Raw genomic sequence first — 57671 nt, 5'->3', positions numbered from 1 at the left:
CCGCAGCCGCGGTGCCCGCTGTGCGCGAGCAACTCGACCGGATGGGCGTGAGCGTGCCGCTCGTCGGCGACTTCCACTACAACGGCCATCTGCTGCTGCGTGACTATCCGGGCTGCGCGGAAGCGCTGTCGAAGTACCGCATTAACCCCGGCAACGTCGGTCACGGTGCGAAGCGCGACACGCAGTTCGCGCAGATGATTGAAGCCGCGGCTCGCTACGACAAACCGGTCCGGATCGGCGTGAACTGGGGCAGTCTCGATCAGGAACTGCTCGCGAAGATGATGGACGAAAACGCCGCGCGCGCTGAACCGTGGGGAGCGCAGAGCGTGATGTACGAAGCGCTGATCCAGTCGGCGATCGGCTCGGCGGAACGGGCGGTCGAACTCGGGCTCAGCCGCAATCGCATCATCCTGTCGTGCAAGGTGAGCGGGGTGCAGGATCTGATCGCGGTGTATCGCGAACTCGCGCGTCGCTGCGGATTTGCGCTGCATCTCGGCTTGACCGAAGCGGGCATGGGTTCGAAGGGCATCGTTGCATCGACGGCGGCGCTATCGGTGCTGCTGCAGCAGGGTATCGGCGACACGATCCGGATTTCGCTGACACCGGAGCCAGGCGGTCCGCGTACCGGTGAAGTGATCGTTGGCCAGGAAATCCTGCAGACCATGGGCCTGCGTTCGTTCACGCCGATGGTGATCGCGTGTCCGGGTTGCGGACGCACGACCAGCACGCTGTTCCAGGAGCTTGCATCGCAGATCCAGACCTATCTGCGTACCCAGATGCCGGTCTGGCGCGACCAGTTCCCGGGCGTCGAGAAGATGCACGTCGCGGTGATGGGTTGCATCGTCAACGGTCCGGGCGAATCGAAGCAGGCGAACATCGGTATCAGCCTGCCGGGTTCCGGTGAGAATCCGGCCGCGCCGGTGTTCATCGACGGCGAGAAGGTCAAGACGCTGCGCGGCGAACGCATCGCAGAAGAATTCCAGCAAATCGTGAGCGACTACGTCGAGCGCACCTATGGTCGCGCAACGGCGCTCAACTAAATATTCGTCGATCGAAGACAGATGACAGAACAGAAGAAGAAGCTCGAAAAGTTGTCCGGTGTGAAGGGCATGAACGATATCCTTCCGCAAGAAGCCGGGCTGTGGGAGTTTTTCGAAGCGACGGTGAAGTCGATGCTCCGTTCGTACGGATACCAGAACATCCGCACGCCGATCCTCGAACATACGCAACTGTTCACGCGCGGTATCGGCGAGGTGACGGACATCGTCGAGAAGGAGATGTACAGCTTCACCGACGCACTGAACGGCGAGAACCTGACCATGCGTCCGGAGAACACCGCCGCGGTTGTGCGCGCAACCATCGAACATAACCTGCTGTACGACGGTCCGAAGCGGCTGTGGTACGTCGGTCCGATGTTCCGTCACGAGCGTCCGCAGCGCGGGCGTTATCGCCAGTTCCATCAGGTCGGTGTCGAGGCGCTTGGTTTTGCCGGTCCGGATACCGACGCCGAGATCATCCTGATGTGCCAGCGCCTGTGGGACGATCTTGGGCTGAGCGGTATCCGTCTCGAGATCAACTCGCTGGGTCTTGCGCACGAGCGCGCCGCACACCGTGTCGAACTGATCGCGTACCTGGAAAAGCACATGGACGTGCTCGACGAGGACGCAAAGCGCCGGCTGTATACGAATCCGCTGCGCGTGCTGGACACGAAGAATCCGGCGCTGCAGGAAATCGCGCAGAACGCGCCGAAGCTGATCGATTTTCTCGGCGAGGAATCGCGTGCGCACTTCGACGGGCTGCAACGCATCCTCAAGTCGAACAACATTCCGTTCAAGATCAATCCGCGGCTCGTGCGTGGTCTCGATTACTACAATCAGACCGTCTTCGAGTGGATCACGGACAAGCTCGGCGCGCAGGGTACTGTCGCAGCCGGCGGTCGTTACGATCCGCTGATCGAGCAGCTCGGCGGCAAGCCGACAGCGGCGTGTGGCTGGGCGATGGGCGTCGAGCGTATCCTCGAGCTCCTGAAGGAAGAGAACCTCGTACCCGAAGCCGAAGGTTGCGACGTGTATGTGGTTCACCAGGGCGATGCGGCGCGCGAGCAGGCGTTCATCGTTGCCGAACGGCTGCGCGATACGGGGCTCGATGTGATTCTGCATTGCAGCCCGGATGGCCAGACGGCGAGCTTCAAGTCGCAGATGAAGCGTGCCGATGCCAGCGGCGCTGCGTTCGCGGTGATTCTCGGCGAAGACGAGATCGCGAGCGGCACGGTTGGGGTCAAACCGCTGCGCGGCATGGATGAAAGTGGCGGTAAGAGTGAACAACATAACGTTCCCGCCGAAGACTTGACCGAATTTCTAATCAATGCGATGGTTGCAACCGCCGAAGACGGCGAGGACTGATCGCGGCGGCGCGTTTGCGGCTCGATATGAACAGATATAAGGAAGAAGGGATCGCCCGGCGATGAGTTACCACGACGAACAAGAATCGATTGAAAGTCTGAAGGCATGGTGGACGCAGTGGGGCAATTCGACCACGTGGGTTGTCCTGATCGTGCTCGTGGCCGCAGCTAGCTGGAACGGCTGGAATTTCTGGCAGCGTCGCCAGGCAGCGGAAGCTTCGGTGCTGTATGACCAGGTGCAACAGGCAGTTGCGTCCGGCGATAAAGCCAAGGTGTCGCGCGTCGCCGCCGATATGGAAGACAAGTTCAGCAGCACGGCCTATGCGCAGATGACCGCGCTCAGCGCAGCGAAGGCGCTCTATACGGCAGGCGACGAGCCCGCCGCGAAGGCGCTCTATACGGCAGGCGACGAGCCCGCCGCGAAGGCGCAGTTGCAATGGACTGTCGACCACGCGAAAGACGACGAATTCCGCCAGATCGCGAAGCTGCGACTCGCTTCGCTGCTGCTCGACGAAAAGGCATACGACGCAGGCCTCGCGCTGCTCGCGGAGCCGCAGTCGGATGCATTCAAGGGTGTCGTCGCCAACGGCCGCGGCGATCTGCTCGCAGCCCAGGGCAAGCGCGACGATGCACGTACGGCTTACAAGCTCGCGCTCGACACGCTGCCGAAAACCGATTCGTCGGCTCGTCAACTGATCCAGTTCAAGCTGGACGCACTGGGTGGCTGAACGTCGCGTCGCGACGAACCGCACCCCATCGATTAACTCACCATCCTTGTCTGGTTCACTGATGAATCTGCTGAAACGTTACGTTGTGCCCGTTGCCTGTGCGATGACCGTGCTCACCATGGCGGCTTGCTCATCCACGAAAGACGAGCGCCGCGAGCCGACGCCGCTCACCGAGTTCAAATCCGTACTCGATGTGCAGCTCGCGTGGAAGTCGAGCGTCGGCAAGGCTGGACGTTACCTGTTCTCGCCGGTTGCGGTAGGCGACTCGATCTATGCGGCAGGCACGAATGGGTCGGTAGCGAAGATCGACGCGAAGACCGGCAAGGACATCTGGCGCACGAAGGTCGGCGCCGATCTGTCGGCCGGGGTAGGCAGCGACGGTACGCTGACCGCGGTAGGCGCGCTGAAGGGCGGTGTCTACGTGCTCGGACCGGACGGCAAGCTGCTGTGGAAATCGACCGTGCAGGGCGAGATCATTTCGCCGCCGCTCGTCGGCAACGGCTATGTGGTGGTGCGTACGATCGACGGTCAGATCGCTGCGTTCAACGCGGAGACCGGCGAGCAGAAGTGGATCTATCGTAACCGCGCGGTGCCGCTCAATCTGCGCGTCTCGTCGGGGATGACGTTCGCTGCCGATGTCGGCGTGCTGGCAGGCTTCCCGGGTGGATCGTTCGCTGCGATCAACCTGCAAAGCGGCGACGCGTTCTGGCAGACGCCGGTGTCGTATCCGAAGGGCGTGACCGAAGTCGAGCGGATCAACGACGTGACCGGCGCGCCTACGCTCGTAGGAGCACAGACCTGCGCCGTGACGTTCCAAGGGCAGCTCGGCTGCTTCGATGCGAACTCGGGGCGCCCGGTGTGGGAGAAACCGTTCTCGAGCACGAGTGGGGTCGCTCAGGATGAACGCGCGGTGGTCGGCGGCGATGACTGGTCGGTCGTCTGGGCGTTCGATGCGTCGAACGGCAACGCGCTCTGGCATACCGACAAGCTGAAGAACCGCGAGGTCAGCATTCCGTATCTGCTGGGTCGTGCCGTCGTGGTCGGCGACTACCAGGGCTTTGTGCACTTCCTGTCGCGCGACGATGGTACGTTCATCGCGCGTATGAAAACCGATGGCAGCGCGATTACTGCCCCACCGGTGCTGGCCGGCGATACGCTCGTCGTGCAGACGCACGACGGCGACCTGTACGGGTTCCGTCCGCGCTGATCGATACTGATCGCGACGACTCCCGTGCGACGTGCAGGCCGGCTGTGTTGCCGGCCGTCTGCGTTTTATCGCTGCACGACAATTCCCAGGTGGCCTTGCGTGCCACCCGAACAAGCCGGTCGAACCAGCACTGAACTGCGCCGTTGCATGGGCGTTGTATGAAGTGTGGTCCGGCAGGCATCGCAGAACCCACGATCGCCGGAACTGCAACAAGGTCCGGCGCCGGCACGAAAGCCTGACGCGTCGGCCGGGCCCTGGCCCGTGTATCGACGCAACCTGGTCCCTGGACCGTCTGGATACGCAGGTTGCCTGTGCGTCCGGCCCCGGCCGGATTCGTGATAATTTTCGTCAAGCGCTGCCGCGAACCGGCCGCCTGGCGTCGCCATGCGGCACACCGTGTTTCCGTGCGCCGCGCTTCACCGTGAACAACATCAGATGAAACCCGTAATTGCCCTCGTCGGGCGCCCCAATGTGGGGAAATCCACGCTGTTCAACCGCCTGACACGCTCGCGCGACGCTCTTGTCGCCGACCTGCCGGGGCTGACACGCGATCGCCACTATGGCGAAGGGCGGGTCGGCGAACGGCCGTACCTGGTCGTCGATACCGGTGGCTTCGAGCCCGTCGCGAAGGACGGCATCCTGCATGAAATGGCGCGGCAGACGCGCCAGGCAGTCGCGGAATCGGACATCGTCGTGTTCATCGTCGACGGTCGCAACGGGCTGGCTCCGCAGGACAAGACGATTGCCGACTATCTGCGCAAGACCGGCCGGCCGATCTTCCTCGTCGTGAACAAAGCCGAGGGTATGAAGTACAGCGCGGTCGCCGCCGACTTCTACGAACTCGGCCTCGGCGACCCGCGTGCAATTTCCTCCGCGCACGGCGACGGTGTGAGCGAGATGATCGGCGATGCGCTCGAAGTCGCGTATGCGGGTCAGCCGGAAGAAAGCGAAGAAGAAAAGGAAGCGCGCGGCGTCAAGATCGCGATTGTCGGGCGGCCGAACGTCGGCAAGTCGACGCTCGTGAATACGCTGCTCGGTGAAGAACGTGTGATCGCGTTCGACATGCCCGGCACGACGCGCGATTCGATCTACATCGACTTCGAACGGCAGGGCAAGAAGTACACGTTGATCGACACCGCAGGGCTGCGTCGTCGCGGCAAGGTGTTCGAAGCGATCGAGAAATTCTCGGTGGTGAAGACGCTGCAGTCGATCTCCGATGCAAACGTCGTGATCCTGATGCTCGATGCGCGGCAGGACATATCGGATCAGGATGCGCACATCGCAGGGTTCGTCGTCGAACAGGGGCGTGCGCTTGTGGTCGGCGTGAACAAGTGGGACGGCCTCGATCCGCATGTGCGCGAGCGTACGAAATCGGATTTAGAGCGCAAGCTAAAATTTCTCGAGTTCGCGAAATTTCACTTTATTTCAGCGTCGGAAAATACCGGTATCGGTGCATTGATGCGTTCCGTCGACGATGCGTACGCGGCTGCGATGGCCAAGCTGCCGACGCCGAAGCTGACCCGTGCACTGATCGATGCCGTCGAATTCCAGCAGCCGCGCCGTCGCGGCCCGGTGCGACCCAAGCTGCGCTATGCGCACCAGGGCGGCCAGAACCCGCCGCTCATCGTGATTCACGGCAACGCGCTCGACGCGATCACGGACACCTACAAGCGTTACCTTGAAAAACGCTTCCGGGAAACTTTCGGGCTGGCGGGGACTCCATTGCGGATAGAGTTTCGTTCGTCGACGAACCCCTACGCGGACAAGGGCTGAAATCCACGCCTGCAGCCGCGCCGAAACCCGCTTGCATGCTGGGTTTGGCCACATGGCCAGGCCAGCGCGCGAAAATGAAAATCGGCTATAGTGTAGCGATTGACGGCGGATCTCTTTTTCTTCGCCGACAATTTAGTCAACCTGCAAAAAAATACGGAGTTTGCTATGAGCAACAAAGGGCAATTGTTACAAGACCCGTTTTTGAACGCACTGCGTAAAGAGCACGTGCCGGTGTCGATCTACCTGGTCAACGGCATCAAGCTTCAAGGGAACATCGAATCGTTCGACCAGTACGTCGTGTTGCTCCGGAATACGGTGACCCAGATGGTGTACAAGCACGCTATTTCGACTGTTGTGCCTGCCCGTCCGGTGAATTTCCACCCTGATTCCGAAACAGCGTCCTAATTTCTCATCGCGGCCGGTCCGCGTCGCCCACTGGCGATCCTGACCGGCCGCCTCATTTTGACCACCACCAATTTGATCAATGCAGCGCTTGTCGGCGTCGACTTCGGAAAGATCGATTTCGTAGCCAGTCTCGAAGAACTCAGCCTGCTCGCGCAAAGCGCGGGCGCTCATCCCGCCGTTACCCTCACCGGACGCCGTTCGAGTCCCGATGCCAGGATGTTTGTCGGCAGCGGCAAGGTCGAAGAGTTGCGTCTCGCGTGCGAGGCTAACGACATCGAACTCGTTATTTTCAATCACGCTCTCGCGCCGGCACAGCAGCGCAATCTGGAGCAAGCGCTTAACAGGCGTGTGATCGATCGCACGAGTTTGATTCTCGATATTTTTGCGCAACGCGCCCGCAGCCACGAAGGCAAGCTGCAGGTCGAACTCGCGCAACTGCAATACCTGTCGACGCGGTTGATCCGCGCGTGGACCCACCTTGAACGGCAAAAAGGCGGTATCGGTTTGCGCGGTCCCGGTGAAACCCAGCTTGAAACCGACCGCCGGTTGATCGGCGAGCGCATCAAGGCACTCAAGACGCGGCTCGAAAAACTGCGGCGCCAGCACGGCACGCAACGGCGTGCGCGCGAGCGCAACCGGACCATGTCGGTATCGCTCGTCGGCTATACGAACGCCGGCAAGTCGACGCTCTTCAATGCGCTGACGAAAGCGCAGGCGTATGCGGCCGATCAGTTGTTCGCGACGCTCGACACTACCTCGCGGCGCGTTTATCTCGGTGACGAGGTGGGGCAGGTGGTCGTGTCCGATACGGTCGGCTTCATCCGCGAACTGCCTCACCAACTGGTTGCGGCATTTCGCGCGACGCTCGAGGAAACGATTCACGCCGACTTGCTGCTGCACGTGGTCGATGCATCGAGCGCGGTGCGGCTCGACCAGATCGATCAGGTGAACGAGGTGCTTCACGAGATCGGAGCGGACGCGATCCGTCAGGTGCTGGTGTTCAACAAGATCGACGCGGTGCCCGAGCTGGCGGCCCGCGGCGACGCGGTTGAAAGGGATGAGTATGGTAATATTTCGCGCGTCTTTTTGAGCGCGCGCACGGGGCAGGGACTGGACACGCTGCGTGCAGCCATCGCTGAAATCGCTACTGCCGAACATCTTGCCGATGCGGCTCCTTCGCGGCATGAGTTGGCAACCGGGTTAGCAACTGAGTTGCCAATTGAATCGCTGCCCGAGGAAGCGCTGTCCGCGGCTCCGCACGAGCACCGCAAGATCCCAGAACACGGGCTTTGACCCGTTCCACATTGCATTGGCCGGCTGTCTATTCTGGTGAACGAACTCAGGTGAACGAATACAACGAGCGGAGTACCTGGCTGCGTCTGCGCGCCATCCTGTCGCTGAACGATCCGCGTTGGGGACGGGGCGACGACAATGGCTCCCGGCAGCGCCCGAACGACCCGCGCCGTCCGCAAAACGGCAAGGACGGTGACGGGCCGCCGGATCTCGACGAGATGTGGCGCGACTTCAATCGCCGCTTGTCCGGTCTGTTCGGCCGCAAGGGCTCGGGCGGTGGCGGCGAGCGTCGTCCGGACAACGGCCGCAGCGCACAGATCGGCGTAGGCATCGTAGTCGGCGTGCTGATCGCCATCTATCTCGGTAGCGGCGTATTCGTCGTGCAGGATGGTCAGGCCGCCGTCGTGTCGCAGTTCGGCCAGTATCGCTACACCGCGGACCAGGGTGTGCACTGGCGTCTGCCGTATCCGTTCGAAACGCATGAAGTCGTTAACATCGGCACGATCCATTCGGTCGAGATCGGGCGCGATAACGTCGTGCGCCCGGCCAACGTGAAGGACGCATCGATGCTCACGCACGACGCCGATATCGTCGACGTGCGCTTTTCCGTGCAGTACCAGGTGCGCAAACCCACCGACTATCTGTTCCGTAGCGTCGACCCCGACCAGAGCGTGACGCAGGCAGCGCAGGCGGCGGTGCGCAGCATCGTCGGCGCGCGCAGCACCGATGCCATCCTCTATCAGGATCGCGAAGCGATCCGCCAGCAATTGAGCGATTCGATCCAGCAGTCGCTCGACGCTTACCATACCGGCCTCGTCGTGACCGGCGTGACGATCCAGGGCGTCAAGGCACCGGACCAGGTGCAGGCCGCTTTCGACGACGCGTCGAAAGCTCATCTGGACAACGAACGCGCAACACGCGACGCGCAGGCCTATGCGAACGACCTGTTGCCGCGCGCCCAGGCCGATGCCGCACGCATGATCGATGAAGCGAAAGCCTATAGCGACCGCGTAGTCGCCCAGGCGCAAGGCGATGCCGCGCGCTTCAAGCAGGTCTACGCGCAGTATTCGAAGGCCCCTGCGGTGATCCGCGAACGCATGTATCTGGACACGATGCAGCATATCTATTCGAATACGACGAAGGTGTTCGTCGACAGCAAGGCGGGCAACAACGTGCTGTATCTGCCGCTCGATAAACTCGTCGAACAGACGCGTCAGCGGGCCTCCGATGCAGCGGCCGCAGCTGTGGTCAATCCGAATCCGAACGCAGCCGCTGCCGTGCCGCAAGATGCGAGCGCCGCTGCTGCGGCCGCAGCAGCGGCCACGACGTCAGGTGCAACGGGCGTCGCTACTTCCGCAGTGCCGGCGGTTCCCGCCAGCCAGGCGGCCACCGCCGCCAGCGATGCATTCCGCTCGCGCGACAGTCTTCGCGACCGCAGTCGCGAAGACGACGTGTCGCAATGAGGAGCGCATCATGAATCGAATCATTGCACTCGTCGTCGCTATCGTGGTCGTGCTGTTCGTCGCCTCGTCGACGGTGTTCGTCGTCGATCAACGTCATATGGCGGTGGTATCGGGACGCGACGGCGCTGCAGGCACGCTGGCAGGCCCCGGCCTGCACGTGAAGCTGCCCGCGCCGCTGCAGAACGTCACGCTGATCGATACGCGAATCCAGTCGCTCGACACGCCGGACGAAGACAACTACGTCAGCGCCGACAAGACCGGTCTGCTCGTCAATCCAGTTATCAAGTATCGCGTGAGCGATCCGCTGAAGCTCGTGGCTGAGACGAAGGGCGATACCCAGGGTCTGCCCGACCGGCTCGCGCTGCTGGCGCGCAGCGCGCTCGGCGATGCGTTCGCGAAGTACACGGTGGCCGACGCGCTCGCGAAGCAGCAGGACATCGCGAACGAAGCACGCGACAGCATGCAGAAAGCGGCCGCGTCGCTTGGCGTCGACGTGCTCGCCGTACAACTGACGCGCATCGATTTCCCCGCCGCGATGGCCGACTCGGTGTACAAGCGGATGATCGCCGCACGCCAGCAGGCTGCGAGCGAAGAGCGCGCCAAAGGCGCATCCGAAGCGGACCAGATCAAGGCCGATGCGGATCGCAAGCAGCAGGCGCTGCTCGCCGATGCGTACCAGCAGGCGCAGACCATCAAGGGCGAGGGCGATGGCAATGCGGCATCGATTGCCGCCGATGCGTTCGGTCGCGACCCGCAGTTCTACGAGTTCTATCAGAGCATGCTGGCCTACCGGAACAGCTTCAAGCCAAACGACGTGATCGTCGTGGACCCCAGCAGCGACTTCTTCCGCTTCATGCGTAGTCCGTCCGGCGCTGCATCGCCGGACGCCGCTGCGGCGCCACGCAAACACTGATTACCGGAGCGCCGCGGCACACGCATCGCGGCATCGCCCTCGAATGGACATAGCCGGCTCGTTATTGCTCGCGATCGCACTGATGCTGATCATCGAAGGGATGTTTCCCTTCGTCTTTCCGAGCGCGTGGCGCGACACGTTTCGTAGAATAGCGGAGCGGCCGCCGCATCATATCCGGATCGGCGGCCTGATCGTGATGGCGCTGGGCCTCGTGCTGCTGCTGATCGCGACCTGAGCGGCCGCGCGCCTTTTCCCGACGGCGCCCGACGCGCGCCGTGCTTACCGTCGTAGGACTGCATCGATGTCGACCTGGTTACTTCCCGAGAATATTGCCGACGTTTTGCCGTCGGAGGCCCGCAAGATCGAAGAATTGCGGCGCAGGCTGCTGGACCGGTTCCGCGCCTATGGCTACGAGATGGTGATGCCGCCGCTGCTCGAATATATCGAGTCGCTGCTGACGGGCGGCGGCAGCGATCTGGATCTGCGCACCTTCAAGCTCGTCGATCAATTATCCGGCCGCACGCTCGGGCTGCGCGCGGACATCACGCCGCAGGTTGCGCGGATCGATGCGCATCTGCTGAACCGCCAGGGCGTGACGCGCCTGTGCTACGCGGGCAACGTCGTGCATACGCGCCCGCGCGGCCTGCACGCCACACGCGAGCAGATCCAGATCGGCGCCGAAATCTACGGTCATGCGGGGCTCGAAGCGGACCTCGAAATCCAGCAACTGATGCTCGACGCGCTGCGTCTCGCCGGTCTCGCGAAGGTGCGCCTCGACCTCTGCCACGCTGGCGTGCTGGCGGCGCTGATCGATACCGAACCGGCCGCTGCGGCGCTCGGCGAGCCGCTTTTCGAGGCGCTCGCGGGCAAGGACGTACCGCGGCTCGTGGAGCTGACAGCGGGTCTGCAACCGGTCACGCGCGACGCGTTGCGCGTACTGCCGACGCTGTACGGCGATGCCTCGGTGCTCGACGAGGCGCGGGCGCGCCTGCCGAACGCACCGGAAATCGCCCGCGCGCTCGACGATCTCGCGTTCCTTGCGGCCCAGGTCGACGGCGCGGAAGTGATGATCGATCTGGCCGACCTGCGTGGCTACACGTATCACAGCGGCGTGATGTTCTCCGCCTATGTGGACGGCGTGCCGAACGCGGTGGCGCGCGGTGGCCGGTACGACCACGTGGGCCAGGCATACGGCCGGGCGCGTGCGGCAACCGGCTTTTCGCTCGATCTGCGCGAAGTCGCGCGCATTTCGCCGGTGGAGGCGCGCAGTAGCGCGATTCTCGCGCCGTGGCAGCACGACGACGCGTTGCGCGCGAGCGTTGCGGCGCTGCGCGATGCCGGCGAGGTGGTGATCCAGGCATTGCCGGGGCACGACCACGCGCTCGACGAATTTGCCTGCGACCGGGTGCTGGTCGAGCGCAACGGTGCATGGGTCGTCGAAGCGCTTCAGTAAACATACATGCCGCGGTGCCGGAATGAGGCCGCGGCTTGCTATCCCGTCTATACCTTTGAGCGGAAACGTAAAAATTCGGAACCTTTCGCGAACATAGGTAAAATACGTTTTTAACCAGCTTACGAAACAACATGTCTGCCAGCGCAGTGAATGTGAACGCCGGGCGCAACGTCGTCGTGGTGGGGACCCAGTGGGGTGATGAGGGCAAGGGCAAGATCGTCGACTGGCTGACGGACCACGCCCATGGCGTCGTGCGCTTCCAGGGCGGTCACAATGCCGGCCACACGCTGATCATCGGCGGCAAGAAAACGATCTTGCGCCTGATCCCGTCGGGCATCATGCATCCGGGCGTCGCATGCTACATCGGCAACGGCGTCGTGCTGTCGCCGGAAGCGCTGTTCAAGGAAATCGGCGAACTCGAATCCGCCGGTGTCGACGTTCAGAAGCGTCTCTTCATCTCCGAAGCCACCACACTGATCCTGCCGTATCACATCGCGATCGACCAGGGGCGCGAAGCGCGCCGCGGCGCGGGCAAGATCGGCACCACGGGCCGCGGCATCGGTCCGGCATACGAAGACAAGGTGGCGCGCCGCGGGCTGCGCGTGCAAGACCTGTTCGAGCCGGAGCTGTTCGCTGCACGCCTGCGCGAAAACCTCGACTATCACAACTTCGTGCTGACCCAGTACCTGGGCGCGGCACCGGTCGATTTCCAGCAGACGCTCGACACCATGCTGAGCTACGCCGACCGCCTGAAGCCGATGGTCACCGACGTGTCGCGCCGCCTCTACGACGAGAACGAAGCCGGCCGCAACCTGCTGTTCGAAGGTGCGCAGGGCACGTTGCTCGATATCGATCACGGCACCTATCCATTCGTCACGTCGAGCAACTGCGTCGCCGGTGCGGCGACCGCTGGCGCGGGCGTCGGTCCGCAGAAGCTTCACTACATCCTCGGCATCACCAAGGCGTACTGCACGCGCGTCGGCTCGGGCCCGTTCCCGAGCGAGCTGTACGACGCAGACAATCCGCAGCGCCAGGATCAGATCGGCGTGACGCTTGCCAACGTCGGCAAGGAATTCGGTTCGGTCACCGGCCGTCCGCGCCGTACCGGCTGGCTCGATGCAGCGGCGCTGCGTCGCTCGATCCAGATCAACGGCATATCGGGCCTGTGCATGACGAAGCTCGACGTGCTCGACGGTCTCGACGAAGTGAAGCTGTGCGTCGGCTACACGCTCGACGGTCGCAGCATCGACATCCTGCCGCGCGGCGCATCGGAAGTGTCGCGTTGCGTGCCGGTGTACGAAACGTTCGGCGGCTGGAAGGAAAGCACGGTTGGCATCAAGGAATGGGACAAGCTGCCCGCCAACGCGCGTGCGTATCTGACACGTGTGCAGGAAGTTGCGGGCGTGCCGGTCGACATGGTATCGACGGGCCCCGACCGCGATGAAACGATCCTGTTGCGCCACCCGTTCAAGGTCTAACTCATGACGCAGGGTGTACCCATGATTGCGATGAAGGACCCGCGCAACGACGACAAGAACCTGTGGGTCGGCTGGGACGAGTATCACCGGCTGATCGAATTGCTTGCGCTCTCCGTGCACGATTCGGGCTGGAAGTTCGACAAGATCCTGTGTCTCGCACGCGGTGGGTTGCGCGTCGGCGACCAGTTGTCGCGCATCTACGATCTGCCGCTCGCCATTCTCGCCACCAGTTCGTATCGCGAAGCCGCGGGCACCGAGCAGGGCGAACTCGACATCGCGCAATACATCACGATGACGCGTGGCGAGCTGTCCGGCAACGTACTGCTGGTCGACGATCTGGTCGATTCCGGCGTGACGCTGGCTCGCGTGCAGCAGCATCTGAAGGAGCGTTATCCGGCCATCACGGCGGTGCGCTCGGCGGTGCTGTGGTACAAGGGCTGCTCGAAAGTGAAGCCGGACTATAGCGTGCAGTATCTGCCGACCAACCCGTGGATTCATCAGCCGTTCGAGGAATGGGACACCGTGCGCCCGCATAACCTCAGCGCGTGGATCAAGCGCGGTACGGCGCAGGATGCTGCGTCGAAGGCATGATCGATGCCAACGCGGATGCGCTGCGATAGCGTTGCTGCATCGGTAAACGGAGCCTCGATGGCTCCGTTTTTTTGTGCCTGCGCGAGCGGTGTGCATAACGGTGCACGCATCTATCGAAGTCGCGCCCACAACCATTTCCACACACAGACTTGCCACGGACGCGATGCTACACTGCGCGGACCGTGTGCGTCGCGCGACCGCAACGACTGGACAGCGGCTATAGGCCCGCAGTTAGAATAGCGCTCGCTTTACTCCGCTCAGGAACGGATTCGTTGCGTCTATGACAGATACCCATCACGTGCGCAAGCAGCCTCTGCCGTCTCTTGCGATCGCCGCAATCGGGGTGGTCTTCGGCGATATCGGCACGAGCCCGCTGTACTCGTTGAAGGAAGCCTTCAGCCCGTCACACGGCATTCCTCTTACGCAAAGCTCGATTCTGGGTGTCATTTCGTTGCTGTTCTGGGCGATCGTGATCGTCGTCAGCGTCAAGTACGTGCTGTTCGTGATGCGCGCCGACAATAACGGCGAAGGCGGCGTGCTCGCGCTGATGGCGCTGTCGCTGCGTTCGTTCAATCAGAAAAGCCGCGCCGCAGGACTGCTGATGATGCTCGGCATCTTCGGCGCGTGCATGTTTTACGGCGATGCGGTGATCACACCGGCCATCTCGGTGATGTCGGCGGTCGAAGGGCTGCAGATCGCCGCGCCGAAACTTTCCCACCTCGTCATGCCGCTGACGATGATCATTCTCGTCTTGCTGTTCTGGATCCAGCGCCACGGCACGGCGCTCGTGGGTCGTCTGTTCGGTCCGATCATGGTGTTGTGGTTCGTGACGCTCGCGGTGCTCGGCATCTCGCATATCGTTCAGGCGCCGGTCGTCATCAAGGCCTTGAATCCGTACTACGCGTTCAGCTTCATGTCGGCGCACGTGCTGCAGGCGTATGTCGTGCTCGGTTCGGTCGTGCTGGTGCTGACCGGTGCGGAAGCGTTGTATGCGGACATGGGCCACTTCGGCGCGAAGCCGATCCGCGTGGCCTGGTATGCGCTCGTCATGCCCTCGCTCGTGCTGAACTACTTCGGCCAGGGTGCGCTGCTCATGCACGACCCGAAAGCGATCGAAAACCCGTTCTACCTGCTCGCACCCGACTGGGCACTGCTGCCGCTCGTCGTGCTGTCGACGGTGGCGACGGTGATCGCTTCGCAGGCCGTGATTTCCGGTGCGTACTCGCTGACGAGTCAGGCGATCCAGCTCGGCTATGTGCCGCGTATGAAGATTCTGCACACGTCGGAACTCGCGATTGGCCAGATCTATGTGCCGGTGGTGAACTGGATGCTGCTGTTTATCATCCTGTGCATCGTGCTTGCCTTCAAGAGCTCCGACAATCTCGCGGCCGCCTACGGCATCGCGGTGACCGCGACGATGGTGATCACGACCGTGCTCGCGTGCGTGGTGATGGTCAAGGTGTGGAACTGGAACAAGCTGCTGGTCGGCTTCATCATTGCGGTGTTCATGATTGTCGATTTAGGCTTCTTTGGCGCGAACTTGCTGAAGGTCGAGGAGGGCGGTTGGCTGCCGCTCGGCATCGGTGCGTTGCTGTTCTTCCTGCTGATGACCTGGTTCAAGGGCAGGATGATCGTGAAGGAACGCACGGCAGCCGACGGTATTCCGCTGATGCCGTTCCTTCAGGGGCTGCTCGCGCATCCGCCGCATCGCGTGTCGGGTACGGCGATCTATCTGACCGGCAGCGATACGCTCGTGCCGGTGAGCCTGCTGCACAACCTGAAGCACAACAAGGTGCTGCACGAGCGCACGATCTTCCTGACCTTCGTCACACGCGATATCCCTTACGTCGACGATGCGGAGCGCGTGACGTTCAAGGAACTCGATGGTGGCCTGTATCTCGTGAAGGCGGTCTACGGTTTCAACGAAACGCCGGACGTGAAGGCCGTGATGCTCGAAGTGGGCCGTACGCACGACATGACTTTTGAGCTGATGGATACGTCGTTTTTCCTCGCGCGCGAAACGGTGGTGCCGACGCAGTTGCCGGGTATGTCGGTGTGGCGCGAGCGGGTGTTCGCGTGGATGCATCAGAACGCTGCGAAGCCGACCGACTTCTTCAGTATTCCCGCAAATCGTGTGGTCGAGCTGGGGACGAAGATCGAGATTTGACGATGTGCTCCGTAGTCTGAGACGTAGTTCGATCTCAGCCGCCGGGATCGGCAAACAAAAAGCCCACGCAGCTCAAATTGCGTGGGCTTCGTTATTTTCGGGCGTCTGTCGTGTACTGCGCGAATTCTGCGTGCCGTCCGTGCTTCGCACAGTCACGGCCGGCACGCACGTCCTGGCAGGTTTATCGCTGCTTAAGCTTCGCGAATGCCGCCGCCATCGCGCCGCCAGCAGGTTCCGGCTCACGTGAACGTTGCTGCTGCGGCCGGCCAGCGCCGCTTGAGCGTCCTGTGCCGCGATCCTGCTGACCGGCACCGCCACGCGGCGCGCTGCTACCCGCGGCATCGTCATCCAGACGCATCGTCAGCGCAATGCGCTGCCGCTTCACGTCGACTTCGAGCACCTTCACCTTGACGATCTGCCCGGCCTTGACGACTTCGTGCGGGTCCTTGATGAAGCGCGTCGACAGCGCCGACACGTGGACGAGGCCATCCTGATGCACGCCGATGTCGATAAACGCGCCGAATGCCGCGACGTTCGTGACGACGCCTTCGAGCACCATCCCCGGCGAGAGATCGGAGATCTTCTCGACGCCTTCACGGAAGGTCGCGGTCTTGAACTCGGGGCGCGGATCGCGGCCCGGTTTTTCGAGTTCCGACAGAATGTCGCGCACCGTCGGCAAGCCGAAGCGCTCGTCGACGAATTCTGCCGGCGACAGCCCCGCGAGCGCTTCGCGATTGCCGAGCACGTCACCGGCCTGCTTGCTGATCTTCGCGAGGATCCGTTCGACGACCGGGTACGCTTCCGGGTGCACGGACGAACGATCGAGCGGATTCTCACCGCCGTTGATGCGCAGAAAACCCGCCGCCTGCTCGAAGGTTTTGTCGCCGAGGCGCGGTACCTTGCGCAGGTGTTCGCGCGACGGGAACGGGCCGTTTGCGTCGCGGAAATCGACGATATTGCGCGCGAGCGTCGCATTCAGACCGGAGACGCGTGCGAGCAGCGCAACCGACGCCGTGTTCGCATCGACGCCGACCGCGTTCACGCAATCCTCGACAACGGCATCGAGCGAACGCGCGAGTTCGCGCTGGTTCACGTCGTGCTGATACTGGCCGACGCCGATCGCTTTCGGGTCGATCTTGACGAGTTCCGCGAGCGGATCCTGCAGACGCCGTGCAATCGATACTGCGCCGCGCAGCGTCACGTCGAGGTCCGGAAACTCCTTCGCGGCGAGTTCGGAAGCGGAGTACACCGAGGCGCCGGCTTCCGATACGACGATCTTCTGCAGCTTCAATTCCGGATGACGCGCGATCAGTTCGCTCGCGAGCTTGTCGGTTTCGCGCGAAGCCGTGCCGTTACCGATGCTGATCAACTCGGCCTGCGTATGTGCAGCAATGCGCGCAAGCTTCGCGAGCGAGCCGTCCCAGTCGCGGCGCGGCTCGTGAGGATAGATCGTATCGGTGGCGAGCACCTTGCCGGTACGATCGACCACGGCGACCTTCACGCCGGTGCGCAGACCCGGATCGAGACCGATCACGGCCTTCGGGCCCGCGGGTGCGGCGAGTAGCAGGTCTTTCAGATTGCGCGCAAACACGCGGATCGCCTCGTGCTCGGCTTCCTCGCGCAGATGCGTGAGCAGTTCGTTTTCGATATGCGGCTGCACCTTGACGCGCCAGCACCAGCGGCAGACATCGGAGAGCCACTTGTCGGCGGGGCGGCCCAGATTCGCGACGCCGACGTGGCGCGCGATCATCGCTTCGCCGGGGTGCGGCACCTGCGCATCGAGTTCTTCGCCAAGGCCGAGCTTGACCATCAGCACGCCCGCGTTGCGACCGCGAAACAGCGCCAACGCACGATGCGAGGGGATGGTCTTGATGGTTTCGGAATAGTCGTAGTAGTCGCGGAATTTCTCGCCTTCTTCGCCTTCCTTGCCTTCCACCACGCTCGACGACACGACGCCCTGGTTGAACAGATAGTCGCGCAGTTTGCCGAGCAGCTCGGCGGTTTCGCCGAATTGCTCGGAGAGAATGTCACGCGCGCCGTCGAGCGCGGCCTTGATGTCGGCCACGCCTTTTTCGGCATCGACATACGCGACAGCTTCGGTCTGCGGATCGCGCTGCGGTTCAGCGAGCAACAGATGCGCAAGCGGCTCGAGCCCGGCTTCGCGGGCGATCTGCGCGCGCGTACGGCGCTTCGGTTTGTACGGGAGATAGAGATCTTCGAGAACCTGCTTGCTGTCGGCGCCTTCGATCGCGGCGCGCAGTTCGTCGGTCAGCTTGCCCTGTTCGTCGATGCTCGCGACGATCGATGCGCGCCGGTCTTCCAGCTCGCGCAGATACAGCAAACGCTCTTCGAGATTGCGCAATTGCGTGTCGTCGAGATTGCCGGTCACTTCCTTCCGGTAGCGGGCAATGAACGGAACAGTCGATCCTTCATCGAGCAGTTCCACCGTAGCCGCGACCTGGCGCGGCTGGACGGCGAGTTCGGTGGCGATACGCTGGACGATCTTGAGTGCTACGGTTTCCGTCATAAGGTCTAGAGGTTCCTGCCGGACTCGGTTTTGAGGCCGCATAAGGCGGTACACGGAACACGCAGCGGCGTGCAGCGGGGGATTCCCGGCAGATTCCATGTACCGGCCGCGACCGGGTGGCTGAGGTTACTGAAGCGGGGCATTTTGCCATAAATGCCCGAGGGCCCAACCGCACGGTGATAGAATTTCGGCCATGTCCCGCCGCCCATTCCTGACGTTGCCGAACTCCCACTTTTTCCTTGCATCGCGTGCTGCCGCCGTGGTTACCACACTCGCCGCGGCGCTGGTTGCCGTTTCAGTGTCTGCGCCCGCACTAGCCCAGAACACACCCGCGTCATCCGCAGCGGCCGTGACGGGCGGCGCGGCTACCTACGACACGGCAGGCGCATCGGCGGTGCAGCCGGACGACACGAACAACTTCGATGCGCGCCAGAAGGATCTGGACCGGCGGTCCACGGACAACAACTATCGCTATGCCGTCGCTGAACATGACTGCTATAGCAAGTTCTTCGTGAATCACTGCCTCGACAGCGCACGCAACGAAATGCGCGAGAAGCGGGCGGTCATTCGCAAGGAACAGCTCGCACTGGACGACGAGCAGCGCGCCGCGCGTGCGCAGAAGCGCGACGAGCAGGCGGCGCTCCAACGTGCGCAGGACGCAGCGGATGCACCGCAGCGCGCGGCAAACGATGCACGCAACGCGCAGGCGTACCAGGACAAGCAGCGGCAGCATGCACTCGATCAGGCGCAGCGTACGGCCGAGGCGCCGCAGCGTGCGGCGAATGAGCAGGCTTACCAGCAGAAGCAGCGCCAGCACGCACTCGACCAGGCGCAGCAGGGTATCGGCGCATCGCAGGCAGCGGCGAACCAGAAGGCGTACGATCAGAAGCAGGCGAATTTCCAGCAGCAACTCGATGCCGCGCGTCAGCAGGGTGCCCAGAAAGCACAGCAGCGCGTCGAGAACCAGCAGCACTTCGAGCAGAAGCAGGCGACCGCCGCGCAGCACAAGGCCGACGTCGAAGCGCGCCAGAAGCAGGCCGCCGAGAAAGCCCGCGAGAAGCAGCAGCAACAGTTGCAGGAACAGCAACAGCAGCAGCAACAGATCGAGCAGCAAAAGCAGCAGGGTAAGTAACGCGTATCAAGCCGGGATAGCAACCTCAGGCGAAGCGGCTGAAACATGGCCGGTCGCCGCTTCGGAAAGAGGAGGCGAGCATGCGGGACCATCACGCCATCAGCGCGGATACCCTTCGCGACCGCATTCTGCAGCTGGAGTCCGAGCATAGTGGGCTCGACCGGCTGATCGACAGGATGTCGGAGGAACCCGGCATCGACGACCTGGAGTTGCAGCGCCTGAAAAAGCGCAAGCTCAAGGTCAAGGACACAATCATCTTGCTGCAGTTGCAGCTCGAACCGGACGGGCGCGCCTGACCGGGCGACCTGGCAGGCGCCGGGTGCGCCCCGCGCACACCGGACTTTGCAGGAACCGCTTGCCTTGAATTCACCGCTCGTTTCTTCTTCTCCTGCGCCGACGGACGGCGCCGCGGCGTCGCGCGAAGCGCGCGGCGCGCCCGCTGTCGTGCTCAACCCCCGTCGTGCTACCGAACTCAACGATATCTTCGCCGCCGACGGGCTGCTCGCCCGGCAGATCGACGGCTACCGGCCGCGCGCTTCGCAGATCGAGATGGCGCGCGCCGTGGCGGCCGCCATGGAGGCTTCGGGGCGCGGCTTGCCTGAGCCGGCTATGTTCGAGCTACAGAAGCGCCCGGCGCGCCGTTTACAGGGCGCTGGTGGCGATGCGCGTGCAACGGCGAGCGATTCCCCCAGCGAAGCATCCGATGCGTCCGGCGCGCCCGACGACAGCGAAAACACGCTGATCGTCGAAGCGGGTACCGGCACCGGGAAGACCTATGCCTACCTCGTTCCAGCGATGTTATGGGGCGGCAAGGTCATCGTTTCGACGGGGACCAAGCATCTGCAGGACCAGTTGTTCCAGCGCGATATTCCGACCGTGCGCGATGCGCTCGCGGTGCCGGTGTCGGTGGCGATGCTGAAGGGGCGCGCGAACTACCTGTGCCACTACTATCTGCAGCGCACGGCCGATAACGGACGCTTGCCGACGCGTCAGGAGACGTCGTACCTGCAGGACATCGTGCGGTTCGCGAAGATCACCCGGACCGGCGACAAGGCCGAGCTCGCGAGCGTGCCCGAGACGGCCGCGGTGTGGTCGATGGTTACGTCGACGCGCGACAACTGCCTCGGCCAGGAGTGCCCGCACTACAAGGAATGCTTCGTGATGCAGGCGCGTCGCGAGGCGCAACAGGCGGACATCGTCGTCGTCAATCACCATCTGTTTTTCGCGGACATCATGTTGCGCGACACAGGCATGGCCGAACTGCTGCCCACCGCGAATACGATCGTGTTCGACGAAGCGCATCAATTACCCGAAACGGCCACGCTGTTCTTCGGCGAAACGCTGTCGACTGCGCAATTGCTCGAGCTTGCGCGCGATGCGGTGGCCGAGGGGCTGGGACACGCCCGCGATGCGGTGGAGTGGGTGAAGCTCGGTGGGGCGCTGGAACGGGCCGCACGCGATGTGCGGCTCGCGTTCAAGGAAGATTCGGTGCGGATGTCGATTGGCCAGTTGTCCGACAGCCATCCGTTATTCGCCGCGCTCGACGTGCTCGAAACGGAGCTCGCCGCGCTGGCGACGGCGCTCGCTGGCCAGGCGGAACGGGCCGAATCGATCGGCGCCTGCCTGCGCCGTGCGCGCGAATTGCAGGGCTTGCTGGCCGGTTGGACCACGGTGCCTGATACGCCGGCAAGCGACGCCGCTGGAACGGATGGCGCAGCGTCCGATAGCGCCGGCGCCGCTAAGGAGCAGGACGAGAAGGTTCGCTGGATTGAAGTATTCGCACACACGGTCCAGCTGCATGAAACGCCGTTGTCTGTCGCGCCGATTTTCGCGCGGCAGCGCGCGGGCGTGCCGCGCGCGTGGATCTTCACGTCGGCGACGCTGTCGGTGCGTGGCGACTTCACGCACTATGCGGCACAGATGGGCCTAAACGCCCGCCGCTCGATGACGCTGGCCAGTCCGTTCGACTACGCGACGCAGGCGCTGATGTATGTGCCGCGCAATCTCCCACAACCCTCTTCGCCGGCGTTCACCGACGCGGTGTTCGATGCGGCGCTGCCCGCCATCGAAGCGTCTGGCGGTGGCGTATTCATGTTGTGCACGACGCTGCGCGCAGTCGACCGTATTGCGACGAAGCTGCGCGACACGATCGAATCGCGCGGCTGGAACCTGCCGTTGCTGGTCCAGGGCGACGCAAGCCGCACCGAGTTGCTCGAACGCTTTCGTGCCTATGGCAATGCGATTCTGGTGGGGAGCCAGAGCTTCTGGGAAGGCGTCGATGTGCGCGGCGATGCGTTATCGCTCGTTGTGATCGACAAGCTGCCGTTTGCGCCGCCTGACGATCCGGTGTTGTCTGCGCGTCTCGATGCGCTGACGAAGAAAGGACTGAGTCCGTTTGCGGTTCACCAGTTGCCGCAGGCGGTGATCACGCTGAAGCAGGGCGCGGGCCGGTTGATTCGCGCGGAAACGGATCGCGGCGTGCTGATGATCTGCGACACACGGCTCGTCGACAAACCGTACGGCCGGCGTATCTGGCAAAGCCTGCCGCCGTTTAAACGTACACGGGAGATCGAGGTAGTGCGGGAGTTTTTTGCTGACAAGAAGGTCGCGCCGGCCTGAGCGGCGAGGTATTCATCGCGAGGCGGCAGGCGATGGGGCGATGGTCGCCGCCAGTAGGTCAAGCAGATCGCGATTACAGCCACTGAACGATAAAACGCCACGGAGGACATCCGTGGCGTTTTGTTTTGTCCGCTCGGGAAGCCATTCGACTTCCCAATACAGTTTCGCCCGAAGGCGAATGCTGTACAGCTTACTGGCTTGCGCCCGATGCCGGAGCAGCAGCGGCTGCGTCCGAAGCGGCAGCACCTGCGTCCGAAGCAGCAGCCGTAGCCGAAGCAACAGCGTCGCTCGCAGCAGCAGCAACGCCCGATGCAGCAGCGGCTACGTCGGAAGCGGCAGCAGTAGCAGCCGACGCAGCCGTTGCTGCAGCATCGCTAGCTGCCGAGGCAGCCTGGTCGCTGCTCTTGTTGCATGCGGCGAGAGCCACAGCGGCCAACAAAGATGCTACGAGGAGGGATTTCTTCATGATCACGTCCTTTTATGGTTAAAGGTAAGCAACAGCGCAAAATATTACCGGTAATGTGCTCCAACACCGACCTGGGCCGCTGGTGGAGATGCACTTCATGCATGAGCGTGAATCTTCCCTACGGCTTGGGCGGAAATTATATGCACTTTCGTACAGACCGTCGACAAATCCGGGGTCAATACGTTGTCTTTCTCATACAAATTTTCAGAGTACGGTATTACAGGCGGACAGGCTCACGCAAGCTCGCCCACTTGCACCCAGCCCGCACAATACCACTCGTGTAGCAGTGCTGTCACCGATGAATCGCCTGAGAGTGTTACAAAGCGTTTCGCACTCAAAGATCGATTATCTGCGAATTCAGGCAGCCATTTTTTCACATTTGCCAGCGAGTTTTCTTCTCCATTCATGAAATATGCGCGACGATCGTATAGCAGGAGGGTCTTACGATCGAGGCGTACCCCCGACTTCGCTGCGAGCGCGATAAAACGCTGCTCGCTGACTGGCCGCGCGGGCGGGTCGAAAACGACCGACGGCTTGGGCTCGCTCAAGTAGGTGCCGAGAAACGACGCAATGTCGCGCTCGTCCCAGCGGATCTTCGCGAGGGTCTTGCTCACCTGTGCCACGAGCGCTGCAGGCAGTTCGCCGGGATGCTCGACGGCGGGCTGCTGCGGGTCGCGATACAGGTCGCCGGCGCGTCCCGAAGTCTGGCCCGATTCGGCGAGGTGATACAGGAATTGCGACGTGAGTTCGCCGTGCGACGGGGCGCGAAAGCCGATCGAACAGGTCATGCATTCGCCTTCGGCGATGCCGTCGTGGGCAAGATGCGGCGGCAGGTACAGCATGTCGCCGGGTTCGAGCAGCCATTCTTCATCGGGCTCGAAGTGCTCGAGGATTTTCAGCGGCGCGCCTTCTTGCAGCGACAGGTCCCGCTGCGCACCGATCCGCCAGCGACGCTTGCCGTGTACCTGCAGCAGGAACACATCGTAGGAATCGAAATGCGGACCGACGCCGCCGCCATCGGTTGCGTACGAGATCATCAGATCGTCGAGGCGGGCATCGGGAACGAAACGGAACCGGTCCAGCAGCGCACGCGCGCGATCGTCGTGCAGATCGACGCCCTGGACGAGCAGCGTCCACGCGCGCTGTTTGACGGACGGCAGTTCGTCCGGCTCGAATGGCCCGTGTTCCAGTTGCCACTTGTTACGAAAGTGTGTGATGAGACGCGCCTCTACATCGTCGAGCCCGGCGAGCTCGAAGAGCTCGTCGCGCGACAGCGGCGCGGCAATCTGCGGAATCGCCTGACGGATAAGCAGCGGCTTTTTCTGCCAGTACCGGCGCATAAATTGCGACGGACTCAGATTGCCGAGTAGTGGTGTCGGGCGATCGGGTGAAGGCGTGAGCGATTGCGATTCGGCACGGCGCGTGGTGGGCGATCCGGCACGAAGGCGGGGCACTGGAACAGCAGCCTCAGCCGTGCCGGCTGGGTGGTCAAGGGGGCGCCTCGGCATCGTATAATGTGGCTTGTATTCTGGAGAGTCGAATGAAAATCGTAAAGAACACCGTCGTATCTGTCGCGTACAAGCTATCGGATGCGCAGGGCAATCTGATTGAGGAAAACGACGAGCCGATGGTCTATCTGCACGGCGGCTATGATGGCACGTTCCCCAAGATCGAGAAAGAGCTCGACGGCCATGAACCGGGCTTCGCAACCGAGGTTCAGCTGGAACCGCAGGACGCATTCGGCGAGTACGACCCGGACCTCGTGAAGATCGAGCCGCGCACCCGCTTTCCCGAGCCGCTCGAAATCGGCATGCAGTTCGAAGGCACGCCGGAAGAAGGCGATGAAGATCTCGATTCGCTGATCTATACTGTCACGGACGTGGCGGAAGACAAGGTCGTGCTCGACGGCAATCATCCGCTCGCGGGCATGGCGCTGCGTTTTGCGCTGACCGTCAAGGAAGTGCGCCCCGCCACCGAAGACGAAATCCAGCACGAACACGCGCACGGCGCGGACGGCCTCGAAATCATCGATGAAGATGACGACGAAGACGCCGAAGGCAAATCAGGGCCCACGCTCCACTGAGCTTGCTGGTTGCGGTGGCGCCGGCGGTGCACTCGCCGCGCGATTTCCAGCGCTTTCATCGTCGGGTAACGACATTGCCGGTGCGCCCGGCGCCGGTACTTCAGGCATCGAAGGCACCATCGGCACCGCAGGTTCCTCGTCGTGCGATGGCATCTGCGGCACCGACGCCGGCAACGCCGGCAGATTTTTCGGTACGTCGCGAACCGTCACCCGGAACGGCGGTCGCCGCGCCAGATCCGCATCGATCTGAACCCACTGGTTGAGCCGGTCGCGTGGCGCGAATGCGATGCGCGTGAGGTTCGTCACCAGGGCGCCCTTGTCGTTGCGCAGCGGCTGATCGATCAGGAAGCCGCCTGCCAGCGGTTCGTTATTTTCGTGAATGACGAGCACCGGACCGCGAAAGATCTGCGCAAGCTTCACCAGACTCCGTTTGAATTCCAGAAAGCCATCGCGGCGCGGGTTGCGTCCAAAGCGCAGCCACGCGAACCGTTCCGGCCGTTCATAACGTTCCGGATCGGGATCGCCTTGAATGAATATGACGATCGCCCGCGCTTCGCGGCGTTTCGCATATTCCGCCGCGTGTTCCAGCCAGAAGCCGTTGGCGATGACGCGGTCTTCGAATTCCCCGTTGCGTCCGCCCGCGTTCAGATAATGATTGTTCGGGCTCGGTGCGTTCAAGCCGATAAATACCGTGTCGTCGATCTGCCAGCGGACGTTCTCGCGATACGGCCGAAAACGCGACACTTCGCTTTCGCGTGTGAGCGGAAGCGGATTCTGTCCCATCGACGAGCTTTCCGCGAACAGCGTCTGGCGCAACTGGTCGAGTCGTTCGACTGGATCGAAGCCGCCCGCCGAGGCGCCGCCGCAATCCATCCAGTCGTGCTGCCCCGGGATGAAGACCAGCGCCGGGCGTGCGGCTTCGAGCAATGCCTGGCGTCGCTCGTAAAGCGAGTCGCGGCATGCTTCCTTCGAGCTTTTCAGATTGCCGTCGTAGACGATGAACGACATCTGCGGATCGCGGCCGATCGCATCGATGAGTTTCTGCGTGGGCGCTTCGTCGGCGATGTCCTGCATGGTTCCGCCGATCACCGCGAACGAGTAGCGCGATGGCGCGGCGTTTGCCGCTGATGCCAGCGTCAAGCTGCAGACTGCAGCTAATGCCGCGGCAACGACGACGCGTGCGGCGTCGCTGCGACGCGCCTGCAAGAGCAGGCGCGGACAGGGAGCAAACCGCAGGTCAACGGTCCGCATCCGGCGGGGCGGCCAGTTCGCGCAATTCATACAGGAGATCGAGTGCGTCGCGCGGGCGCAGCTCGTTCGGATCGATCGCGCGCAAGCGCTCGACCAGCGCCTGGGTTGCCGGATCGACCGCCTGCGCGGGCGGCTCGTCGTCGTCGCGATCTTCAAGCATCGGCGCCGCGGCGAACAGGTCGAGCTGTGGCGCCGGCTGGCCCGCCGACTGCTGTTCGAGATGCGCAAGATGCTTGCGCGCAGCGCGGATCACCGCTGCGGGCACCCCTGCCAGCTGCGCGACCTGCAGCCCGTAGCTCTGGTTCGCGGGGCCTTCGTTGACGGCATGCAGAAACACGATGCCATGCCCGTGTTCCACCGCCGACAGATGCACGTTGGCGGCCTGCGGAAATTCGCCGGGCAGTTGCGTGAGCTCGAAGTAGTGCGTCGCGAACAGCGTATGGCAGCCGTTATGGGCGAGCAGATGCCGCGCGATCGCCCAGGCGAGCGCAAGGCCATCGAACGTCGACGTGCCGCGTCCGATTTCATCCATCAGCACGAGGCTTTGCGGTGTCGCGTCATTCAGGATCGCGGCCGCTTCCGTCATCTCCACCATGAAGGTCGAACGGCCGCCGGCCAGATCGTCGGCGGCGCCGATCCGCGTGAAGATGCGATCGATCGGCCCGAACATCGCGCGCCGCGCGGGCACATAGCTGCCGACATAGGCCATTAGTGCGATCAACGCGGTCTGTCGCATGAATGTCGACTTACCGCCCATGTTCGGGCCGGTGATCAGCAGCAGCTTGCGCTCGGGGCTCAGCGTGCAGTCGTTGGCGATGAACTGTTCGACCTGGGCTTCGACGACCGGGTGACGTCCCTGTTCGATCTCGATGCCGGCGGCTTCCGAGAAGGTCGGCGCGACCCAGTCGAGTGCACGCGCCCGTTCCGCGAAGGTGGCGAGCAGATCGAGCTCGGCGAGTGCCGAGGCGACCCGCTGGCAGTCCGCGATGAACGGCAGCAGCGCCTGCAGCAGCGCGTCGTAGAGCGAGCGCTCGCGGGCGAGAGCGCGTTCCTGCGCGGACAACGCCTTGTCTTCGAAGGTTTTCAGCTCGGGCGTGATGTAGCGCTCGGCGTTCTTCAGCGTCTGGCGCCGCCGATAGTCGTCGGGCACCTTGTCGGTCTGGCCGCGCGTGACTTCGATATAGAAGCCATGCACCTTGTTGTATTCGACGCGCAGGTTGCCGATGCCGGTGCGCGCACGTTCGCGCGTTTCGAGATCGATCAGGAACTGTCCGCAGTTCTCCGAGATATCGCGCAATTCGTCGAGTTCGGCATCGTAGCCGCGGGCGATCACACCGCCGTCGCGAACCATCGCCGCGGGCTCTTCCGCCACGGCCTGGCGCAACAGGTCGACGCAGGGCGCAGGGGGTTCCAGTGCGGCATCAATGCGAGCCAGCGACTCGGCGCCTGCCGTGACGGCCGCGAGCTGGGCACGCAGTTCGGGAAGCGCGATGAATGTGTCGCGCAGGCTGGACAGATCGCGTGGCCGCGCCGACAGCAACGCGAGCCGCCCGGTAATCCGCTCGATGTCGGAAATAGGTCGCAACGCACTGCGCAATGCGTCGACGCCCGCGCCTGGTGGTGCGTCGAGCAGTGCGCCGATTGCTTGCTGGCGCGCCTGGGCGATTGCTGCATGACGCGGCGGATGATGCAGCCAGTGACGCAGCAGCCGGCTACCCATCGTCGTGCAGCAGGTATCGAGCAGCGAGCACAGCGTCGGCGATTCAGTGCCACGCAGCGTTTCGGTGAGTTCGAGATTGCGACGCGTGGCCGGATCGAGCCCGATGTATTCCGATTCGTATTCGACCTTGAGACTGCGCACGTGGCGCAGTTGCTGGCCTTGGGTTGCCGCTGCGTAGAGCAGTAGCGCGCCCGCTGCGCCGCAGGCGCTCGACAGCGAATGCGCGCCGAAGCCTTCGAGGCTCGCCACACCGAGCTGGTCGCACAACCGCTGGGTGCCCGACACGGTATCGAAGTGCCAGACCGGCACGCGGGTTAGCGCACCGAAGCCGGCGGGTGGCGTCCATGCGTTGGCGTCGGCGCCGGTATCGGCAACGAGGATTTCGGCGGGACGGATACGTTCGAGCGCGGTTGCCGCCTGATCGGGGGCGATTTCGGCGAGCCGCAGTGCGCCGCTTGCCAGATTGAGCCACGCAAGGCCGAGACCGGTCGCGACGCCGCGCCGGTTGTGACCGACACACACGGCGAGCAGGTAGACATCGTTCTTGTCGGAGAGCAGGGCGGCGTCGGTGAGCGTGCCGGGTGTGACGACGCGCACGACCTTGCGTTCGACCGGGCCCTTCGACGTGGCCGGATCGCCGATCTGTTCGCAGATTGCGACCGACTCGCCGAGCTTCACGAGCTTCGCGAGATATTGCTCGACGGCGTGATAGGGCACGCCGGCCATCTTGATCGGATTGCCCGCCGATGCGCCGCGCTGCGTCAGCGTCAGATCGAGCAGGCGCGACGCCTTCTCGGCATCGTCGAAGAAGAGTTCGTAGAAATCGCCCATCCGGTAGAACACGAGCGTGCCGGGATGTTCCGACTTGATGCGCAGGTACTGCTGCATCATTGGTGTGTGCTGTGCCGCTTCGCTGGCTTTGGCGTCGACTGCTGCGATTTGAGTGCCCATCCTCGGTATCTTTCTTGCGTGAGTGTTCAGGGCGTGAGTTTAACTCGCCGCGTCGGCGGCGGGGACCTGGCCGGACGGCCGGTTGCGGTGCCTGTACCGCTTACGTTGGTTGTTCCGGCTTTCGCCTGTTCCTGCGGACAAACGTATGCTCACTCGCCGATCAACGCCCGCATATCCGTGCGCCGCGCGTTTGCCACACTGCGCCGTTTAGCGAGCCAGATCATCACAGTGATGAACGAACCGAATACGACGATGATCCATTGCACCGGCATCTTCGCCGTGAGCAACAACGCGTAGGCGCCGAGCATCAGTAGCACGGCGAGATTCTGGTTGAAGTTCTGCACCGCGATGGAATGCCCCGCCGACAGCAGCGTTGCCCCGCGATGCTGCAACAGCGCGTTCATCGGCACGATGAAAAAGCCCGCGAGCGCACCGAGCAGGATCATTAGCGGATAGGCGAACACGATGTAGAGCGGCGCGATGAACGGACCCACGCGGATCCCGCTGCCGAGCGGAAAGAGCCCCTTGCTGTAGAACGCCATCGCGATCGCGACGAGACCGGTCAATATGCCGATGGGCAGCACACGCAGCGAACCGCGCAACGGAATCCACGCGGCGGCCGCCGCGGCACCGACCGCAATGCCGAGACCGGTGACACCCTGCATGACCGCGGCCTTCGACAGCGACAAGCCAAGGTTCACGTCGGCCCATTTCAGTACGAGCAGTTGCAGCGTCACGGCGCCGCCCCACATCAGGGTCGTCACCCACAGCGCGATCTGCGCGAGCTTGTCCGCCCACAACACGTTGAAGCACCGCACGAAATCGCCGACCAGTTTGCGCGGCTCCTTGAGCCGGTTCGGATAACGCGCGCCGGTGTCGGGAATGCCGAAGTTGATGGCCGCGGCGATCGCATACGTAACCATGACGGCGAACATCGCGAGGTCCGCAGCGGAGTGAATCAGCAGGAGATGCGCGTGCGCGACGAAATTAATCGCGTAGTTGCTGATCAGTGCGCCGCCGAGCATCGTGCCGACGATCGTCGACAGCACGGTGGCCGACTCGAGCCAGGCGTTCGCCGCGATCAGGCGGTCGGGCGGCAGCAGCTCCGTCAGAATGCCGTACTTCGCCGGCGAGTAAGCAGCCGCTCCGAAGCCGACCACGCCGTACGCGATCATCGGATGCACGCCGCCGATCATCAGCAGGCAACCAATCGCTTTCAGCGCGTTCGAGAAGAACATCACGTGGCGCTTTTGCAGCGCATCGGCGAACGCGCCGACGAACGGCGCGAGCAGCACGTACGAGATCGTGAAGAAGATCTGCAGCAGCGGCGTGATCCATGCGGGCGACTGGATCACGGTCAGCAGTGCGATCGCCGCGATCAACAGCGCGTTGTCCGCCAGCGACGACACGAACTGCGCCGCGATGATCGTGTAAAAGCCTTTTTTCATGAACCGGATTGGAACACAGCGCGAGAGAGTGTGTGCGCGGCGCAGCGGGCCGGGAACGACCGCCGCAACCGGTTAGCGCGCGGCACAGCGTAGCGTGACTTGCATGGCGACGAGCCGTTGCACCCGCCGCGCATAACAAAAAGGCGGCCGCAGCCGCCTTGCTATGTGTGGCGCGTCAGGCCGCCTGTTGCTTCGTGCGGCTATGGCGCGACAGGATCGGCACCATCTGCGCGTACAGCTTCGGATTGCCCGCGACGATCTCGCCGATGTGCAGGAAGTCCGAGTCGCCGGTGTAGTTGCCGACCAGACCACCCGCTTCGGTGATCAGCAGGCTGCCCGCAGCCATATCCCAGGCGTTGATGCCCTGTTCGAAGAAGCCGTCGAGCCGGCCGGCGGCCACGTTCGCGAGATCGAGCGCGGCGGCGCCCGGGCGACGCAGGCCCGCGCAGGCTTTGGTCATTTCCTCGAACAGGTTGCTGTATGCGCCGAGACCTTCCTTGTCGCGGAACGGAAAGCCGGTGCCGATCAGTCCGTCGGCGAGGCGGTCACGACGGCCGACGCGGATGCGGCGGTCGTTCAGGAACGCGCCGCGGCCGCGCGAGGCGGTGAAGAGGTCGTTGCGGGTCGGATCGTAGACGACGGCCTGCGTGACGATGCCCTTGTGCGCAAGCGCGATGGACACGCAGTAATACTGGAAGCCGTGGATGAAGTTCGTGGTGCCGTCGAGCGGATCGATGATCCACTCGTACTCGGATTCGTTGTCCGAGCGGCCGGATTCTTCGGCGAGGATGGCGTGATCGGGGTAGGCGGTCTTCAGCGTGTCGATGATCGCTGCTTCGGCGGCCTTGTCGACCTCCGTGACGAAATCGTTGTGCTGTTTCTTGCTGACCTGAACCAGATCGAGGTCGAGCGATGCGCGGTTGATGATCTGTCCGGCGCGACGTGCGGCCTTGACAGCGATGTTGAGCATGGGATGCATGAGACTGGATCCTTTGTGCCGGTGCAGTGCCAGCTGCAAACCGGAATCGACGAAAAGCGGGCAAAAGCCAGCTGGAAACAACCCGGAACGCGGATTTGGCGCGCGTTCCAGCCACGGAGACGAATTGAAGAAGAGCGGGGCGCACGTTCGAAGACGGCGCGAATAGGCGTGATTTTACCCGACTCTCGATGGTTTCGCCGCATGCTCCGACCGGCAGGCACATTGACAATGGTTGGGATCGCCTTCTATTGGCGCTACCATAGCCGCTTTCCAGCTTCCCCCGCGCCGACCGCCATCGTGGCCCAATTCCCCGTTTCCTCTTCACGTTCCCACACCGCGTCGGGCACCGCCGACCCTGGCGGCCCGGTACGCGGCGGCTTCACGTCGACGCGCTTCGTACTGGTCGAGCCGAGCCATCCCGGCAATGTCGGTGCGGCCGCGCGCGCGCTGAAAACGATGGGCTTCTCGCGGCTCGTGCTGGTTGCGCCGCGCGTGGCGCACGTGCAGTCCGATCCGGAGGCGATCGCGATGGCAAGTGGCGCCGACGATGTGCTCGCGTCGGCGCACGTCGTGCCCACGCTCGCCGATGCGCTGAATGGCGTGCAATGGTCGGTGGCGTTGACCGCGCGGGCCCGCGAGTACGGCCCGCCGCAATTGGCGCCGCGCGCAGCGGCGAGCGCGGCACGCGAGCATGCGGCAAGCGGCGACATCGCGCTCGTGTTCGGCAACGAGCGCACCGGTCTCTCGAACGAGGACGTCGAGCGTTGCAGTGCGCTCGCGCATATTCCTGCCAACCCCGCTTACAGTTCGCTGAATCTCGCGCAGGCGATTCAGGTGCTGTCGTATGAGTTGCGCATCGCCTACCTCGGCGACGCGGCCGCCGTGGGAGCGGCTGCGATCGGCGCGGCCGGCGTGCCGGCGGAGGATGCCAGCCCGCGTGCCGCCAGCGACGAAATCGAACGCATGTATGTGCACCTCGAGAACGCGCTGATCGCCCTTGAGTTTCTCGATCCCGCGAACCCGAAAAAGCTGATGTCGCGTCTGCGGAGGTTGTTCGCCCGCTCGGGCCTCGAGCGCGAAGAGGTGAACATCGTGCGCGGCATCGCCAAGCACATCCTGCTGAAAGCGAAAGCGCCGGGCGGCGAGTAGTTCGCGTAGCGGCTCTCTATCGGCCATCGGCCGACCTTGCCGGCCGAGTGGGCTTCCTGCAGGTTTGGCACAATCGCCCTACAATCCCCGAAAACGTTCTAAGCAAAGCTGCCGGTTCGATAACCGGCAGCTGTCGTTTGCCTTCACCGTATCGGCCGGGGAGGCGGGCGGTCCCCTCTCACCAACGCGTTATTGCCATGTTCACGAGACTTCGCGAAGACATCGCCACGATCCGCGAGCGCGATCCCGCCGCACGCAGCGCCTGGGAGGTGCTCACGTGTTATCCGGGCTTGCATGCCATCGTGCTGCATCGGTTCGCACATGCATGCTGGCGCGTCAAACGTCGCTGGCTCGCGCGCTGTGTGTCGCAGTTCGGACGTTTCCTGACCGGCATTGAAATCCACCCCGGCGCGACGATCGGCCGGCGCGTCTTCATCGATCACGGCATGGGTGTCGTGATCGGCGAGACCGCCGAAGTCGGCGATGACTGCACGATCTATCAGGGTGTGACGCTCGGCGGTACGTCGCTCACGCGGGGTGCGAAGCGTCACCCGACGCTCGGGCGCGGTGTGATCGTCGGTGCGGGCGCGAAAGTGCTGGGCGGCTTCGTGATTGGCGACGATGCGAAGATCGGTTCGAACGCCGTCGTCGTGAAGCCGGTGCCGGCGGGTGGCACTGCGGTCGGCAATCCGGCGCGTGTGATTGCTCCTGCGGCACCTGTTGCTGCACGCATCGATACGGCTATCGATGCCGACGGTGCGCCGGTGCGTGCGGCGTTCAGCGCCTACGGCATCGCGCCGAACGCCGACGATCCGGTTTCGTTGGCGATCCACGGTTTGATCGATCATGCCGCGACGCAGACCCAACGGGTCGACGAGATCGTTGCGGCGCTCGAGCGGCTCGGCACGCGTATCGAGGCTTTGCATGGCGCCGATGCGACGCTGCTCGGTCTGCGGCGCTTATCGGCTGCGCTGGAAGGCGAGGAAATCGACGGCGGTTGAAGCGCTGGCGACCGACCGAACGCCTGTGCAGGCACGCGTGACCCGTGCCGCCGCGGCGCTGCTCAATCGAGCGGCAGCGCCCTGAATCCTTCGGCATCGACGCGTAGATAACCGCCGCGTCGTTCGCCGTGATCGAGATCCCAGTCGGGTAAAACCCAACGTGTGCCGCCGGTTTCCTGATGGCGCGCGGGACGATGCGTGTGACCGTGAATCATCCAGGTCGTCCCGGTTTTCATGAACAGTGCCTCGACGCCTTTGCGCGTCACGTCGTAGCGCGGCGAGGCGGGTCGCGTGCGGCCTGCTTCGCTTTTAGAGCGCATGCGCTCGGCGAGCCCCTGGCGCCATCTGAACGGCCACGCGAGAAACAGCATCTGCGCAAAGCGGTTGCGAGCGAGCCGACGAAACCACTGATACCCATGATCCGCCGTGCACAACGCATCGCCGTGCGCGAGCACGACGCGCGTGCCGAACGCGGTGATCGCGATCGGGTCGGGCAGCCAGATTGCGCCTGCCGCTTTCATGAAGCGCTTGCCCAGCAGGAAATCGCGATTGCCATGCATGATGTAGAGCGCGATGCCGCGCTCCGACAGCGTGTGCATCAGCGCGGCCATGTGGGCTGCGAACGGTTCGGCAAGCATGTCGTCGCCGATCCAGTACTCGAACAGATCGCCGAGAATAAATACCGAGTCGGCCTGGTTCGCCGTAACCTGGATGAAATGCTCGAAAGCCGCGACCGTGCGCGGGATCGCCGCGCTCAGATGAAGATCAGAGAGAAACAAAAACGGGCGTGCGGCGTGCGGGCGTTTGCCCTCGCCAGGCACGCCCGCAGCGGCGCTTCGCAGCGGCGTTTCTTGCAGCATCGAAGTTGTGCCTGATAGTTGCAGCAGTACGCGGCAGGGTGACCTGTTACCGGTTACTCGGCGATGACGGCTTTTTCGATGATCACGTCGTCGGCGGGCACGTCCTGATGAAAGCCCTTCGAACCGGTCTTGACCTTCTTGATCTTCTCGACGATGTCGAGACCGTCGACGACCTTGCCGAACACCGCGTAACCCCAGCCTTGCGGCGTCGGCGACGAGTGGTTCAGGAAGTCGTTGTCGTTCACGTTGATGAAGAACTGGGCGGTCGCCGAGTGCGGGTCGTTCGTGCGCGCCATGGCGATCGAACCGTTGACGTTCTTCAGGCCGTTGTTCGCTTCGTTGACGATCGGCGCTTCCGTCGGCTTTTGCTTCATGCCCGGCTCGAAGCCGCCGCCCTGGATCATGAAGCCGTCGATCACGCGATGGAACACCGTGTTGTCGTAGTGACCGGCCTTCACGTAGTTCAGGAAATTCTCGACCGATTTCGGTGCTTTTTCCGCGTCCAGTTCGAGTTTGATGACGCCGTGATTCGTATGCAGTTCGACCATGATGGCAACCTTTGAAGTTCAGGATTAAGTGGAAAGCGCGGCACTCGCGGCAATCGGGCCGCGCGGTGCCGCGCCGGCAGCGATGGGTTATGTTAGCGCGCCGTTTCGCTGCGTGTACCGGCGCGGCTCGATGCGTAACTGATTGCTTATTTGCCGACGATCGTCGCCGACTCGATCACGATCTGCTTTTGCGGCACGTTGGCCATTTCGCCGCGCGAGGTCGTAGGCGTGCCTTCGATCTTCTTCACGACGTCCATGCCCGACGTCACCTTGCCGAATACCGCATAGCCGTTGCCATCCGGGTTTGGATAGTCGAGGCCGGCGTTGTCGACGGTGTTGATGAAGAACTGTGCGGTTGCCGAATCGGGGTCGCCCGTGCGCGCCATCGAGATCGTGCCGGTTGCGTTTTTCAGACCGCTACGGCTTTCGAGCTGAATCGGCGCGCGCGTCGGCTTTTCAGCGTAGCTGGTCGTGTAGCCGCCGCCTTGGATCATGAAGCCCGGAATCACGCGATGGAAGATCGTGCCGTTGTACTGGCCGGCCTTCACGTAGTCGAGAAAATTCGCGACCGTCTTCGGTGCTTTCTCCGGATACAGCTCGACGCGGATGTCGCCTTGCGACGTCTTGAACAGCACGGACGGATGCGCTGCCTGCGTTGCCGTTTGCGCGAATGCGGGTGCGTTTGCGATCAGGGCGGCGCTGCCGAGCGCCAGCATCAACCATTTCATGAGGATCCTCGGAGTGAAAAAAACGTAAAGGGCGAATTGTGGGGCGAACTTCGCCGGCACGGGCCGACGCTCTCGAACGCCGGATTATTGTGAAGGCGCAACGTACGGCGGTGTGGCCAGCGAACCGCTCGGGCCGCCGAACTGGAAGCTCGGCGTGTTGGTGATGTTGGCCGTGGCGCGGTTCGTGTAATCGTCGACTACCGCGGCTTTGCGTGTGGGCTTCGCCTCGGTTTTGGGCGGCGCAACAATCTTCTGGATGTCTGCAAGACGCTGCTGCGTCATCGCACTCGCGTGGCCGAGGCCCTGCGCGCGCAGATACGCCGCATTGGCGAGACGCAGATACAGGTCGCCGAGATTTTCGTAGGCGAGGCCGTAACCCGGATTGACCTTCGTCGCTGTTTCAAGTGCGGCGCGCGCTTCGTCGTAGCGACCATGCTTCGCATACAGCGCGGCCAGATTGTTGTACGGCTCGGGAAGCTCGGGGTAGATCTGCGTGAGCTCAATGAAGGCAGCGATGGCTTCGTCGTCGCGGTTCAGACGGGCGAGTACCGTGGCACGTTTGAACTTTGCCTGAGCATCGCGCGGATTCGACGCGATACGTGCGTCGAGTTGCTTGAGCGCCTGAGTCCAGTTCTTCTGCTCGATCGACGTATCGATCTCCGGCGTGCCGTCACGCACAGCCGGTCCTTGCGGTAGTTGACTGGCCTTCTGGGCATGCGCGGCGACGCCGGGCAAAAGCGTGAGCGCGAGGCCGAAAATGGCTGTCGCGGTGAGGGTCGCAGCGCTATGCGCGCGGCCGCTGGAAGGTTTCATAGGCTCAGGTCTGGGTGTTATACTCCGACCCATTCTAACAAAAGGTCTGCGCGTTCCGTTGAACCTCAGACTGTCTTTTCGTCACTCGTGGTCGTCTCCGCGTTGTTGGCAGCCTGACCGCCGCACCAGGTGCACCGGTTTGCTGCTCGAAGTGCTGCAGCGTATGAAGCCCGTGCAGGAGTCTGTGACTCACCGGACCAGCCTGCGGGAAATGCAACGCGGATTTCCTTCGACCCACGCACCGTCTCTATGGAATCACTGCGCATCTACAACACGCTCGCGCGTGACAAGCAATCTTTCGTGCCGCTTCGGGAAGGCGTCGTGCGAATGTACGTCTGCGGCATGACGGTGTACGACTATTGTCACATCGGTCATGCGCGGGTCATGGTCGTGTTCGACATCGTGCAGCGCTGGCTGCGCACGCTCGGCTATGACGTCACCTATGTCCGCAACATCACCGACATCGACGACAAGATCATCAAACGGGCGGTCGAGAACGGCGAGAGCATCAAGTCGCTGACCGACCGCTTCATCGCGGCGCTGCACGAAGATGCGGACGCACTCGGCATCGAGCGGCCCGATCACGAACCGCGCGCAACCGATTACATTCCGCAGATGCTCGGTCTGATCGAGAAGCTCGAAGCGAACGGCTATGCGTACCAGGCGTCCGATGGCGACGTCAACTATGCGGTGCGCAAGTTCGCGAACTACGGGAAGCTGTCGGGCAAGTCGCTCGAAGACCTGCGCGCGGGCGAACGCGTCGCGGCGAACGACGCGAAACAGGATCCACTCGATTTCGTGCTGTGGAAGCAGGCGAAGCCCGACGAACCCGCCGACACCGGCTGGGATTCGAAGTACGGCCGCGGCCGGCCGGGCTGGCACATCGAATGCTCCGCGATGGGCTGCACGCTGCTCGGCGACCACTTCGACATTCACGGCGGTGGTCAGGACCTGCAGTTTCCGCACCATGAAAACGAAATTGCCCAGAGCGAAGGCGCGACTGGGCAAACTTTCGTCAACTACTGGATGCACAACGGCTATGTGCAGATCGACAATGAGAAGATGTCGAAGTCGCTCGGCAATTTCTTTACGATCCGTGAGGTGCTCGCGCAGTACGATGCCGAAGTAGTGCGTTTTTTTATCGCGCGTGCACACTACCGGTCACCGCTCAATTACAGCGATACGCATATCGACGATGCCCGCAGCGCACTGACGCGTTTGTATACCGCATTGAAAGATGTGACACCTCACGCGTCTGACCTAGACTGGAACGAAGCACACGCGCAGCGGTTTCGCGCAGCGATGAACGACGACTTCAATACGCCGGTCGCCGTGTCGGTGCTGTTCGAACTGGCGAGCGAAGTCAATCGCACGCGCAACGCTTTGCTTGCACGGCAATTGCAGGGTCTCGCGCGGGTGATCGGCCTGCTTGGCCGCGAGCCGCGTGCGTACCTGCAGCAGGCGAACGGCAGCACAGGCGACGCTGCGCTCGACGCAGCGACGATCGAAACACGGATCGCCGCGCGCGTTGCCGCGAAGCAGGCGAAGGATTATGCCGAAGCAGACCGGATCCGGGCTGAATTGCTCGAAGCCGGAATTGCACTTGAAGACAAACCAGGCGGGTTGACTGAGTGGCGGCGCGTGTGAGCGCTTCCCGCACTTCCCTCTGATCGACTCGCCAGGCAGGAGGCAGGATGGCAACGGCCACGAAGACGCAGGCCAGACGGACCGCGTCTAAGACAGGCGCGGCACCGGTAGCAAAAACGACGCGTGCGCGAGGCAGCAGCGCTCGCGCGCTGCAAGGTGCATCGAAGGTAGCGACCACAGCTGCGAATGGCGCGGTGCATGCGCGCACGGGCGCGGTCGCGGCAAAGAAGATGGCCGTGAAGCGCTCCCCTGGTGCGCTCAACGGCGACGCATCGCGGACACCGAAAGTCCTGAAAGGATCGGCGCGTGCGAAGCAAGTGCGCGCCGGCAGCAACGGCGGTGTCAAAAGCAATGGCGCATTGCCCGAGGCGCTCGCGGGCGACGTCCAGGCACGCGAACTGGACGCGTCGCGCGATGGCGAAATCACTGTCGTGCGCAAGTCGCAGGTCGTGTCGGATCCCGAAGCCGGGCCGGTGCAGATCGACGGGCTCACGCCCGAAGCGACGCGACCCGCATACTGGGACAAGGCGTGCGCCGATCTGGTGAAGCGCGACCGCATCCTCAAGAAACTGATTCCGAAATTCGGCCCCGTGCACCTGCTGTCGCGCGGCGATCCGTTCGTCACGCTCGCGCGTTCGGTGGTCGGCCAGCAGGTTTCGGTTGCTGCCGCGCAGGCTGCATGGCAACGGGTCGAGAGCGCGTGCCCCAAACTGGTACCGCAGCAGTTCATCAAGCTCGGCCAGGAGAAGCTTCTTGCATGCGGACTGTCGAAGCGCAAGACCGAATATATTCTCGATCTCGCCCAGCACTTTGTGTCTGGTGCGCTGCACGTCGGCAAGTGGACATCGATGGAAGACGAGGCGGTGATCGCGGAGCTTACGCAGATTCGCGGCATCGGCCGCTGGACCGCGGAGATGTTCCTGATCTTCAACCTGTCGCGCCCCGATGTGCTGCCGCTCGACGATCTCGGTTTGATCCGCGCGATCAGCGTCAACTATTTCAGCGGCGAACCCGTCACGCGCAGCGAAGCACGCGAGGTTGCGGCGAACTGGGAGCCGTGGCGTACCGTGGCGACCTGGTATATGTGGCGTAGCCTCGATCCGCTAACCGTCGACTACTGACTGTACAAGCGACACCCGTAAACTATCGGTTCTAAGGTTTGATAGTTGCGAGGTCGCTTCGAGAACGGCGCGCGCGGTTAGAATACGCGCTGCCGGTAAGTCCAAGGATCCCACCAATGAAGACCACCTTTCTGGATTTCGAGCAGCCGATCGCGGAACTCGAAGCGAAAATCGAAGAGTTGCGCTTCGTGCAGGATGACTCGGCCGTCGACATTTCGGAAGAGATCGATCGGCTGTCGAAGAAAAGCCAGCAGCTGACGAAAGATCTGTATGCGAATCTGTCGCCCTGGCAGGTCTCGCAGATCGCGCGGCATCCACAGCGCCCTTATACGCTCGATTACGTCAACGAGCTGTTCACCGACTTCCACGAATTGCACGGCGACCGCTCGTACGCGGACGACCTGTCGATCGTCGGTGGCCTCGCGCGCTTCAACGGTCAGGCGTGCATGGTGATCGGCCAGCAGAAGGGCCGCGATACGAAGGAGCGCGCCGCGCGCAACTTCGGTATGCCGCGCCCGGAAGGTTATCGTAAGGCCGAGCGTCTGATGCGCGTCGCGGAAAAATTCGGTCTGCCCATTTTCACGTTCATCGATACGCCGGGTGCCTATCCGGGCATCGGCGCGGAAGAGCGCGGCCAGTCGGAAGCGATCGGCCGCAATCTGTACGTGATGGCAGAACTGAAGGTGCCGCTCATCGCGACGATCATCGGTGAGGGCGGTTCGGGCGGTGCGCTCGCAATCGCTGTCGGCGACAGCGTGCTGATGCTGCAATTCTCGACCTACTCGGTGATCTCGCCGGAAGGCTGCGCGTCGATTCTCTGGAAGAGCGCGGCCAAGGCACCGGAAGCCGCCGAAGCACTGGGTCTGACCGCGCACCGGTTGAAGGCGCTCGGTCTGATCGACAAGATCGTCAACGAACCGCTCGGCGGCGCGCATCGCGATCCAAAAGGCATGGCTGCGTTGTTGCGTCGCGCGCTTGCCGATTCGCTGCGGCAGTTCCAGGGCATGAGCACGCAGGATCTTCGCGAGCGCCGTTTCGACCGGCTGATGGCGTACGGCAAGTTCAAGGAAACGACACCGAGCGCGTAAGCGCTGTGCCGGCGGTTTTGCTTCGGCCATCCGGCGCACTTTGCCTTTCATCTTTTGCGCGGTGATCCACCGTGACAACTTCTTCCGAAACGTCCGCCGACCGCCTCGTCCTCGAGGCCGTCGGTGCGGCGTCAGCCACGCTTGCCGACGACGCGCGTATTGCAGTCGCGTTTAGCGGCGGCCTCGATTCGACAGTTCTTCTCGACGCAACAGTGCGCGTGGCGGGTGCGGCGCGCTGCGTGGCATTGCATGTCCATCACGGGTTAAGCGCGCATGCGGATGCGTGGCTCGCACACTGCGCGGCGTTTGCGGCTGCGCGCGGAGTCGAGTTTGCGCATCGGCGCGTCGAGGTGGCACGCGATGCCGGTACCGGCATCGAAGCCGCAGCGCGCGATGCGCGCTATCGCGCGCTCGATGCGTTGTGCACGACGCATGGCGCACGCGCGCTGTGGCTCGCGCAGCACGCCGACGATCAGGCCGAAACGGTGCTGCTGCAACTGCTGCGCGGCGCGGGGCTCGCGGGGCTCGCCGCGATGGCGCCCGAGCGGTTGCCGGCCGGCGCTGCGGCACCGCGCGTGCGGCCGCTGCTGCATCTGCTGCGCGCGCAGCTCGAGCAATATGCGCGGGCGCATACGCTGCATTGGATCGACGACGAATCGAATGCGGATACACGCTATGCGCGCAACGCGTTGCGTCACGAGGTGCTGCCTACGCTCGCTGTGCACTTTCCCGGCTTTCGCGACGCGCTGTCGCGCACGGCGGCGCATGCCGCATCGGCTCAACGCCTGCTCGACGAACTGGCGCGCCTCGATCTGCGCGAGGTCGCGCAGGACGATGGGCGTGCGTTGTCGCGCGCAGCGTTGCTCGTACTCGATGACGAACGTGCGCTGAATCTGCTGCGCTACTGGATGCGTGCGCAAGGACTGCCGGCTGCATCGACGGCACGCCTTGCGGATGCGCTGCGTCAACTGCGCACCGTCGGCGACGATCACGGGCTGCGCGTCGATCACGCGGGGCAGGCGTTGCGCGTGTACCGCGACGATGTGTACTGGGAAGCCGGCGACAGCCTGGACCCCGCCGATGCGCCAGACGGTGCCGCGCTCGTACTGCGCGCCACAGTCGAATTCCGGTGGCGCGGCGAGGCGGTATGGCGTCTGCTGCCATGGCGCGGCACTTTCGTGTTCACGGAAAGTCACGCCGACGACCCGGACGCCGTTCCCGCAACGGCACTCGCACACTGGCCGCTGAGCGCGCGTTCGCGGGCTGGCGGCGAGCGCATGCGCGTAACGGTACGCGGACCTGCGCGTACATTGAAGAACCTGTTCCAGGAGCGTGGCGTACCGTCGTGGAAGCGTGACGTGCCGCTGCTTTTCGCCGGCGACGAACTGCTCTTCGTGCCGCTACTCGGCGTGAACCGCGCCGCGTTCGCGCCGGCGATGGAGCAGCCAGGGGAACGTTACTGGCGGATCGAGTGGCGCGAGGATCTGACGATCGCCTGACGACGCGAACGAGGGCGCAACGGCCGCTCGGTCGTAGCGATCGATGCACACCGTTTGCCGCGGCGGGGCCACTCGTTGCCGACCGGTCGGTCGGGCCATACAGGGCGTACATAGGGTTGAAACACGGACTGGCCGGGATCCACGGTTTTCCCGCAAATCCTTTCTACGTAAGCCTTTGCGGCACGGATTACCGGGTTGTCGGCTTGTCTTTTTGCGTCCAATCGGGTAGGGTTACTCGTTTGCCCGGCCTGTCTTCGCCGTTTTTCGCGCTACGTTTTATTCGCTGCCGCTGGTTGCTCGTGGTTTTTTCCATGCCCCGGCGTCGCGATACCACGTCAGACCATCAACGGTGATGCAGGTCACAGCGGGCAAATCCGCGCGCGTTGCTCCGCGCCGCCACATACTTCGCTGTCGTTCCCGAACGTTTGCTTGTTGTGCGGCCGTCTCCAACGTGCCCGACGCGGTTTCTTCCTCTGTTCAGAACGACAATGGCACTCATCGTACATAAATACGGCGGTACTTCGATGGGCTCGGTCGAGCGCATCAAGAATGTCGCGAAGCGCGTCGCGAAATGGCATAAGGCCGGCCACAAGATGGTCGTCGTGCCTTCCGCGATGTCCGGCGAAACCAACCGCCTGCTCGGTCTCGCGAAAGAGATTTCGCCGCAGCCGAGCCCGCGTGAACTCGACATGATCGCGTCGACCGGCGAGCAGGTCAGCGTCGGTCTTCTGACCATCGCGCTGCACGAAGCAGGCGTCGATGCAGTCAGCTACACCGGCTGGCAAGTGCCGGTCAAAACCGATAGCGCATTCACGAAGGCACGTATCCACGACATCGATGGCGAGCGTGTGCTGAACGACCTCGCCGCCGGCAAGGTGGTCGTGATCACGGGCTTTCAGGGCATCGATCCCGATGGCCACATCACGACGCTTGGCCGTGGTGGTTCGGATACGTCGGCGGTTGCAGTGGCCGCGGCGCTGAAAGCCGACGAATGTTTGATCTATACGGACGTCGACGGTGTCTATACGACCGACCCGCGCGTGGTCGAAGAAGCGCGCCGGCTCGACCGCGTGACCTTCGAGGAAATGCTGGAGATGGCGAGCCTCGGCTCGAAGGTGCTGCAGACCCGCTCGGTGGAATTTGCCGGCAAGTTTCAGGTCAAGACGCGTGTGCTGTCCAGCCTGACCGATCCGCTGACGCCGCTCGAAGCCGAAATGTCGTCGGGCACCCTGATCACTTTTGAAGAAGACGAGACCATGGAAAAAGCAGTCATCTCGGGCATTGCATTCCAGCGCGACGAAGCCCGCATCGCGGTAATGGGTGTACCCGACAAGCCGGGTATCGCCTATCAGATTCTCGGCCCGGTGGCGGACGCGAACATCGACGTCGATATGATCATCCAGAACCAGAGCGTGCAGGGCAAGACCGACTTCACGTTCACGGTCGGTCGCGGCGACTATCAACGCGCGATGGATATCCTCACGGGGCAGGTGCAGGGCCACGTGAGCGCTGAGAAGGTGCTGGGCGATCCGAAGGTGTCGAAGGTATCGGTGGTCGGCGTCGGTATGCGCTCGCACGTCGGTATCGCGAGCACGGCGTTTCGCACGCTGTCGGAAGAGGGCATCAACATCCAGATGATCTCCACCTCCGAAATCAAGATCTCGATGCTGATCGACGAAAAGTACATGGAGCTCGCGGTACGCGCGCTTCACAAGGCTTTCGAACTCGATCACGCGTAAGACCCGGCATCTGCCGGTGCGGAATCGCGCGAAGCAGGCTGGGGTGTGACACTGCAGTGACTGCAGTCACGCTTCAGCTTATAAAAAGTGCGTTCTGAAAATTGACCTCGATCGGCGAACCCGCTATTATCTTGGCTTCGTCGCGCTGCCTCCCTGGCGCGAGCGAAAGTTTGGGAGACGTGGCCGAGAGGTCGAAGGCACTCCCCTGCTAAGGGAGCATCTGGGCCAAAACCTGGATCGAGGGTTCGAATCCCTCCGTCTCCGCCAGCAATGGTGGCGAAACCCCGTAGAGTCTCGGCTCTGCGGGGTTTTTGTTTTGACGGACGGTTTTTGGGGTTCGGCTGATATCGCTGCAATCGATCTTGTTCAGTACTACACACACTCCATCGTAGTAATGCTGGCCCCTGGATGCTCACTCGCCTCGAGTGGCTGAAGGGGCGGGCAGCGGATCAGTACCTTCGCCAAGAATTGCGAGGTAACGGCGATAAGCAAAGACACGGCCGCGTCGACGGCCAGTTACTTCCTCGACTACTTCAAGCCGTTGCAGGTCAGCGAGCGCTGCATTGATCGTGGGCGCGGTAAGGCCAGTGCGATCGACCAGGATGTTGGAGGTGAGAAACGGATTTTGCTGCAATAAATCATGAACTCGCAGAGCCGATCCCGCACGTTCACTTTCAGCTGTGATCCGCTCACGATCCTCTTTGAAGAGAGCAATAATCCGCGTGGCCGCATCAAAAGCTTGATTGGCTGTCTCGGCGACGCCATCGAGAAAGAATTCAAGCCAGGCCTCCCAGGCACCACGCTCGCGTACTTCCTGCAGGAGCCTGTAGTAATCGGCGCGGTGCGTTTTGAGGTAAAGGCTCAGGTAAAGCAGCGGTGAGCGTAGCACCCCATGCGTATTCAAGAAGAGAGTGACGAGGAGCCGGCCGATGCGTCCGTTACCATCGAGAAACGGGTGAATGCTCTCGAACTGTACGTGGAGTAGACCTGCCTTGAGCAGGGCAGGCAGACGTGAACGGTCCTCATGCATGAATCGCTCAAGTGCATCGAGGCACGCATCGAGCTCGTTGACGGGTGGCGGCACATATAAGGCGTTCCCCGGCCGTGTTCCGCCGATCCAGTTTTGCGATCTCCTGAATTCGCCGGGGCTCGCCGCGCCGCCGCGGCCATTTCGCAGCAGACGAGCATGCATTTCACGAATCAGCCGTAGAGAAAGCGGTAGCGTTTGAAGACGATCCAACCCATACATCATCGCGTCCACGTAATTTGACACTTCGCGGACGTCATCGATTGGCTGGCCGGCCTGCGCTTCGGTTTCAAAGCGAAGAAGGTCTGTCAGGGTTGATTGGGTGCCTTCAATCTGGGACGAGAGCACGGCCTCTTTACGCACGTACATGTAAAGGAAGAGCTCCTGGCGGGGGAGGAGCATCGTGATGCCGTCCAATCGCCCCAACGCTCGCTCGGCGAGACTCAACCTGTCGAGCAGGGCCAGAATATCGATAGGTGGTTCGGGCGGCAGAGGTGGCGGAACGAAGGCGCGCACGACCTCACCGCCAGCCGTAGTGTCGGCGAAGCGCCCAAGCCGGGTATGTGTCAGATTCTCGTTAGCCATCAACAAATTATGGCCGCGGGTCCTTATTTAAACAAGTGGCCTTTCGTTTAAATAGGAATGAGGCTTAGGTAAGCGGGCTTAAATAGCGTATCGATGTGGTGCCAGGACGGTGGATGCCTTGACTGAGCGGGCTGTCAGCGGGTTTTCCGATGTGGCCGTATTCCACAATATGGGGGAACGGCGTTGGTTGAAGCTGGGAGGGAGTAGGGGCCTCTGCGCCCGGTTCACTCAATGGCAAGACGAGGCGTTGTCGAGAGTTCGGTCTGCTGCATGGTTCAGTTACCTGGCAATACCAGGTATCGGCCAGACATCGACCAGACATCGCCGGATGAAACCAACCCATCCCACTCGAACGCACGACAGAAATCGCGACCGATTGCCCGCTGTCGCGTACCGCGGCAAACGCATTTGTATCGACTCCATGACGCCACTCCGAGATGTGTAACGAGACGTTACTCGCGGCTTCCGTGAGCGATTTGTTGCATCAGTTATTACAAACTCGAAATATGCGGCAAGCCTCCCTGCGCTATAGTCGAGTCAACAAAACATGTCTCCAGAAGAGGTGAACCTATGAAGTCCGCACGTCTTGTTACGCTGGTGATCGGGGCATTGGCCATTGGCGCATCGAGCGCAGCAATGGCTCACGTGGACATCGGCCTGAACATCGGCATCCCCGCGCCGGTTTATGCCGCGCCGGCGCCTGTTTATGCGCCGCCGCCGGTCGTGTATCAACCGGCGCCGGTGTACGGTGCGCCCGTCTATGGCGCCCCTGTCTACGGTGGTCCGGCGATCGTGATCGGCTGGCACGGCGACCGCTACTGGGATGGCCGCCGCTACTGGGGCCGCGATGAATGGAATCGTCGTCGTGGGCCGGGACGCTGGGACCACGGTGGTGGCCGCTGGGACCACGGCAACGGCCGCTGGCACTAAGCCGCCGCGCGTCGACACGCCAGCAAACGCGCAAAAGGCGCGCAAAAAAAACCGCCCAACCAGGGCGGTTTTTTTATGGTTGCGCGAGCAACGTCCGGAAGACCAGCTTACTCCGCCACGACAGCCATGCCGCCCACCACGGCGTTAAAGCCGCTGTCGACATGCACGATCTCGGCCGTCACCCCAGCCGCGAGATCCGACAACAGGAACGCCGCGGTATTGCCGACCTGTTCGATCGTGACATTGCGCCGTAGCGGCGCGTTGCCCTCGACGAATTCGAGAATCTTGCCGAAGCCCTTGATGCCGCTCGCGGCCAGCGTCTTGATTGGACCTGCCGAAATCCCGTTCACCCGCACACCCTTCGCACCGAGCGAGACGGCAAGATAACGCACGCTGGCTTCGAGCGAGGCCTTCGCGAGCCCCATCGTGTTGTAGTTCGGAATTGCGCGTTCGGCGCCGAGATACGACAGCGTGAGCAACGCCGCATCCTGCGAGAGCATCGGCAGCGCGGCTTTGGCGAGCGCCGGGAAACTGTAGGCGGAGATGTCGTGCGCGATGCGGAAGTTTTCGCGCGTCATGCCGTCGAGGAAGTCGCCGGCAATCGCTTCACGCGGGGCAAAGCCGATCGAGTGGACGAGGCCGTCGAGACTATCCCAACGCGTCTTCAATGAAGCGAACAGCGCGTCAATCTGCGCATCGTCGGCGACGTCGCAGGGGAACACGAGATCGCTGCCGAACTCGCTGGCGAATTCGGTGATACGGTCCTTGAAGCGGTCGCCGACATAGGTGAACGCGAGTTCCGCGCCTTCGCGTTTGCATGCCTGCGCAATGCCGTATGCGATCGAACGGTTCGACAGCAAGCCGGTCAGCAGGATTCGTTTACCAGCGAGAAAGCCCATGAATGCTCCTGATGAAGTCAGCGCGCATCACACGAGGCATGCGTGAGGCGCGCAGGATTTTGGGTAGAATTCTCTCACATTGCCACTGCCTCCCGATTAGCAAGGCCCTTATGACAACTGGTTCGCGATGGATTGACGCGCCTCGTGCAGGCTGGCGCGCCGTAGTTCGAATGCTGTCGCGGGTTCGTTGTCAGTTATCGAAGCACGGGTTGGCGCGCCGGCCGACGTTGCGGCCAGCAGCCTTCATTTGGGTGTGCGGCACGTTGCTCGCCTCGTTGTTGCCCGCGCTTCCTGCACATGCGGTCTATGCGATCGCGCAATACGGCGAACCGAAGTATCCAGCGGATTTCAAGCATTTCGACTATGTGAATCCGGACGCGCCGAAGGGCGGCACGCTCGTGATGGCGAACCCGGACCGCCGGACCAGCTTCGACAAGTTCAACCCGTTCACGATGCGCGGCACTGCGGCGCCGGGCATCGATATGCTGTTCGAAGCGCTGACGATAGGCAGCGCCGACGAGCCGGCGTCCGCTTACGGCCTGCTCGCCGACGACATCCGCATCGCCCCGACCGTCTGTCGACGACTTTCCATATCAACCCGCGCGCGCATTTCTCGAACGGCGATCCCGTCACGGCCGCCGACGTCAAGTTTTCGTTCGACATGCTGAAAAGCCCGCAGGCTTCGCCTGCGCTGGCCGCCTATTTCACCGACATCACGCGCGCGGTCGTGGTCGATCCGGCCACCATCCGCTTCGAGTTCCGCCAACCGAACCGCGAGCTGCCGATGCTCGCGGGCAGCATCCCGGTGTTTTCGCAGAAGTGGGGCTTGAAGCCGGACGGCTCGCGCGTGCCGTTCGATCAGCTGGCGTTTGAGCAGCCGATCGGCAGCGCGCCCTATGTCATCGAAAGCTACGAGAACGGCCGCACGATTACCTACAAACGCGATCCGAACTACTGGGGCGCGGCGTTGCCGGTGCGCGTCGGCACCAACAATTTCGATCGCCTCGTCTACAAGCTGTACTCGGATCCGGTGGTGCGGGTCGAAGCATTCAAGGCTGGCGAGTACGACGCGTACGTCGAGAACGTCGCACGCAACTGGGTGCGCGGGATAGTCGGCAAGAAGTTCGATAGCGGCGAGCTGATCAAGCATGAGTTCGAGCAGCACAACGGCGTCGGTATGCAGGGCTTCCTTCTCAACCTGCGACGGCCGCTCTTCCAGGATGTGCGGGTACGCAAGGCGCTTGACCTGGCGTTCGACTTCGAATGGCTGGATAGCCGGCTTTTTTATAGCCAGTACACGCGTATCGACAGCTTCTTCTCGAATACCGATCTGAAAGCGACCGGGCTGCCGTCGCCAGGCGAGCTTGCGCTCCTCAACCCGTGGCGCGCACAGCTCGACCCGGCCGTGTTCGGGCCGCCACCGCTGCAGCCCGACACCGACCCACCCGGTTCGCTGCGCGCGAATCTGCTGCAGGCGCGTGCACTGCTCGCGCAGGCAGGCTGGACTTACCGGAACGGTGCATTGCGTAACGCCCAGGGACAACCGTTCTCGTTCGAGATTCTCGACGACTCGGGTTCGGCGCAATCGATGGAACCGATCGTCGCGACGTATGTTCGCAATCTGCAGAAGCTCGGCATCGAAGCGAAGTTTCGCGCGGTCGACTTCGCGCTGTATCAGAAGCGGCTCGACGCCTTCGACTACGATATGACGAGCCTCCGCTATCCCGACGTTCAACTGCCGGGCTCCGAACAGATCGACCGGTTCAGCAGCAAGGCAGCCGGCGAGCCCGGATCAGGCAATCTGATCGGCCTGCGTTCGCCGGCCGTCGATGCGATCCTGCATACGCTCGTAAAGGCACAGACACGCGAGCAGCTCGTCGATGCAACTCATGCGCTCGACCGCGTCCTGATGCATGGCTACTATGTGGTGCCGCAATGGTATAGCGCGGTGCACCGCGTCGCCTTCAGACGCGGACTCGCATGGCCGAAGACGCTGCCGCTGTACTATCAGGCAAACGACTGGATCACCTCGACGTGGTGGTTCGTACCGCACTGACCCGCGCGCCGTTCGTCGCCATTCCTTCTCTCTAGCCCGTTTGCCCGATCGCCGCCTATGTGGAGCTACATCCTCAAACGTCTGCTGCTGATGATCCCGACGCTGTTCGGCGTGCTGACGCTCACGTTCGTGGTGATCCAGTTCGTGCCCGGAGGTCCTGTCGAGCAGGCCGTGCATGACATGCGCAGAGGCGCGGAGCAGGGCGCGCCGTTCGGTCTGCGTGCGCATAGCGGCGTCGACGCGCAGCAGATCGCGCAACTCAAGGCGCTATACGGTTTCGACAAACCGCCGCTCGAACGCTATGGGCTGATGCTCAAACGCTTCCTGCGCTTCGACCTCGGCGACAGTTACTTCCGGCATCAAAGTGTGTGGTCGCTGATCGTCTCGAAGCTGCCGGTGTCGATCAGCATCGGCCTGTGGACCTTCTTTCTCACGTATCTGATTTCGGTGCCGCTCGGCATCGCGAAGGCGGTGCGCAACGGCTCGCGCTTCGACTTTGCGACGAGCCTGCTCGTGCTGTTCGGCTATGCGATTCCGGGTTTCGTGCTCGGCATATTGTTGCTCGTGCTGTTCGGCGGCGGATCGTTCCTGCAGATCTTTCCGCTGCGCAACCTCACGTCGGATAACTGGGCGCAGCTTTCTGTAGGCGGCAAGATCGTCGATTACCTGTGGCATATCACGCTGCCTGTGTTCGCGTCGGTGGTCGGCAGTTTCGCGGTCGTCACGATGTTGACCAAGAACGCGTTTCTCGACGAGATCCGCAAGCAGTACGTGCTGACCGCGCGAGCGAAGGGGCTGTCGGAGCGGCGAGTACTGTGGAAGCATGTGTTCCGCAACGCGCTGCTGCCGCTGATTGTCGGTTTCCCGGCAGCGTTTATCGGCGCGTTCTTCACCGGCAGCCTGCTGATCGAAACACTGTTCTCGCTCGACGGTCTCGGTCTGCTGTCGTACGAGTCGGTGACGCGGCGCGACTATCCGGTCGTGCTCGGCACGCTCTATCTTTTCACGCTGATCGGCCTCGCGACGAAGCTCATCTCGGACCTTTGCTACGTCTGGGTCGATCCGCGCATTCAATTCGAACAACTGGAGCGCTGACTTGAATCGAGCCCGCGTCCGATCCGATCTTGCCGCGCGCACGCAGACCGTGCGCGCTTTTGTGTCACCGTCGCCGGCGCGCCGCGTCTGGCAACGCTTCAAGCAGCAGCGCCTCGGCTACTGGAGTCTGATCGTCTTCGTCGTCGCATTTGCGGCGAGTCTCGCCGGGCCGCTATGGTCGAACGACAAGCCGCTCGTCGTGCGCTACGACGGACATCTGTATTTCCCGCTCTTCAAGACTTACCCGGAGACGACTTTCGGCGGCGATTTTCCGACGGCAGCCGATTATCTCGATCCGTATATCAAGCATCGCTTCGATACGCCCGGCAATTTCGCGCTCTATCCGCCGAACCGCTACTACTACGACACGCTGAACTATTTTTCGAAAGCGGCGAACCCGGCGCCGCCGTCGCGTGATAACTGGCTCGGCACCGACGACCGCGGCCGCGACCTGTTCGCGCGCCTGCTGTACGGCTTTCGCGTATCGGTTGAGTTTGCGCTCGTGCTGACGTTGATCGGCACGGTGCTTGGCGTATTGGCGGGCGCGGTGCAGGGTTTCTTCGGCGGACGTATCGACATCGTCGGGCAACGGCTGATCGAGATATGGAGCGCGATGCCGGAGCTGTATCTGCTGATCATCTTCGCGTCGATCTTCGAGCCCGGTTTCATCCTGCTGATCGTGCTGCTGTCGCTGTTCGGCTGGATCGGGCTATCCGATTACGTGCGCGCGGAATTCCTGCGCAACCGCAACCAGGACTACGTCCGCGCGGCGCGCGCGATGGGGCTGTCGAACTGGCAGATCATCTGGCGCCACGTGTTGCCGAACAGCCTGACGCCGGTCATCACGTTCCTGCCGTTCCGCATGAGCGGCTCGATTCTCGCGCTGACTAGCCTCGATTTTCTCGGCCTCGGCGTGCCGTCGCCGACGCCGAGCCTCGGCGAACTGCTCGCGCAGGGCAAGGCAAATCTCGACGCATGGTGGATCTCGTTGTCGACGTTCGGCGTGCTCGTGGCAATGCTGCTGTTGCTGACCTTCATGGGCGATGCATTGCGTAACGCGCTCGACACGCGCATGGCGGACGCGATGCGCGCGGGAGGCAATCAATGAGCGCGGCTGCAACACCAATGTCAATGCCGACACTATCGCCCGCTGGCCCGCTGCTGGAACTGGACCACCTGCACGTGAGTTTCGGCGATACCGTCGCGGTCGACGACGTCACGCTCGCGATCGAGCGCGGCGAGCGGGTGGCGCTCGTCGGCGAGTCGGGCTCGGGCAAGACCGTCACGGCGCTGTCGATCCTGCGTCTGCTCAGCGATGCCCAGGTGAGCGGGGCGATACGCTTCGGCGGCGAGGATCTGCTCGCGAAGAGCGAGCGCGGCATGCGCGAAATGCGCGGCTCCGACATCGCGATGATCTTCCAGGAGCCGATGTCAGCGCTCAATCCGCTGTATACGATCGGCGATCAGATCGCGGAGACGATCGTGCTGCACGATGACGTGAGCGCACGTGAGGCGCGCAAGCGCACGGTCGCGCTGCTCGATCGCACCGGCATCGCGGAGCCGGGCAAGCGCGTGAACAGCTATCCGCATCAATTGTCCGGCGGACAGCGGCAGCGCGCGATGATCGCGATGGCGCTCGCGTGTCGTCCGCGTCTGTTGCTCGCCGACGAACCCACTACCGCGCTCGACGTCACGATCCGCGCGCAGATCGTCGAGCTATTGCTCGAACTGCAACGCGACGAAGCGGAAAAGCGCGGCATGGCCGTGCTGCTGATCACACACGATCTGAATCTCGTGCGCCGTTTCGCGCAGCGCGTCGCGGTGATGGAGCGCGGCAAGCTGGTTGAGAGCGGTACCGTCGATGCGATTTTTTCGTCGCCTCAGCATCCGTATACGCGTCGTTTGCTGGAGAGTCGTCCCGAACGCACAGTGGTGCCGGTCATTCCGATCTCGCCGGTGCTGCTCGAAGCACGCGATGTGTCCGTCGATTTCCGCACGAAGCTGGCGGGCTTCAACGGCTGGTTTCGCGCGGGGCATTTTAGCGCGGTATCGAAAGCGAGCCTGTCGGTGCGTCAGGGCGAGACGCTTGGCATTGTCGGCGAATCGGGTTCGGGCAAGTCGACGCTCGCGATGGCGCTGCTCGGCTTGCAGCGCGTCGTGCACGGCGACATCGAGTTCCAGGGCAGGGCGCTCGCAAGCTTCCGCGGACACGAACAGACCGCGCTGCGCTCGAACATGCAGGTTGTCTTTCAGGATCCATTCAGTTCGCTTTCGCCGCGACACACGATCGAGCGGATTGTCGGCGAGGGGCTGGAGCTGCATCGTCCGCAACTCGATGCGGCTGGGCGCCGCGAGAAGGTCATCAGTGTGCTGCGCGAGGTCGGCCTGGACCGCACGGTCCTGCAGCGTTATCCGCACGAGTTTTCCGGCGGCCAGCGCCAGCGCATTGCGATCGCGCGCGCTCTGGTGCTGGAGCCGCGCATCCTGATTCTGGACGAGCCGACCAGTGCGCTCGACGTTTCGATCCAGCAGCAGGTGCTGAAACTGCTGGCGGGCTTGCAGCACAAGTACAACCTCGGCTTCGTCTTCATCAGCCACGATCTTGCGGTAATCGGTGCAATGGCACACCGGGTGGCGGTCATGCAGAACGGTTCCATCGTCGAAACCGGGGAAGTCGAGAAAATTTTTGCTGAGCCCGCCCATCCTTACACTCGAAAGCTACTGAAAGCGGCGTTCGAGCGCTGATATTCACCAATTGGGTGCGTATTGCGATTGTATTTTTCTATTTGTTTTGACACATGAATACTTACTGGCTAGTATCGACCAAACTTTTTCTGCAACTACCTGTTTTTTAGGCAAAATCTACCGACCAATGCAGCAGCGATCTCTTACTCAAGTTTGCACTCGCGTTGTCGCCGGAATGTTCATTGGCGTACTCCTAACCGCAACTTCCAGTGTTTTCGCCGACGAAGCCAGCGGTTTTAGCCAGAATGCCTTGCTTTCGTCCCAGAACGGGGCGACTTCCTCGAATTCCCCTCGCTCCCCACTTTTCAGTCAACCCCTGCTCCGCAAGCTGCGGTTGCACCTGCTGCGTCGACTGGCGACAGCAGCGCGCGCTCGTTCCTGTCCGGCATGGCCGGTAAGGCTGGCGACGTGGTGGTCGGTGCGCTGAACATGATCGGCGTGCGGTACCGCTGGGGCGGCAATACGCCAGATTCCGGGCTGGACTGCAGCGGCTTCGTTCGTTACGTGTTCCAGGACACGCTCGGCATGGCGCTCCCGCGGCGCGCGGAAGAAATGAGTCGCGTCGGCGAGAAGGTGCGCATGAGCGAACTGAAACCCGGCGATCTTGTGTTCTTCAATACGATGCGCCGCACGTTCTCGCACGTGGGCATCTACATTGGCGACAACAAGTTCGTGCATTCGCCGTCCACGGGCAGCACGATCCGTGTCGACGATCTGGATGACGGTTACTGGGAAAAGCGTTTTACGGGCGCACGCCGGGTCGAGACCTCGTATCAACAGGGTGAAGATCTCCGGCAACGGGTGAGCGCTACGATCGGCACGTCGGGTAACTAAGTCCCGCGTCTGCCGGCGCCGCCGGTAGCAGCAAAAAAGCCTGCTTCGAAACAAGCAGGCTTTTTTTACGTCGCCATAACGCGACGATCAGACCATTGCAGGGCTCGCCGCGGCGAGCTTGCGTTGCAGCTCCGGCATGATCTTCGCCACCGCTTCCTCGCCCGCGAGAATCGCCGCGTTGCGTTGCCCGAAGTCGCTGCCGCTCATCACGCTCAGATTCGGCCGGATCACGATGTCGGCGTATTTGTCGAGCTCATAGGTCTTGATGGTTTGACCCATGATCGTGAAGGTCTGCAGCAGAACGTCGAACGAGCTTTGCGTGAGCGCGGTTTCGGGGCGCGCGGAGATATCGATCGCGATCACGAAGTCCGCACCCATCTTGCGCGCAAACGATGCCGGCACCGGACTCACGAGCCCACCGTCGACATATTCGTGGCCACCCATCTTCACGGGCTCGAACACCGACGGCACGCTGCACGATGCGCGCACGGCGATGCCCGTATTGCCGCGCTGGAACAGGATCGGCTGACCGGTTTTCAGGTCCGTGGCGACAATGCCGAGCGGCTTCGCCATCTTTTCGATCGGCCGGTTGTTGAGCGTCGTGTTCAGATAGTTCTGCAACGCGACGCCTTGCAGGAAACCGCGTGTGCGAAACGGCATGGCCCAGTCGCTGATCGAGGCTTCGTCCATGACGAGTGCGAGCTTGTTCAGCGCGAAGCCATTCATGCCCGAAGCGTAGAGTGCACCGACAACGGCGCCCGCGCTTGTACCGGCAATCAGGTCGACCTTGATGTTGTGCGCTTCCAGCCCCTTGATCACACCGATGTGCGCGAAGCCGCGGGCGGCGCCGCCGCCTAGCGCGAGACCGACGCGCAGCGGGCGCACTGGCTTGACGGCCGGCGGTGGGGTGACACTGGCCGGGGTGCCAGTCGATGTGTCGCTGGTGGTGGTGTCGGGTTTGCTGCCGGTGGTCGTACACGCGGCGAGAACAGCGGAGGCCGCGGCCAAAGAAAACGCGCGGCGGCCTGAACGAGGTGAGGAAGGGTTCAACGATTTCTCCAGCAGTAGCGTCGCCGCACAGCGAGGCGGGCAGACGCCGCGATCTTGCGAACACGATCGCAGAAGGCGATCGTCCCACGCCTGCGTCGAACCGGACGACGGCGCGCGCACATCATAATGCAAAGCGGCTGGGCGGCGGAATTGCGTGCTTTCCGGCCGCAATGCGCGATGCAATGCCATGTCCGGCACGTCGTTCGATCGCAGCGTGCGAGGGCAGCGTGCGAGGCCAGGCTAGGCCGCACGGCAGGTATAATCCGTGACTTGCATTTTTCATCCGGACACACGCGCCGCATAGCTGGCCGCGTGACCCGTTCCGCCGTCGCTGCGCGACATTTTTCTAGCCCGCGCAGCGCCGCTCGCCTTCGAGTAGCCGCTAATGACCACCTCCGTTCGTACCCGTTTCGCGCCCAGCCCCACCGGCTTCATCCACCTCGGCAACATTCGTTCCGCGCTATATCCGTGGGCGTTCGCCCGCAAGATGAAAGGCACCTTCGTGCTGCGCATCGAGGATACCGACGTCGAGCGCTCGTCGACGGAAGCCGTCGATGCGATCCTCGAAGGCATGGCCTGGCTCGATCTCGGTTACGACGAAGGCCCGTTCTACCAGATGCAGCGTCTGGACCGTTATCGCGAAGTGCTGAAGCAGATGACGGAGCAGGGGCTTGCGTACCCGTGCTACATGTCGACGGAAGAACTCGATGCGTTGCGCGAACGTCAGCGTGCGGCCGGCGAGAAGCCGCGCTACGACGGCACATGGCGACCGGAGCCCGGCAAGACGCTGCCGGTGCCGCCGGCCGGCGTCGAGCCTGTGCTGCGCTTTCGCAATCCGTTGACGGGCGTCGTCGCGTGGGACGACGCGGTGAAAGGGCGCATCGAGATCTCGAACGATGAGCTCGACGACCTCGTGATCGCGCGTCCCGACGGCACGCCGATGTACAACTTCTGTGTCGTCGTCGACGATCTCGACATGCGCATCACACACGTGATTCGCGGCGACGATCACGTGAACAATACGCCGCGTCAGATCAACATCCTGCGCGCGCTCGGCGGCGAGCCGCCGGTCTATGCGCATCTGCCCACCGTGCTGAACGAGCAGGGCGAAAAGATGAGCAAGCGGCACGGCGCGATGAGCGTGATGGGCTATCGCGACGCGGGCTATCTGCCCGAAGCAGTGGTCAACTATCTCGCGCGTCTCGGCTGGTCGCACGGCGATGCGGAGATTTTTACGCGTGAGCAGTTTGTCGAGTGGTTCGACCTCGATCATCTGGGCAAGTCGCCGGCGCAATACGATCACGACAAGCTCAACTGGTTGAATAACCACTACATCAAGGAAGCCGATAACGCGCGCCTGGCTGAGCTCGCTCGTCCGTTCTTCGAGAGTCTTGATATCGATGCGGCAGCGCTTGCGCAAGGTGCCGATCTGCCGGCCGTGATCGGGCTGCTGAAGGACCGTGCATCGACGGTGAAGGAGATCGCGGAAAACGCCGCGATGTTCTATCGCGCACCGAACCCCGAACCCGAAGCAATCGCGCAGCATGTGACCGACGTCGTGCGGCCCGCACTCGCCGATTTCGTCGCCGCGTTAAAGAGCGCCGAATGGACGAAGGAGGGCATCGCTGCCGCGCTGAAAGCAACGCTCGCTACGCACAAGCTGAAGATGCCGCAACTCGCGATGCCGGTCCGTCTGCTCGTGGCGGGCACGACCCATACGCCGTCGATCGATAGCGTGCTGATGCTGTTCGGTCGCGAGGTTGTAGTGAGTCGTATCGAGAAGGCGCTTGCCTGAATGTGAAGCCCTGCGCGCGGCCCTGCAAAAAGTTGCGGGTCGCGACTCTCAAGGTATTTACAACACACGATTCTCTATCTACAATCTCGCTTCTGTTCTGCAAGGGGGTATAGCTCAGCTGGGAGAGCGCTTGCATGGCATGCAAGAGGTCAGCGGTTCGATCCCGCTTACCTCCACCACCAGAACATGTGAAAGTCCTCAGGAAGCACGCAGTCTGTAGTAAAAAGGACTTCACAAGCAGCGGTAAGCCAGTTACAATATCGTTCTTTGCTGTTGGCGAAAATTAACAGCAAATTGCAGGAAGCTGGTAGTAAAGTGCAGAAAATCGCGGCAAAAGCAGGTGAGCCGCGTGACATATCTGAAAAGATCATGTCCCCTTCGTCTAGAGGCCTAGGACATCACCCTTTCACGGTGAGTACAGGGGTTCGAATCCCCTAGGGGACGCCAGACATCGGCATCGCGTAGAACGACGGCGGTGCGGTTTGTGCAGAGTCGGCCGGCTCTCGCAGGCTACGATGCAAAGATTGGAGTGGTAGTTCAGTTGGTTAGAATACCGGCCTGTCACGCCGGGGGTCGCGGGTTCGAGTCCCGTCCACTCCGCCAGACGAAGCCCGTTCAGGTACGCTTGAGCGGGCTTTTTCATTAAAGGTGTAAGCGTACGTTGTCCCCTTCGTCTAGAGGCCTAGGACATCACCCTTTCACGGTGAGTACAGGGGTTCGAATCCCCTAGGGGACGCCAGATATTGCATCGTGGGGATGACCCGCGGTGCGGCTCGCGGGCAGGTTCGATGCTCGCAGGCCATGCAGAAATGGAGCGGTAGTTCAGTTGGTTAGAATACCGGCCTGTCACGCCGGGGGTCGCGGGTTCGAGTCCCGTCCGCTCCGCCAGAAGAGAGAAAAGCCCGTTCAGTTCGCTGAACTGGCTTTTTTCATTTTGGGCGTGCCGGCTCTCGCTGCGGCTGGTCGTGTGAGCCTCTGCGCAGCACCTCGCCGTGCGTTGCGCTCAGGAGAAACAGCCATTGCCAGCGTGTGCGACGTGTCTTACCGTTGTGCGACGATCCTCTCATGCGTTGCGCCATGTTCGATCCAACTGCCGCCCGGTTCCATTTCCAGTTGCGCAAAGCCAGCATCGACGACTTCGAGTTCGCCGAAGCGTTGACCCGCAACAATATGAGCGGCTACTACCGACGGCATCACCTGGTGTGGCGCGGCGATCTGTTTCTCGTTAGTTGGCGCGAATCGGAAAACTTCATTCTCGAGTCGGACGGCGAAGCGGTCGGTGTGCTGCGGGTCACCGAGGAGGGCGACTCGCTGCATATCCGCGACGTCCAGATTGCCGAAGGGCACCGCGGCCAGGGAGCGGGCACGTATCTGCTCGATATGTCGCATCGCTGGGCGCGGGCGCGTGGGCTCA

At 62.7% G+C, this 57671-nt stretch carries 45 protein-coding genes, 6 tRNA genes and 2 pseudogenes (2 of these 53 running past the window's edge); 39 read left to right on the top strand and 14 right to left on the bottom strand.

The window, feature by feature from the left end:
- From ispG to FNZ07_RS25110, 14 genes are all read left to right on the top strand, one after another.
- A protein-coding gene (gene ispG, locus FNZ07_RS25175; RefSeq protein ID WP_091014124.1) for a flavodoxin-dependent (E)-4-hydroxy-3-methylbut-2-enyl-diphosphate synthase crosses the window boundary here: on the top strand, positions 1-1040 show its 3' portion. The gene continues 262 nt to the left of window position 1, outside the view; the window shows 1040 of its 1302 coding nt (coding positions 263-1302); its start codon lies beyond the left edge, outside the window; the stop codon is at positions 1038-1040.
- Between the two features lie 21 nt (positions 1041-1061).
- Positions 1062-2402 carry a histidine--tRNA ligase gene (hisS, locus tag FNZ07_RS25170; protein WP_091014121.1) on the top strand — a complete coding sequence of 447 codons (1341 nt, stop codon included), beginning with the start codon at positions 1062-1064 and terminating at the stop codon, positions 2400-2402.
- A 61-nt stretch (positions 2403-2463) separates the two neighbouring features.
- The gene (locus FNZ07_RS25165) at positions 2464-3129 is read left to right on the top strand and encodes a YfgM family protein (RefSeq protein ID WP_091014118.1); all 666 of its coding nucleotides are present in this window, start codon (positions 2464-2466) and stop codon (positions 3127-3129) included.
- A gap of 61 nt (positions 3130-3190) precedes the next feature.
- Positions 3191-4336 (top strand): outer membrane protein assembly factor BamB, encoded by a 1146-nt coding sequence (gene bamB / locus FNZ07_RS25160; RefSeq protein ID WP_091014115.1) that lies wholly within the window; start codon positions 3191-3193, stop codon positions 4334-4336.
- A gap of 435 nt (positions 4337-4771) precedes the next feature.
- The gene (gene der, locus FNZ07_RS25155; RefSeq protein ID WP_091014767.1) at positions 4772-6109 is read left to right on the top strand and encodes a ribosome biogenesis GTPase Der; all 1338 of its coding nucleotides are present in this window, start codon (positions 4772-4774) and stop codon (positions 6107-6109) included.
- Positions 6110-6274: 165 nt separating this feature from the next.
- Positions 6275-6514 carry an RNA chaperone Hfq gene (gene hfq, locus FNZ07_RS25150; RefSeq protein WP_091014112.1) on the top strand — a complete coding sequence of 80 codons (240 nt, stop codon included), beginning with the start codon at positions 6275-6277 and terminating at the stop codon, positions 6512-6514.
- A 57-nt stretch (positions 6515-6571) separates the two neighbouring features.
- Positions 6572-7807 carry a GTPase HflX gene (gene hflX / locus FNZ07_RS25145; RefSeq protein WP_091014109.1) on the top strand — a complete coding sequence of 412 codons (1236 nt, stop codon included), beginning with the start codon at positions 6572-6574 and terminating at the stop codon, positions 7805-7807.
- Between the two features lie 50 nt (positions 7808-7857).
- Positions 7858-9270, top strand: coding sequence for an FtsH protease activity modulator HflK (gene hflK, locus FNZ07_RS25140; RefSeq protein WP_091014105.1), 1413 nt, complete (start codon positions 7858-7860; stop codon positions 9268-9270).
- 10 nt (positions 9271-9280) lie between these two features.
- Positions 9281-10183 carry a protease modulator HflC gene (hflC, locus tag FNZ07_RS25135; RefSeq protein WP_091014100.1) on the top strand — a complete coding sequence of 301 codons (903 nt, stop codon included), beginning with the start codon at positions 9281-9283 and terminating at the stop codon, positions 10181-10183.
- 43 nt (positions 10184-10226) lie between these two features.
- Positions 10227-10418 carry a DUF2065 domain-containing protein gene (locus FNZ07_RS25130; protein WP_091014097.1) on the top strand — a complete coding sequence of 64 codons (192 nt, stop codon included), beginning with the start codon at positions 10227-10229 and terminating at the stop codon, positions 10416-10418.
- Between the two features lie 66 nt (positions 10419-10484).
- Positions 10485-11636, top strand: coding sequence for an ATP phosphoribosyltransferase regulatory subunit (locus FNZ07_RS25125; RefSeq protein ID WP_091014092.1), 1152 nt, complete (start codon positions 10485-10487; stop codon positions 11634-11636).
- A gap of 131 nt (positions 11637-11767) precedes the next feature.
- On the top strand, positions 11768-13114 hold the full coding sequence (locus FNZ07_RS25120) for an adenylosuccinate synthase (protein ID WP_091014088.1): 1347 nt from the start codon (positions 11768-11770) through the stop codon (positions 13112-13114).
- A 3-nt stretch (positions 13115-13117) separates the two neighbouring features.
- Positions 13118-13705: a phosphoribosyltransferase gene (locus FNZ07_RS25115; RefSeq protein WP_177228297.1), complete on the top strand. Its 588-nt coding sequence runs from the start codon at positions 13118-13120 to the stop codon at positions 13703-13705.
- A gap of 280 nt (positions 13706-13985) precedes the next feature.
- Positions 13986-15872 (top strand): potassium transporter Kup, encoded by a 1887-nt coding sequence (locus tag FNZ07_RS25110; RefSeq protein WP_091014085.1) that lies wholly within the window; start codon positions 13986-13988, stop codon positions 15870-15872.
- 181 nt (positions 15873-16053) lie between these two features.
- Here the strand turns inward: FNZ07_RS25110 and FNZ07_RS25105 are convergent, their stop codons facing one another.
- Entirely contained in the window at positions 16054-18399 is a 2346-nt protein-coding gene (locus FNZ07_RS25105; RefSeq protein WP_091014082.1) for a Tex family protein, read from the bottom strand.
- A 193-nt stretch (positions 18400-18592) separates the two neighbouring features.
- On the opposite strand from FNZ07_RS25105, the gene FNZ07_RS25100 reads away from it, so the two are divergent.
- The 3 genes from FNZ07_RS25100 (at position 18593) to FNZ07_RS25090 (ending at position 22150) form a co-directional block, all read left to right on the top strand.
- A complete protein-coding gene (locus FNZ07_RS25100; RefSeq protein ID WP_091014078.1) occupies positions 18593-19531 on the top strand; it encodes a hypothetical protein in 939 nt (312 codons plus the stop codon).
- 80 nt (positions 19532-19611) lie between these two features.
- The gene (locus tag FNZ07_RS25095; protein ID WP_091014074.1) at positions 19612-19827 is read left to right on the top strand and encodes a DUF465 domain-containing protein; all 216 of its coding nucleotides are present in this window, start codon (positions 19612-19614) and stop codon (positions 19825-19827) included.
- Between the two features lie 64 nt (positions 19828-19891).
- Positions 19892-22150: an ATP-dependent DNA helicase gene (locus FNZ07_RS25090; RefSeq protein ID WP_091014071.1), complete on the top strand. Its 2259-nt coding sequence runs from the start codon at positions 19892-19894 to the stop codon at positions 22148-22150.
- A gap of 190 nt (positions 22151-22340) precedes the next feature.
- On the opposite strand, the gene FNZ07_RS25085 is transcribed toward FNZ07_RS25090, so the two are convergent.
- Both FNZ07_RS25085 and FNZ07_RS25075 read right to left on the bottom strand, forming a co-directional pair.
- A complete protein-coding gene (locus FNZ07_RS25085) occupies positions 22341-22616 on the bottom strand; it encodes a hypothetical protein (RefSeq protein ID WP_091014068.1) in 276 nt (91 codons plus the stop codon).
- Positions 22617-22849: 233 nt separating this feature from the next.
- Complete coding sequence (locus FNZ07_RS25075; RefSeq protein WP_091014064.1) at positions 22850-24124, bottom strand: cupin domain-containing protein; 1275 nt, start codon at positions 24122-24124, stop codon at positions 22850-22852.
- A gap of 32 nt (positions 24125-24156) precedes the next feature.
- Between FNZ07_RS25075 and FNZ07_RS25070 the strand changes: the two genes are divergently transcribed.
- Positions 24157-24699: an FKBP-type peptidyl-prolyl cis-trans isomerase gene (locus tag FNZ07_RS25070; protein ID WP_091014061.1), complete on the top strand. Its 543-nt coding sequence runs from the start codon at positions 24157-24159 to the stop codon at positions 24697-24699.
- On the opposite strand, the gene FNZ07_RS25065 is transcribed toward FNZ07_RS25070, so the two are convergent.
- From FNZ07_RS25065 to FNZ07_RS25050, 4 genes are all read right to left on the bottom strand, one after another.
- Complete coding sequence (locus tag FNZ07_RS25065) at positions 24679-25950, bottom strand: hypothetical protein (protein WP_245811523.1); 1272 nt, start codon at positions 25948-25950, stop codon at positions 24679-24681. The two genes, FNZ07_RS25070 and FNZ07_RS25065, sit on opposite strands and share 21 nt — an antisense overlap.
- Positions 25937-28621, bottom strand: coding sequence for a DNA mismatch repair protein MutS (gene mutS, locus FNZ07_RS25060; RefSeq protein WP_091014055.1), 2685 nt, complete (start codon positions 28619-28621; stop codon positions 25937-25939). Before mutS ends, FNZ07_RS25065 begins: the two co-directional genes overlap by 14 nt.
- 149 nt (positions 28622-28770) lie before the next feature.
- On the bottom strand, positions 28771-30069 hold the full coding sequence (gene lplT, locus FNZ07_RS25055) for a lysophospholipid transporter LplT (RefSeq protein WP_091014052.1): 1299 nt from the start codon (positions 30067-30069) through the stop codon (positions 28771-28773).
- 175 nt (positions 30070-30244) lie between these two features.
- Positions 30245-31048, bottom strand: coding sequence for an inositol monophosphatase family protein (locus FNZ07_RS25050; RefSeq protein ID WP_091014046.1), 804 nt, complete (start codon positions 31046-31048; stop codon positions 30245-30247).
- A 297-nt stretch (positions 31049-31345) separates the two neighbouring features.
- Here FNZ07_RS25050 and FNZ07_RS25045 point away from each other — a divergent pair, with 297 nt between their 5' ends.
- Together FNZ07_RS25045 and cysE are read left to right on the top strand one after the other, a co-directional pair.
- Positions 31346-32197: an RNA methyltransferase gene (locus tag FNZ07_RS25045; protein WP_091014042.1), complete on the top strand. Its 852-nt coding sequence runs from the start codon at positions 31346-31348 to the stop codon at positions 32195-32197.
- Between the two features lie 197 nt (positions 32198-32394).
- Entirely contained in the window at positions 32395-33198 is an 804-nt protein-coding gene (cysE, locus tag FNZ07_RS25040; protein ID WP_091014037.1) for a serine O-acetyltransferase, read from the top strand.
- Positions 33199-33260: 62 nt separating this feature from the next.
- Here cysE and FNZ07_RS25035 read toward each other — a convergent pair whose 3' ends face one another.
- The 4 genes from FNZ07_RS25035 to FNZ07_RS25020 all read right to left on the bottom strand — a co-directional run bounded on the left by FNZ07_RS25035 (position 33261) and on the right by FNZ07_RS25020 (position 36147).
- Positions 33261-34058 (bottom strand): UDP-2,3-diacylglucosamine diphosphatase, encoded by a 798-nt coding sequence (locus tag FNZ07_RS25035; RefSeq protein ID WP_091014033.1) that lies wholly within the window; start codon positions 34056-34058, stop codon positions 33261-33263.
- Between the two features lie 53 nt (positions 34059-34111).
- Complete coding sequence (locus FNZ07_RS25030; RefSeq protein ID WP_091014029.1) at positions 34112-34606, bottom strand: peptidylprolyl isomerase; 495 nt, start codon at positions 34604-34606, stop codon at positions 34112-34114.
- Between the two features lie 146 nt (positions 34607-34752).
- Complete coding sequence (locus tag FNZ07_RS25025; protein ID WP_091014026.1) at positions 34753-35334, bottom strand: peptidylprolyl isomerase; 582 nt, start codon at positions 35332-35334, stop codon at positions 34753-34755.
- A gap of 84 nt (positions 35335-35418) precedes the next feature.
- Positions 35419-36147, bottom strand: a complete 729-nt coding sequence (locus FNZ07_RS25020) for a tetratricopeptide repeat protein (protein ID WP_091014023.1) — start codon at positions 36145-36147, stop codon at positions 35419-35421.
- Between the two features lie 249 nt (positions 36148-36396).
- On the opposite strand from FNZ07_RS25020, the gene cysS reads away from it, so the two are divergent.
- The 6 genes from cysS (at position 36397) to FNZ07_RS24990 (ending at position 43508) form a co-directional block, all read left to right on the top strand.
- Complete coding sequence (gene cysS, locus FNZ07_RS25015) at positions 36397-37794, top strand: cysteine--tRNA ligase (protein ID WP_091014018.1); 1398 nt, start codon at positions 36397-36399, stop codon at positions 37792-37794.
- 47 nt (positions 37795-37841) lie between these two features.
- Positions 37842-38915, top strand: a complete 1074-nt coding sequence (locus FNZ07_RS25010) for a DNA-3-methyladenine glycosylase family protein (protein WP_091014014.1) — start codon at positions 37842-37844, stop codon at positions 38913-38915.
- Between the two features lie 116 nt (positions 38916-39031).
- A complete protein-coding gene (locus FNZ07_RS25005) occupies positions 39032-40003 on the top strand; it encodes an acetyl-CoA carboxylase carboxyltransferase subunit alpha (protein ID WP_091014011.1) in 972 nt (323 codons plus the stop codon).
- Between the two features lie 71 nt (positions 40004-40074).
- Positions 40075-41502 carry a tRNA lysidine(34) synthetase TilS gene (tilS, locus tag FNZ07_RS25000; RefSeq protein ID WP_091014008.1) on the top strand — a complete coding sequence of 476 codons (1428 nt, stop codon included), beginning with the start codon at positions 40075-40077 and terminating at the stop codon, positions 41500-41502.
- Positions 41503-41990: 488 nt separating this feature from the next.
- The gene (locus tag FNZ07_RS24995) at positions 41991-43241 is read left to right on the top strand and encodes an aspartate kinase (RefSeq protein WP_091014003.1); all 1251 of its coding nucleotides are present in this window, start codon (positions 41991-41993) and stop codon (positions 43239-43241) included.
- Between the two features lie 173 nt (positions 43242-43414).
- Positions 43415-43508 (top strand) — tRNA-Ser (locus FNZ07_RS24990).
- Between the two features lie 145 nt (positions 43509-43653).
- Here FNZ07_RS24990 and FNZ07_RS24985 read toward each other — a convergent pair.
- Positions 43654-44853 carry a Fic family protein gene (locus FNZ07_RS24985; RefSeq protein ID WP_091014000.1) on the bottom strand — a complete coding sequence of 400 codons (1200 nt, stop codon included), beginning with the start codon at positions 44851-44853 and terminating at the stop codon, positions 43654-43656.
- A 570-nt stretch (positions 44854-45423) separates the two neighbouring features.
- Here FNZ07_RS24985 and FNZ07_RS24980 point away from each other — a divergent pair.
- Positions 45424-45783 carry a hypothetical protein gene (locus tag FNZ07_RS24980; protein ID WP_091013998.1) on the top strand — a complete coding sequence of 120 codons (360 nt, stop codon included), beginning with the start codon at positions 45424-45426 and terminating at the stop codon, positions 45781-45783.
- Between the two features lie 107 nt (positions 45784-45890).
- On the opposite strand, the gene fabI is transcribed toward FNZ07_RS24980, so the two are convergent.
- The gene (fabI, locus tag FNZ07_RS24975) at positions 45891-46682 is read right to left on the bottom strand and encodes an enoyl-ACP reductase FabI (RefSeq protein ID WP_091013995.1); all 792 of its coding nucleotides are present in this window, start codon (positions 46680-46682) and stop codon (positions 45891-45893) included.
- 110 nt (positions 46683-46792) lie between these two features.
- Here fabI and FNZ07_RS24970 point away from each other — a divergent pair.
- The 5 genes and pseudogenes from FNZ07_RS24970 to FNZ07_RS24950 all read left to right on the top strand — a co-directional run bounded on the left by FNZ07_RS24970 (position 46793) and on the right by FNZ07_RS24950 (position 53412).
- A pseudogene (locus FNZ07_RS24970) lies at positions 46793-48738 on the top strand (extracellular solute-binding protein).
- 57 nt (positions 48739-48795) lie between these two features.
- Entirely contained in the window at positions 48796-49833 is a 1038-nt protein-coding gene (locus FNZ07_RS24965) for a microcin C ABC transporter permease YejB (RefSeq protein WP_091013989.1), read from the top strand.
- Between the two features lies 1 nt (position 49834).
- Positions 49835-50941: an ABC transporter permease gene (locus FNZ07_RS24960; RefSeq protein ID WP_091013985.1), complete on the top strand. Its 1107-nt coding sequence runs from the start codon at positions 49835-49837 to the stop codon at positions 50939-50941.
- 23 nt (positions 50942-50964) lie between these two features.
- The gene (locus tag FNZ07_RS24955; RefSeq protein WP_407670678.1) at positions 50965-52578 is read left to right on the top strand and encodes an ABC transporter ATP-binding protein; all 1614 of its coding nucleotides are present in this window, start codon (positions 50965-50967) and stop codon (positions 52576-52578) included.
- Between the two features lie 127 nt (positions 52579-52705).
- Positions 52706-53412: pseudogene (locus FNZ07_RS24950) on the top strand (C40 family peptidase).
- Between the two features lie 87 nt (positions 53413-53499).
- Here FNZ07_RS24950 and FNZ07_RS24945 read toward each other — a convergent pair.
- Positions 53500-54462 (bottom strand): patatin-like phospholipase family protein, encoded by a 963-nt coding sequence (locus FNZ07_RS24945; protein WP_177228293.1) that lies wholly within the window; start codon positions 54460-54462, stop codon positions 53500-53502.
- A gap of 385 nt (positions 54463-54847) precedes the next feature.
- Here FNZ07_RS24945 and gltX point away from each other — a divergent pair, with 385 nt between their 5' ends.
- The 7 genes from gltX to FNZ07_RS24910 form a co-directional block, all read left to right on the top strand.
- Positions 54848-56257, top strand: a complete 1410-nt coding sequence (gene gltX, locus FNZ07_RS24940; RefSeq protein WP_091013972.1) for a glutamate--tRNA ligase — start codon at positions 54848-54850, stop codon at positions 56255-56257.
- A gap of 103 nt (positions 56258-56360) precedes the next feature.
- Positions 56361-56436 (top strand) — tRNA-Ala (locus FNZ07_RS24935).
- A gap of 192 nt (positions 56437-56628) precedes the next feature.
- Positions 56629-56704: transfer RNA gene (locus FNZ07_RS24930), tRNA-Glu, on the top strand.
- A 79-nt stretch (positions 56705-56783) separates the two neighbouring features.
- Positions 56784-56860: transfer RNA gene (locus tag FNZ07_RS24925), tRNA-Asp, on the top strand.
- 60 nt (positions 56861-56920) lie between these two features.
- Positions 56921-56996, top strand: a tRNA-Glu gene (locus FNZ07_RS24920).
- A gap of 72 nt (positions 56997-57068) precedes the next feature.
- A tRNA-Asp gene (locus tag FNZ07_RS24915) sits at positions 57069-57145 on the top strand.
- Between the two features lie 189 nt (positions 57146-57334).
- On the top strand, positions 57335-57671 hold the 5' portion of the coding sequence (locus FNZ07_RS24910) for a GNAT family N-acetyltransferase (RefSeq protein ID WP_091014762.1). The gene runs 128 nt beyond the window's last position; 337 of the gene's 465 nt are visible here — the first part of the coding sequence; its start codon is at positions 57335-57337; its stop codon lies beyond the right edge, outside the window.

This window comes from Paraburkholderia megapolitana (assembly GCF_007556815.1).
GTDB classification, from domain to species: domain Bacteria; phylum Pseudomonadota; class Gammaproteobacteria; order Burkholderiales; family Burkholderiaceae; genus Paraburkholderia; species Paraburkholderia megapolitana.
The sequence above is the reverse complement of the archived record's forward strand: the minus strand, read 5'-3'. Positions and strand labels throughout refer to the sequence as shown.

Excerpts from the sequence above, each read along its gene's own strand:
- FNZ07_RS24980 (WP_091013998.1), top strand. The coding sequence starts at position 45,424 with ATGAAGTCCGCACGTCTTGTTACGCTGGTGATCGGGGCATTGGCCATT.
- der (WP_091014767.1), top strand. The coding sequence starts at position 4,772 with ATGAAACCCGTAATTGCCCTCGTCGGGCGCCCCAATGTGGGGAAATCC.
- FNZ07_RS25030 (WP_091014029.1), bottom strand. The coding sequence starts at position 34,606 with ATGGTCGAACTGCATACGAATCACGGCGTCATCAAACTCGAACTGGAC.
- hflC (WP_091014100.1), top strand. The coding sequence starts at position 9,281 with ATGAATCGAATCATTGCACTCGTCGTCGCTATCGTGGTCGTGCTGTTC.
- FNZ07_RS25005 (WP_091014011.1), top strand. The coding sequence starts at position 39,032 with ATGAAGACCACCTTTCTGGATTTCGAGCAGCCGATCGCGGAACTCGAA.
- FNZ07_RS24955 (WP_407670678.1), top strand. The coding sequence starts at position 50,965 with ATGCCGACACTATCGCCCGCTGGCCCGCTGCTGGAACTGGACCACCTG.
- FNZ07_RS24995 (WP_091014003.1), top strand. The coding sequence starts at position 41,991 with ATGGCACTCATCGTACATAAATACGGCGGTACTTCGATGGGCTCGGTC.
- cysE (WP_091014037.1), top strand. The coding sequence starts at position 32,395 with ATGTTCACGAGACTTCGCGAAGACATCGCCACGATCCGCGAGCGCGAT.
- hisS (WP_091014121.1), top strand. The coding sequence starts at position 1,062 with ATGACAGAACAGAAGAAGAAGCTCGAAAAGTTGTCCGGTGTGAAGGGC.
- gltX (WP_091013972.1), top strand. The coding sequence starts at position 54,848 with ATGACCACCTCCGTTCGTACCCGTTTCGCGCCCAGCCCCACCGGCTTC.
- cysS (WP_091014018.1), top strand. The coding sequence starts at position 36,397 with ATGGAATCACTGCGCATCTACAACACGCTCGCGCGTGACAAGCAATCT.
- FNZ07_RS25070 (WP_091014061.1), top strand. The coding sequence starts at position 24,157 with ATGAAAATCGTAAAGAACACCGTCGTATCTGTCGCGTACAAGCTATCG.
- bamB (WP_091014115.1), top strand. The coding sequence starts at position 3,191 with ATGAATCTGCTGAAACGTTACGTTGTGCCCGTTGCCTGTGCGATGACC.
- FNZ07_RS25125 (WP_091014092.1), top strand. The coding sequence starts at position 10,485 with ATGTCGACCTGGTTACTTCCCGAGAATATTGCCGACGTTTTGCCGTCG.
- fabI (WP_091013995.1), bottom strand. The coding sequence starts at position 46,682 with ATGGGCTTTCTCGCTGGTAAACGAATCCTGCTGACCGGCTTGCTGTCG.
- FNZ07_RS25100 (WP_091014078.1), top strand. The coding sequence starts at position 18,593 with ATGTCCCGCCGCCCATTCCTGACGTTGCCGAACTCCCACTTTTTCCTT.
- FNZ07_RS25065 (WP_245811523.1), bottom strand. The coding sequence starts at position 25,950 with ATGCGGACCGTTGACCTGCGGTTTGCTCCCTGTCCGCGCCTGCTCTTG.
- lplT (WP_091014052.1), bottom strand. The coding sequence starts at position 30,069 with ATGAAAAAAGGCTTTTACACGATCATCGCGGCGCAGTTCGTGTCGTCG.
- FNZ07_RS25050 (WP_091014046.1), bottom strand. The coding sequence starts at position 31,048 with ATGCATCCCATGCTCAACATCGCTGTCAAGGCCGCACGTCGCGCCGGA.
- FNZ07_RS25020 (WP_091014023.1), bottom strand. The coding sequence starts at position 36,147 with ATGAAACCTTCCAGCGGCCGCGCGCATAGCGCTGCGACCCTCACCGCG.
- FNZ07_RS25115 (WP_177228297.1), top strand. The coding sequence starts at position 13,118 with ATGACGCAGGGTGTACCCATGATTGCGATGAAGGACCCGCGCAACGAC.
- mutS (WP_091014055.1), bottom strand. The coding sequence starts at position 28,621 with ATGGGCACTCAAATCGCAGCAGTCGACGCCAAAGCCAGCGAAGCGGCA.
- FNZ07_RS25165 (WP_091014118.1), top strand. The coding sequence starts at position 2,464 with ATGAGTTACCACGACGAACAAGAATCGATTGAAAGTCTGAAGGCATGG.
- FNZ07_RS25110 (WP_091014085.1), top strand. The coding sequence starts at position 13,986 with ATGACAGATACCCATCACGTGCGCAAGCAGCCTCTGCCGTCTCTTGCG.
- FNZ07_RS25075 (WP_091014064.1), bottom strand. The coding sequence starts at position 24,124 with ATGCCGAGGCGCCCCCTTGACCACCCAGCCGGCACGGCTGAGGCTGCT.
- FNZ07_RS25085 (WP_091014068.1), bottom strand. The coding sequence starts at position 22,616 with ATGAAGAAATCCCTCCTCGTAGCATCTTTGTTGGCCGCTGTGGCTCTC.
- FNZ07_RS24985 (WP_091014000.1), bottom strand. The coding sequence starts at position 44,853 with ATGGCTAACGAGAATCTGACACATACCCGGCTTGGGCGCTTCGCCGAC.
- hfq (WP_091014112.1), top strand. The coding sequence starts at position 6,275 with ATGAGCAACAAAGGGCAATTGTTACAAGACCCGTTTTTGAACGCACTG.
- FNZ07_RS24965 (WP_091013989.1), top strand. The coding sequence starts at position 48,796 with ATGTGGAGCTACATCCTCAAACGTCTGCTGCTGATGATCCCGACGCTG.
- FNZ07_RS25120 (WP_091014088.1), top strand. The coding sequence starts at position 11,768 with ATGTCTGCCAGCGCAGTGAATGTGAACGCCGGGCGCAACGTCGTCGTG.
- FNZ07_RS25035 (WP_091014033.1), bottom strand. The coding sequence starts at position 34,058 with ATGCTGCAAGAAACGCCGCTGCGAAGCGCCGCTGCGGGCGTGCCTGGC.
- FNZ07_RS25130 (WP_091014097.1), top strand. The coding sequence starts at position 10,227 with ATGGACATAGCCGGCTCGTTATTGCTCGCGATCGCACTGATGCTGATC.
- FNZ07_RS25025 (WP_091014026.1), bottom strand. The coding sequence starts at position 35,334 with ATGAAATGGTTGATGCTGGCGCTCGGCAGCGCCGCCCTGATCGCAAAC.
- FNZ07_RS25105 (WP_091014082.1), bottom strand. The coding sequence starts at position 18,399 with ATGACGGAAACCGTAGCACTCAAGATCGTCCAGCGTATCGCCACCGAA.
- FNZ07_RS25010 (WP_091014014.1), top strand. The coding sequence starts at position 37,842 with ATGGCAACGGCCACGAAGACGCAGGCCAGACGGACCGCGTCTAAGACA.
- FNZ07_RS25095 (WP_091014074.1), top strand. The coding sequence starts at position 19,612 with ATGCGGGACCATCACGCCATCAGCGCGGATACCCTTCGCGACCGCATT.